General features: G+C 66.2%; 51 protein-coding genes and 2 tRNA genes (1 of these 53 only partly in view). 29 read left to right on the forward strand and 24 right to left on the reverse strand.

Annotated features, from left to right (window positions below; all coding sequences use genetic code 11):
* Positions 1-669, reverse strand: the 5' portion of a protein-coding gene (locus tag KU884_RS17240) for an alpha/beta fold hydrolase (protein ID WP_167783770.1). Its footprint begins 168 nt before the window's first position; only the first 669 of its 837 coding nucleotides appear in the window; it begins with the start codon at positions 667-669; its stop codon lies beyond the left edge, outside the window.
* A 144-nt stretch (positions 670-813) separates the two neighbouring features.
* Between KU884_RS17240 and KU884_RS17245 the strand changes: the two genes are divergently transcribed.
* On the forward strand, positions 814-1,056 hold the full coding sequence (locus tag KU884_RS17245; protein WP_167783771.1) for a hypothetical protein: 243 nt from the start codon (positions 814-816) through the stop codon (positions 1,054-1,056).
* Between the two features lie 42 nt (positions 1,057-1,098).
* On the opposite strand, the gene KU884_RS17250 is transcribed toward KU884_RS17245, so the two are convergent.
* From KU884_RS17250 to KU884_RS17260, 3 genes are read right to left on the reverse strand one after another with little or no spacing between them, the layout of a single operon-like run.
* The gene (locus KU884_RS17250; RefSeq protein ID WP_167783772.1) at positions 1,099-1,923 is read right to left on the reverse strand and encodes an HDOD domain-containing protein; all 825 of its coding nucleotides are present in this window, start codon (positions 1,921-1,923) and stop codon (positions 1,099-1,101) included.
* Entirely contained in the window at positions 1,920-2,150 is a 231-nt protein-coding gene (locus tag KU884_RS17255) for a DUF2835 family protein (protein WP_167783773.1), read from the reverse strand. The genes KU884_RS17250 and KU884_RS17255 overlap by 4 nt, the downstream gene beginning before the upstream one ends.
* Positions 2,151-2,192: 42 nt before the next feature.
* A complete protein-coding gene (locus KU884_RS17260; protein ID WP_167783774.1) occupies positions 2,193-3,986 on the reverse strand; it encodes an alpha/beta hydrolase in 1,794 nt (597 codons plus the stop codon).
* 138 nt (positions 3,987-4,124) lie between these two features.
* Here KU884_RS17260 and KU884_RS17265 point away from each other — a divergent pair, with 138 nt between their 5' ends.
* Entirely contained in the window at positions 4,125-4,904 is a 780-nt protein-coding gene (locus tag KU884_RS17265) for a class I SAM-dependent methyltransferase (RefSeq protein ID WP_167783775.1), read from the forward strand.
* 63 nt (positions 4,905-4,967) lie between these two features.
* Here KU884_RS17265 and gap read toward each other — a convergent pair whose 3' ends face one another.
* Positions 4,968-5,984 carry a type I glyceraldehyde-3-phosphate dehydrogenase gene (gene gap, locus KU884_RS17270; protein ID WP_167783776.1) on the reverse strand — a complete coding sequence of 339 codons (1,017 nt, stop codon included), beginning with the start codon at positions 5,982-5,984 and terminating at the stop codon, positions 4,968-4,970.
* Between the two features lie 195 nt (positions 5,985-6,179).
* Between gap and KU884_RS17275 the strand changes: the two genes are divergently transcribed.
* The 6 genes from KU884_RS17275 (at position 6,180) to KU884_RS17300 (ending at position 13,121) form a co-directional block, all read left to right on the forward strand.
* The gene (locus KU884_RS17275) at positions 6,180-6,950 is read left to right on the forward strand and encodes a DeoR/GlpR family DNA-binding transcription regulator (RefSeq protein ID WP_167783777.1); all 771 of its coding nucleotides are present in this window, start codon (positions 6,180-6,182) and stop codon (positions 6,948-6,950) included.
* Positions 6,951-7,054: 104 nt separating this feature from the next.
* Positions 7,055-8,605 (forward strand): glycerol-3-phosphate dehydrogenase, encoded by a 1,551-nt coding sequence (gene glpD, locus KU884_RS17280; protein ID WP_167783778.1) that lies wholly within the window; start codon positions 7,055-7,057, stop codon positions 8,603-8,605.
* A 105-nt stretch (positions 8,606-8,710) separates the two neighbouring features.
* Positions 8,711-9,550 (forward strand): MIP/aquaporin family protein, encoded by an 840-nt coding sequence (locus tag KU884_RS17285; RefSeq protein WP_167783779.1) that lies wholly within the window; start codon positions 8,711-8,713, stop codon positions 9,548-9,550.
* A gap of 64 nt (positions 9,551-9,614) precedes the next feature.
* A complete protein-coding gene (glpK, locus tag KU884_RS17290; RefSeq protein ID WP_167783780.1) occupies positions 9,615-11,117 on the forward strand; it encodes a glycerol kinase GlpK in 1,503 nt (500 codons plus the stop codon).
* A 268-nt stretch (positions 11,118-11,385) separates the two neighbouring features.
* A complete protein-coding gene (gene egtD / locus KU884_RS17295) occupies positions 11,386-12,369 on the forward strand; it encodes an L-histidine N(alpha)-methyltransferase (RefSeq protein WP_167783781.1) in 984 nt (327 codons plus the stop codon).
* A 104-nt stretch (positions 12,370-12,473) separates the two neighbouring features.
* On the forward strand, positions 12,474-13,121 hold the full coding sequence (locus KU884_RS17300) for a DUF429 domain-containing protein (RefSeq protein WP_254432103.1): 648 nt from the start codon (positions 12,474-12,476) through the stop codon (positions 13,119-13,121).
* A 161-nt stretch (positions 13,122-13,282) separates the two neighbouring features.
* On the opposite strand, the gene KU884_RS17305 is transcribed toward KU884_RS17300, so the two are convergent.
* Positions 13,283-15,373: a 3-hydroxyacyl-CoA dehydrogenase NAD-binding domain-containing protein gene (locus KU884_RS17305; RefSeq protein WP_167783783.1), complete on the reverse strand. Its 2,091-nt coding sequence runs from the start codon at positions 15,371-15,373 to the stop codon at positions 13,283-13,285.
* Between the two features lie 285 nt (positions 15,374-15,658).
* The gene (locus KU884_RS17310; protein ID WP_254432278.1) at positions 15,659-17,071 is read right to left on the reverse strand and encodes an NAD-dependent succinate-semialdehyde dehydrogenase; all 1,413 of its coding nucleotides are present in this window, start codon (positions 17,069-17,071) and stop codon (positions 15,659-15,661) included.
* Between the two features lie 365 nt (positions 17,072-17,436).
* Between KU884_RS17310 and KU884_RS17315 the strand changes: the two genes are divergently transcribed.
* On the forward strand, positions 17,437-18,048 hold the full coding sequence (locus KU884_RS17315; RefSeq protein ID WP_167783785.1) for an outer membrane protein: 612 nt from the start codon (positions 17,437-17,439) through the stop codon (positions 18,046-18,048).
* A 119-nt stretch (positions 18,049-18,167) separates the two neighbouring features.
* On the opposite strand, the gene KU884_RS17320 is transcribed toward KU884_RS17315, so the two are convergent.
* From KU884_RS17320 to KU884_RS17335, 4 genes are all read right to left on the reverse strand, one after another.
* Positions 18,168-18,243 (reverse strand) — tRNA-Phe (locus KU884_RS17320).
* A 53-nt stretch (positions 18,244-18,296) separates the two neighbouring features.
* Entirely contained in the window at positions 18,297-18,569 is a 273-nt protein-coding gene (locus tag KU884_RS17325) for an oxidative damage protection protein (protein ID WP_167783786.1), read from the reverse strand.
* A 2-nt stretch (positions 18,570-18,571) separates the two neighbouring features.
* On the reverse strand, positions 18,572-19,639 hold the full coding sequence (gene mutY / locus KU884_RS17330; RefSeq protein ID WP_167783787.1) for an A/G-specific adenine glycosylase: 1,068 nt from the start codon (positions 19,637-19,639) through the stop codon (positions 18,572-18,574).
* Positions 19,639-21,858 (reverse strand): AsmA family protein, encoded by a 2,220-nt coding sequence (locus KU884_RS17335; RefSeq protein WP_167783788.1) that lies wholly within the window; start codon positions 21,856-21,858, stop codon positions 19,639-19,641. The genes mutY and KU884_RS17335 overlap by 1 nt, the downstream gene beginning before the upstream one ends.
* A gap of 190 nt (positions 21,859-22,048) precedes the next feature.
* Here KU884_RS17335 and KU884_RS17340 point away from each other — a divergent pair, with 190 nt between their 5' ends.
* On the forward strand, positions 22,049-22,546 hold the full coding sequence (locus KU884_RS17340; RefSeq protein ID WP_167783789.1) for a host attachment protein: 498 nt from the start codon (positions 22,049-22,051) through the stop codon (positions 22,544-22,546).
* 99 nt (positions 22,547-22,645) lie between these two features.
* Here the strand turns inward: KU884_RS17340 and KU884_RS17345 are convergent.
* Positions 22,646-22,719 (reverse strand) — tRNA-Gly (locus KU884_RS17345).
* Between the two features lie 103 nt (positions 22,720-22,822).
* Here KU884_RS17345 and thiS point away from each other — a divergent pair.
* From thiS to nfi, 6 genes are all read left to right on the forward strand, one after another.
* Positions 22,823-23,023: a sulfur carrier protein ThiS gene (gene thiS / locus KU884_RS17350; protein WP_167783790.1), complete on the forward strand. Its 201-nt coding sequence runs from the start codon at positions 22,823-22,825 to the stop codon at positions 23,021-23,023.
* A gap of 11 nt (positions 23,024-23,034) precedes the next feature.
* Positions 23,035-23,817, forward strand: coding sequence for a thiazole synthase (locus KU884_RS17355; protein WP_167783791.1), 783 nt, complete (start codon positions 23,035-23,037; stop codon positions 23,815-23,817).
* A gap of 4 nt (positions 23,818-23,821) precedes the next feature.
* Complete coding sequence (gene trmB / locus KU884_RS17360) at positions 23,822-24,532, forward strand: tRNA (guanosine(46)-N7)-methyltransferase TrmB (RefSeq protein ID WP_217351391.1); 711 nt, start codon at positions 23,822-23,824, stop codon at positions 24,530-24,532.
* Between the two features lie 30 nt (positions 24,533-24,562).
* Positions 24,563-25,600, forward strand: coding sequence for an NADP(H)-dependent aldo-keto reductase (locus KU884_RS17365; protein WP_167783793.1), 1,038 nt, complete (start codon positions 24,563-24,565; stop codon positions 25,598-25,600).
* Positions 25,601-25,821: 221 nt separating this feature from the next.
* Positions 25,822-26,121 (forward strand): DUF6763 family protein, encoded by a 300-nt coding sequence (locus tag KU884_RS17370; protein ID WP_167783794.1) that lies wholly within the window; start codon positions 25,822-25,824, stop codon positions 26,119-26,121.
* An 81-nt stretch (positions 26,122-26,202) separates the two neighbouring features.
* Positions 26,203-26,799 carry a deoxyribonuclease V gene (nfi, locus tag KU884_RS17375; protein WP_254432104.1) on the forward strand — a complete coding sequence of 199 codons (597 nt, stop codon included), beginning with the start codon at positions 26,203-26,205 and terminating at the stop codon, positions 26,797-26,799.
* A 24-nt stretch (positions 26,800-26,823) separates the two neighbouring features.
* Here the strand turns inward: nfi and KU884_RS19180 are convergent, their stop codons facing one another.
* Complete coding sequence (locus KU884_RS19180) at positions 26,824-28,248, reverse strand: response regulator (protein ID WP_167783796.1); 1,425 nt, start codon at positions 28,246-28,248, stop codon at positions 26,824-26,826.
* A 167-nt stretch (positions 28,249-28,415) separates the two neighbouring features.
* On the opposite strand from KU884_RS19180, the gene KU884_RS17385 reads away from it, so the two are divergent.
* Both KU884_RS17385 and KU884_RS17390 read left to right on the forward strand, forming a co-directional pair.
* Positions 28,416-28,799, forward strand: a complete 384-nt coding sequence (locus KU884_RS17385; RefSeq protein ID WP_167783797.1) for a DUF6394 family protein — start codon at positions 28,416-28,418, stop codon at positions 28,797-28,799.
* Positions 28,800-28,840: 41 nt separating this feature from the next.
* Positions 28,841-30,520 carry an NAD-binding protein gene (locus KU884_RS17390; protein ID WP_254432105.1) on the forward strand — a complete coding sequence of 560 codons (1,680 nt, stop codon included), beginning with the start codon at positions 28,841-28,843 and terminating at the stop codon, positions 30,518-30,520.
* A gap of 21 nt (positions 30,521-30,541) precedes the next feature.
* Here KU884_RS17390 and KU884_RS17395 read toward each other — a convergent pair whose 3' ends face one another.
* The 3 genes from KU884_RS17395 to KU884_RS17405 all read right to left on the reverse strand — a co-directional run bounded on the left by KU884_RS17395 (position 30,542) and on the right by KU884_RS17405 (position 35,278).
* Positions 30,542-30,943, reverse strand: coding sequence for a tetratricopeptide repeat protein (locus KU884_RS17395; protein ID WP_254432106.1), 402 nt, complete (start codon positions 30,941-30,943; stop codon positions 30,542-30,544).
* A 165-nt stretch (positions 30,944-31,108) separates the two neighbouring features.
* Positions 31,109-32,491, reverse strand: coding sequence for an AmpG family muropeptide MFS transporter (locus tag KU884_RS17400; RefSeq protein ID WP_167783799.1), 1,383 nt, complete (start codon positions 32,489-32,491; stop codon positions 31,109-31,111).
* Positions 32,492-32,557: 66 nt separating this feature from the next.
* Positions 32,558-35,278 (reverse strand): cation-transporting P-type ATPase, encoded by a 2,721-nt coding sequence (locus KU884_RS17405; RefSeq protein WP_167783800.1) that lies wholly within the window; start codon positions 35,276-35,278, stop codon positions 32,558-32,560.
* 206 nt (positions 35,279-35,484) lie between these two features.
* Here KU884_RS17405 and KU884_RS17410 point away from each other — a divergent pair, with 206 nt between their 5' ends.
* The 3 genes from KU884_RS17410 (at position 35,485) to KU884_RS17420 (ending at position 37,113) form a co-directional block, all read left to right on the forward strand.
* Positions 35,485-35,619 (forward strand): DUF3096 domain-containing protein, encoded by a 135-nt coding sequence (locus KU884_RS17410; RefSeq protein WP_167783801.1) that lies wholly within the window; start codon positions 35,485-35,487, stop codon positions 35,617-35,619.
* 16 nt (positions 35,620-35,635) lie between these two features.
* The gene (trxB, locus tag KU884_RS17415; protein WP_167783802.1) at positions 35,636-36,634 is read left to right on the forward strand and encodes a thioredoxin-disulfide reductase; all 999 of its coding nucleotides are present in this window, start codon (positions 35,636-35,638) and stop codon (positions 36,632-36,634) included.
* 155 nt (positions 36,635-36,789) lie between these two features.
* On the forward strand, positions 36,790-37,113 hold the full coding sequence (locus KU884_RS17420) for a glutathione S-transferase N-terminal domain-containing protein (protein ID WP_167783803.1): 324 nt from the start codon (positions 36,790-36,792) through the stop codon (positions 37,111-37,113).
* 38 nt (positions 37,114-37,151) lie between these two features.
* On the opposite strand, the gene KU884_RS17425 is transcribed toward KU884_RS17420, so the two are convergent.
* Both KU884_RS17425 and KU884_RS17430 read right to left on the reverse strand, forming a co-directional pair.
* Positions 37,152-37,928, reverse strand: coding sequence for an exodeoxyribonuclease III (locus tag KU884_RS17425; protein WP_167783804.1), 777 nt, complete (start codon positions 37,926-37,928; stop codon positions 37,152-37,154).
* 228 nt (positions 37,929-38,156) lie between these two features.
* On the reverse strand, positions 38,157-39,341 hold the full coding sequence (locus KU884_RS17430) for an acetyl-CoA C-acyltransferase family protein (protein WP_167783805.1): 1,185 nt from the start codon (positions 39,339-39,341) through the stop codon (positions 38,157-38,159).
* Between the two features lie 467 nt (positions 39,342-39,808).
* On the opposite strand from KU884_RS17430, the gene icd reads away from it, so the two are divergent.
* The 3 genes from icd (at position 39,809) to pyrE (ending at position 45,128) form a co-directional block, all read left to right on the forward strand.
* Positions 39,809-41,569, forward strand: a complete 1,761-nt coding sequence (icd, locus tag KU884_RS17435; protein ID WP_167783806.1) for an NADP-dependent isocitrate dehydrogenase — start codon at positions 39,809-39,811, stop codon at positions 41,567-41,569.
* A 141-nt stretch (positions 41,570-41,710) separates the two neighbouring features.
* On the forward strand, positions 41,711-44,356 hold the full coding sequence (ppc, locus tag KU884_RS17440; protein ID WP_167783807.1) for a phosphoenolpyruvate carboxylase: 2,646 nt from the start codon (positions 41,711-41,713) through the stop codon (positions 44,354-44,356).
* 130 nt (positions 44,357-44,486) lie between these two features.
* Positions 44,487-45,128 carry an orotate phosphoribosyltransferase gene (pyrE, locus tag KU884_RS17445; RefSeq protein ID WP_167783808.1) on the forward strand — a complete coding sequence of 214 codons (642 nt, stop codon included), beginning with the start codon at positions 44,487-44,489 and terminating at the stop codon, positions 45,126-45,128.
* Between the two features lie 165 nt (positions 45,129-45,293).
* Here the strand turns inward: pyrE and KU884_RS17450 are convergent, their stop codons facing one another.
* Positions 45,294-46,124, reverse strand: a complete 831-nt coding sequence (locus KU884_RS17450; RefSeq protein WP_167783809.1) for an alpha/beta hydrolase — start codon at positions 46,122-46,124, stop codon at positions 45,294-45,296.
* Here KU884_RS17450 and KU884_RS17455 point away from each other — a divergent pair.
* The 3 genes from KU884_RS17455 (at position 46,123) to KU884_RS17465 (ending at position 49,059) form a co-directional block, all read left to right on the forward strand.
* On the forward strand, positions 46,123-47,265 hold the full coding sequence (locus tag KU884_RS17455) for a S9 family peptidase (protein ID WP_167783810.1): 1,143 nt from the start codon (positions 46,123-46,125) through the stop codon (positions 47,263-47,265). The two genes, KU884_RS17450 and KU884_RS17455, sit on opposite strands and share 2 nt — an antisense overlap.
* 21 nt (positions 47,266-47,286) lie before the next feature.
* Positions 47,287-48,288, forward strand: a complete 1,002-nt coding sequence (locus KU884_RS17460; RefSeq protein WP_167783811.1) for an ATP-dependent 6-phosphofructokinase — start codon at positions 47,287-47,289, stop codon at positions 48,286-48,288.
* A gap of 114 nt (positions 48,289-48,402) precedes the next feature.
* Entirely contained in the window at positions 48,403-49,059 is a 657-nt protein-coding gene (locus tag KU884_RS17465; RefSeq protein WP_167783812.1) for a DUF4124 domain-containing protein, read from the forward strand.
* Here the strand turns inward: KU884_RS17465 and argB are convergent, their stop codons facing one another.
* From argB to coaBC, 4 genes are all read right to left on the reverse strand, one after another.
* Positions 49,060-49,956: an acetylglutamate kinase gene (gene argB / locus KU884_RS17470; RefSeq protein ID WP_167783813.1), complete on the reverse strand. Its 897-nt coding sequence runs from the start codon at positions 49,954-49,956 to the stop codon at positions 49,060-49,062. It abuts the gene before it with no gap.
* A gap of 238 nt (positions 49,957-50,194) precedes the next feature.
* Entirely contained in the window at positions 50,195-52,735 is a 2,541-nt protein-coding gene (locus tag KU884_RS19185) for a phosphomannomutase/phosphoglucomutase (RefSeq protein WP_305793265.1), read from the reverse strand.
* Between the two features lie 6 nt (positions 52,736-52,741).
* Complete coding sequence (gene dut, locus KU884_RS17480; protein ID WP_167783814.1) at positions 52,742-53,197, reverse strand: dUTP diphosphatase; 456 nt, start codon at positions 53,195-53,197, stop codon at positions 52,742-52,744.
* A complete protein-coding gene (gene coaBC / locus KU884_RS17485; RefSeq protein ID WP_167783815.1) occupies positions 53,194-54,411 on the reverse strand; it encodes a bifunctional phosphopantothenoylcysteine decarboxylase/phosphopantothenate--cysteine ligase CoaBC in 1,218 nt (405 codons plus the stop codon). Before coaBC ends, dut begins: the two co-directional genes overlap by 4 nt.
* A 164-nt stretch (positions 54,412-54,575) precedes the next feature.
* Here coaBC and radC point away from each other — a divergent pair, with 164 nt between their 5' ends.
* Positions 54,576-55,250: a DNA repair protein RadC gene (gene radC, locus KU884_RS17490; RefSeq protein ID WP_167783816.1), complete on the forward strand. Its 675-nt coding sequence runs from the start codon at positions 54,576-54,578 to the stop codon at positions 55,248-55,250.
* 31 nt (positions 55,251-55,281) lie between these two features.
* Positions 55,282-55,515, forward strand: a complete 234-nt coding sequence (locus KU884_RS17495; RefSeq protein WP_167783817.1) for a hypothetical protein — start codon at positions 55,282-55,284, stop codon at positions 55,513-55,515.
* A gap of 282 nt (positions 55,516-55,797) precedes the next feature.
* Here the strand turns inward: KU884_RS17495 and rpoH are convergent, their stop codons facing one another.
* The gene (gene rpoH, locus KU884_RS17500; protein WP_167783818.1) at positions 55,798-56,667 is read right to left on the reverse strand and encodes an RNA polymerase sigma factor RpoH; all 870 of its coding nucleotides are present in this window, start codon (positions 56,665-56,667) and stop codon (positions 55,798-55,800) included.
* Positions 56,668-56,868: the final 201 nt, after the last annotated feature.

A 56,868-nucleotide genomic window follows, 5' to 3' on the forward strand; every position in this document is an offset into this window, starting at 1 on the left:
CGCGCCGTAGATCAGCAGTGTCGGCACCTGGACCTGCGGTAGCACATCGCGGTAGTCCTGCCAGGAAAAACTCTCCCAGGCGCGGATCCAGGGCGCCGGCTCCAGGGCTTCCAGACGCCGGCGCCGGGTCTCGCGGAACATGGCTTCAAGGCGGGCGGCGCCGCTGCCGGGCGCGACGCGTCGACCACGAGAGATGACGTCCATGGCAGCGGCGGGAAAATCCTGCCACATCCAGTCGATGAGGGCGCGGTTGCTCTCCGGCGGGAAGCCGCCTTCCAGCCCCAGCGCCCAGTCTTCGCCGGTGACCATGCGCGGGGTCTGGTCCACCAGGCAGAGAGTCGTGAGGTCACTGCAGCCATGGCGCCGAACATACTCCCAGCAGGTCAGCGCGCCCATGGAATGGCCCAGCACGCTGGGGCCCTGCGGCGCCAGCGCCGCCACCAGTGCCCGCAGGTCGTCCGCCATGGCGGCAATGGTGGGGTGGTCGTGGTGCCACGGCCGCGCCTCCCAGATGTAGCAGGTGTGCTGATCGGCGAGGCGCTGGATCACCGGCTGCCAGTCGGCGGGTGTCGCCAGCCAGCCCGGGACGATGATCAACGGCGGGCCGCTGCCGGTGCGCTGCACCGGCAGCGACAGACCATCAAGGCTTGTCAGTCGCTCCTGCTTCATGGGATGTTCTGACCGCGGAACGGGCCGTGGATTATGGGCAGCCCCCCGGGCAATCACAAGACATCGGTAATGTGACGCAGTTCACATTCGGCCCTGACAGCGAAGAGGACAATTGCCATTGGGCAAGTCTCCGGAGAATCCGCCATGGACATTAACAGCGCATTCAACTCGGCCTCCGCCGCTCTCCAGCGTGCGGATCAGGGCCTGCAGCGCAACGCGGAAACGGTGGCCCGCACCACCGCTGGTGTCTCGGAGGATGAAGACCTGAACACCGCCCTGGTGGAGTCCACCAGTAACGCGAACCTCGGTCGCGCCGCGGTAAACACCGTGAGCAGCATCGATGAAGCGATGGAAACCCTCGGGCAACTGGTGGATACCCGGGCCTGAAGCACGCCCTCGCACCTGGCCCCGCCCCCCGTCAGGAAGTCCTCAAGCAGCACTCCCGAGCTGGGCCGAGAACACCTGGAGCTGCTTGTCCTCGCGCTGGCAGCTCATGGCAATGTTGCGCAACTTGGATTCCGAGATGCCTCGCAGAATGCGGCCGCCAGGTGCTCCTTCGAAGCCGTGTCGGTACCAGTCGACACTGGCGCCGATCATGGCCGTCAGCCGCGACCACTCCCCGCGATAGTCGGGGTCGGCGTGATGGCTCACCGCGGTAATGATGGGCTCCGGCAACTCCCAGCGCCGCAGCACCGCTGCCCCCGATTGCAGGTGGTCAAAGCCGAGATGATCGATCTCCAGGGCCTCGATGCAATGCGCTCCGTCCGCGGCCTCTACCAGCACTCGATTCATTTCCTGCGGGAAGGTGTAGGCATTGGCCAGAACGCCGATATTGTGCACAAGCCCGGCCAGGTAGGAAGCAGGGGTCCCCGTTTCCAGCGGCACATAGTTTGCCAGCTTACTGGCACACATGGCGACATTCATGCTCGCGCACCAGAAACGCGCCTGGTCGAACGCCGGGCAGGCGTCGGCGCGGAACTGAGCGCTGAGAAGCGCGGTGGAGGCCAGCACCCGCACGCGATTGAGGCCCAGCCGCACGGCGGCGTCGTCGACGCTGTATATGGGCTGGTAGCCGGTGAAGAAGGCCGCATTGGCGGCCGCGACCACCCGTGCACTGGTCCCCGGATCCACCGCCAGCGCCCTGGCCACCTCGGCCAGGGGAGCATCCTTGTCGTTGACCACCGCCAGGATGTCCCGGACGAATCGGGGGAGCGTGGGCAGCTCTTCGAGTTTTTCCAGATCCTGCTCGGTCATTCTTGTCCTTGCAGCTTTTCCAGCCGTTCGATATGCCCCGACTCGTCATAGTAAAGACGAAAACGTCCGTGAACGCCGTCATGGTTCACAAAAGCGCGCAATCGACTGGCTGGAAACTGGATCCAGAGCCCGGTGTCACTCTGAACCACCACACGACTGCCGTGCCCGGCATAGTATGCGAGCATTTCGTCCCGGGAGACGTCGAGGTGAAAGTCAGCGACCGGCATGTCCTGCTGCCCCCTTCCTCGCCCCGGCGCGGCCGGTGACCGTCAGGCTTTCTCCTTGACGTAGCTGCCCGGGGCATCCTCGATGGGCTCGAGCTTACCGTCGCCGGGGGTACGGGCCGCGACCTGGCGGTCGTCCTGCTCCACCAGCCACTGATTCCACTCGGGCCACCAGGAACCGTCGTGGCGTTCGGCGGTGTCCAGCCACTCGGCAGCGGTGGGTGGCGTCTCGGGGCTGGTCCAGTAGCTGTACTTGGTCATGGACGGCGGATTGATGATGCCGGCGATGTGCCCGGCTCCACCCAGGATGAACCGGTTGGGCCCGTTCATCAGGTGCACGCCCCGGTAACAGGTGCGCCAGGGGGCGATATGATCCTCCCGCGCGGAGACGAAGCAGTGCGGCATATCGATGCGACGCAGATCGATGGGCACGCCCTCCAGCACGATGCCGCCCGGATCCTTGAGGCGGTTTTCCTGGTACATGTTGCGGAGATAGAAGGTCTGCATCTCCGCCGGCATGTTGGTGCAGTCCTGGTTCCAGTAAAGCAGGTCGAAGGGGAACGGGTCGTCGCCCTTGAGGTAGTTGTTGATGAAGAAGGACCAGATCAGATCGTTGGCGCGCAGGCTGGCCATGGTATTGGCCATGGCCGGGCCTTCCAGGAACCCCTGGCTGTCCATGCGCCGCTCGAGGTTGTCCAGCTGCTCCTCGTCGATGAAGATCTCCAGCTCCCCCGGGGCGTTGAAATCCAGCATTGCGGTGAAGAAGGTGATGGAGCGGATGCGCTCGTCCCCCTGCTCTGCCATGTAGGCAAGGGTCGCGCCCATCAGGGTGCCGCCGATGCAGTAGCCGACGCAGTTCACCTCGCGCTCGCCGGTGGCCTCTTCAATAGCGTCCAGCGCCGCCAGAGGCCCTTCGAACATGTAGTCGGCAAAGGTCTTGCCGGCGTACTCGCCGGTGGGGTTCTTCCAGGAGATCACGAACACCGTGTGCCCCTGGTCCACCATATAGCGGATCATGGAGTTGTGGGGCTGGAGATCGAGGATGTAGTACTTGTTCAACCACGGCGGCACGAACAGCAGCGGCCGCTTATAAGCCTTCTCCGTGGTCGGGGTGTACTGGATCAGCTGGATGAGATCGTTCTGGTAAATGACCTTTCCCGGGGTCACCGCCAGGTTCCGGCCCACCTCAAAGGCCTCGGTGTCCGACATGTTGATCCGCAACCGCCCCTGGCCGGCGGCCAGGTCATCCAGGAGATTGCGCAACCCCCGCAGCAGATTCTGCCCACCGGTGGACACCGTCTTCTGCAGCACCTCCGGATTGGTGGCGATGAAATTCGTGGGCGAGAGGGCATCCACGAACTGCCGGGTGTGGAAGTCCACCTTGCGGGCGGTGGCCTCGTCCAGACCGTCCACGTTGCGCACGGTGGAGTGGAGATAGTCCGCCGCAAGCAGGTAGGACTGCTTGATGAAATCGAAGATCGGGCTCTCGTCCCAGGCATCGTGGTCGAACCGCTTGTCGCCCCGGGGCGGGTGAATCACCGTGTCACCGGCCTGGCCCCAGAAGCGCATGGCGGTGTTGTTGGCGAGCTGCATGTAGTCCTGCCAGAACGCGATCTGCGCCTGCGCCAGCTCCACCGGATTCGCCGCCATGCGGCTGGCCAGCTGCTGGAACATGCCGGCCAGGTGCAGCGCGTCATCCACGTCGATCCGATACGCGGACTTCTCCCGGCTGACGAAGTCGTTGACCAGCTCCTGGCTGCGGGCAGTAATGTCCACCAAAGTCCGGGATAGCTCCTGGGGGTCCATGGAACCGGTTTGCAGGGTATATCGATCGATCATGGGACTCTCACCTCGGGAAACAGCCGCACCGGCGGCGTCGTTGTATCCTACGGCACAGGGGAGCCCCCCTCAACTGGAAAACCTCACACAGGGGAGGCACAAGATGCTGTTTTCTCGATACTTTAAAAAAAACCTGGAATGACCGAACAGTGTTACCTGGCCCCGATGAGCGGGGACACGGACACGCAGGCCCGGGAACTGGCACAGCGCTGGTCGCTGCCACTGGCCGGCCCCGGTCAGCCCGACGGACTCCGGCTGTGGGTGGGCGATGGGGCGGTGCAACTAGGCGACTCCCGGGCCGGGTCCCCGGGGCCGATCCGCGTGGACTTCCTGGAGCCCGCCTTCCTGCGGCGGCTGACCACGGCGGGCCCGACCCGGGAAGGCCTGGTGCGTGCCGTGGGTGCCCGCCGCGGGGCACGACCGGACGTCCTGGACGCCACCGCAGGACTCGGGCAGGACGCGGCGATTCTGGCCGCAGCCGGATGCCGGGTGACGCTGGTGGAGCGTTCACCGGTGGTCGCCGCCCTGCTGGAGGACGGGCTTCAGCGCGCCGGCCGCGACCCGCGCACCGCGGAGATCCGCGGACGCATGCAGCTGGTGGCCGCCGACAGTGCCACCTATCTACGCGGGTTGCCCGCACACCAGCGACCGGACATCGTCTATCTCGACCCCATGTATGCGGCCAGGCGCGGCGGGGGACGTTCGGGGAAATCCATGCAGCACCTGCAGGCGCTGCTGGGACACGGCGAGACCACGGCGACACTGCTCGACGCCGCGCTGAGCGCCGCCCGGCAACGGGTTGTCGTCAAACGTCAGCGGCGGGCGGCAGCGCTGGCGGAACCGGATCCGGACTTCTCCGTGCCGGGAGCCAGCACCCGCTTTGATGTTTACCTGGTCCCGGGCGCCGGTTCCCGGTAAGCCATCAGGGAATCGTCACAATCTGCAGGCTGCTGGCAACGATCTGGGTCCGGCGCGGCATGGTCAGGCCGCCCGGAGCAGGGCGAGGGTTGTGTCGAGCATGCGGCTCGAGAACCCCCATTCGTTGTCGTACCAGGCGCAGACCTTGATCTGACGACCGCCCTCGGTCACCCGGGTGAGGGAGGGGTCATAGGTCGAGGATGCCGGGTCGTGGTTGAAATCCGACGACACCAGCGGCTCGTCGCAGACCTTGAGTACTCCGGCCAGCGGGCCGTCGGCGGCGGCGCGAATGACTGCGTCCACCTCTCCGGCGTCCGTCGCACGGGAGGGCGTAAAGGTGAAGTCCACCAGCGACACGTTGATGGTGGGTACGCGCACGGCGAAGCCGTCCAGGCGCCCGGCGAGCTCCGGCAGGACCAGGCCCACCGCCGCCGCCGCGCCGGTCTGGGTGGGAATCATGGACTGGGTCGCTGACCGGGCCCGGCGCAGGTCCTTATGGTAGACATCGCTCAGGACCTGGTCATTGGTGTAGGAATGGATGGCGGTCATCAGGCCGTGCTCCACGCCCATGGCCTCGTGAAGGGGTTTGACCAGCGGCGCCAGACTGTTGGTGGTGCACGAGGCGTTGGAGATGACCCGGTGCCCGGACGTGAGCACACCGTCGTTGACCCCGTAGACGATGGTGGCATCCACGTCGCTGCCACCGGGGGCGGAAATCACCACCCGGCCGGCGCCGGCTTCCAGGTGGGCTCCGGCACCGGCACGGCTCGTGAACAGCCCCGTGCACTCCAGCACGGCGTCCACCTGCAGCTCCGCCCAGGGTAGCCTCGCCGGGTCCCGCTCCGCGCAGACCCGAATTCGGTCCTCCTCCACCAGCAGGGCGTCACCATCCACCGCCACGGTGCCGGGGAAAGGCCCATGCACCGTATCCCGGCGCAGCAGGTGGGCGTTGGTGGAGGCATCGCCCAGATCGTTGATCGCGACGATCTCGAGGTCGTCCCGCCGTTCCTGCTCGTACAGGGCGCGCAGGGCATTGCGGCCGATCCGGCCGAAGCCGTTGATGGCAACTCTGTAACTCATCGTTCTCCTCCGTGTGGTCCGTCGGTGGCCCCGGCTTGAAGCGCATGCCGTCCATCGTCGACGGCGCGCGGGCGCGGCGGACACTGGTTCGGTACCATGGGTGAATGCTCGCCTTCATGGTGTTTTCGTTATTAAGCGAAAGTCAATACAACTGAACACAAACGAATACAACCAGTCAATTACGAAGAGGGGCCGATGGATGATCTGACACCCAGGCAGGAACGCATCATGCAGCGCGTCCGTCAGGACGGCTTCGTGGCCATCGACGGCCTTGCCGAGCAGTTCGAGGTGACACCGCAGACCATTCGGCGGGACGTCAACCAACTGTGCGCGACTGGGTTGCTGCGCCGGCATCACGGCGGTGCAGGCCTGCCCTCCAGCGTGGAGAACGTTGCCTACCGCGCACGCAAGGTCATGCAGTTGGATGCCAAACAGCGCATCGCTCGGGCGCTGGCAGCGGAAATCCCGGATCAGGCGTCCCTGTTCGTCACGCTGGGCACCACCAACGAGGAGGTGGCCCGGGCCCTGCTGCAGCATGACGGGCTGCGCATCATCACCAACAACCTGAACGTGGCCACCATCCTGACCAACAACCCCACCTTCGAGATCATTCTTGCGGGCGGCGTGGTTCGCCCCCGCGATCGCGGCATCACCGGCGAGGCCACCATCGATTTCATGCGGCAGTTCCGCGTGGACTTCGGCATCACGGGCATCTCCGGCATCGACGCCGACGGCACGCTGCTCGATTTCGATTACCGCGAAGTCCGGGTGGTTCAGGCGATCATGGCCCAGGCACGTCAGTTCTGGCTGGCCACCGATCACAGCAAGTTCGGCCGCAACGCCATGGTGGAACTGGGCCACCTGCGCGAGCTGGACGCCCTGTTTACGGACCGGGAGCCGCCGGAAGCGTGGCAGGGCCAGCTGCGCGACGCCGGCGTACGCGTTGTGGTGGCCGACCAGCAGTAACCCCTCCCTACCGGTGAACCCGACCCGATTTGCCAGACCGGGTTGCACTTCATTTCTGTCGTGCTATGTTCGTTTTTAGTTGAAACTGAAAACCGATGAACATCATGACAACAGAAAACGCAACATACGACCTGGTGGTCGTTGGCGGAGGCATCAACGGCGCCGGTATCGCACGGGATGCGGCAGGACGCGGCCTGCGCGTGCTGCTTTGCGAGCGCGACGATCTTGCCGCGCACACGTCCTCCGCCAGCACCAAACTGATCCACGGCGGGCTGCGCTACCTCGAATACTACGAGTTCGGGTTGGTGCGAAAGGCACTGCGGGAGCGCGAGGTGCTCCTGCGCGCAGCCCCACACATCATCTGGCCCATGCGCTTTGTCATGCCCCACACCCGGAACCTGCGGCCGCGCTGGATGATCCGTACGGGCCTGTTCCTGTACGACCACTTGGGCGGACGTTCCAGCCTGGCGCGCTCGGGGGCCATCAAGTTGCAGGCACACGACGCGGGCAAGGCTCTGCATGGGGACTTCCGCGACGGCTACATCTACTCGGATTGCTGGGTGCAGGACTCCCGCCTGGTCACCCTGAACGCCCTGGATGCCGCCGAGCGCGGTGCGGACATCCGGCCGCGCACGAGCTGCACCGGGGCGCGTCGTGCCGGCGACCGCTGGCACGTGGAACTGCGCGACGAAACCAGCGGCGACACGACGAACCTGACCGCCAGGGCGCTGGTGAACGCCGCGGGCCCCTGGGTGAGCAGCTTCCTGCAGTCCATCACCGGTGAGCAGCAGCGGCAGGGAGACAAGCAGGTACGCCTGGTCAAGGGCAGTCACCTGGTGGTGCCCCGGCTGTTCGACCACGATCAGGCCTACCTGCTCCAGAATCCGGACGGTCGCGTGGTCTTCGTCATCCCGTACGAGCATGACTACACCCTGATCGGCACCACCGATGAACTTTTCGCTGGCGACCCGGGGAAGATCGCGATCTCGGCGGAGGAAACCACCTATCTCTGCGAAACCGTGGGCCGTTACTTCCGCCGCACCGTGACCCCGGACGATGTGGTCTGGAGTTATGCCGGCGTACGCCCCCTCTATGATGACCACGCCGCGGAAGCCTCCGCGGTGACGCGGGACTATGTGCTCGATCTCGACACCCGGGATGGCGAGGCCCCGCTGCTGTCGGTGTTCGGCGGCAAGATCACCACCTATCGCACACTGGCCGAGGACGTGCTTGCGCAGCTGGCCGCCCCGCTGGGCATCACGGACAGGCGCTGGACCGCCGCCACCACGCTGCCCGGCGGCGACATTCCCGATGCGGATTTCGACGCCTGGCTGCCGACGCTGGCGCAGAGGTACCCCTTCATCCCCGAGGGTCTGCTCTGGCGGTATGCCCGCAACTACGGCACCCGTATTCACACACTGCTCGGCGACGCCCGCTCCCTGGACGACCTGGGGGCGCACCTGGGCGACGGCATCTACGCCGCGGAACTGGAGTACCTGGTCCGCTACGAGTGGGCCCGAACCGCGGAGGACGTTCTCTGGCGACGTTCCCGCATGGGCCTGCACATCACCGAGGACACCGGGTGCACGCTCCACGCCTGGTTCGCGCATCGCACCGAACACCCCCCTGCGGCGCGAAGAAGTGCGAGCGGCTGACACACCCTGCAGCGAACAACCCGGAGGCGGCGCGACAACCAACGACGGGCCAGATAGCCCACGCGTCGGACTCCGGGATCACAATAAAACGGAGGAGAAGAGACGATGACACCTTTCATCGGCGAGATCATAGGGACGATGATCCTGATCATTTTCGGCGGCGGCGTGGTCGCCGGCGTGGTGCTGAACCACTCCAAGGCCCAGGCCGGCGGCTGGATCGTGATCACGGCAGGCTGGGGCATGGCAGTGGCATTGGCCATCTACGCCGTCGGCGACATCAGTGGCGCCCACATCAATCCGGCCGTCACCGTGGGGCTGGCCGCCATTGGCGCATTCCCCTGGGCAGACGTGCCCGCCTACATCCTCGCGCAGATGATCGGCGCCTTCATCGGCGCCTGCGTGGTCTTCCTGGCCTACTATCCGCACTGGGCCGCCACGGAGGACCAAGGAGCCAAGCTGGCGGTGTTCAGCACCGATCCGGCCATTCCGCACACGCCGGGCAACCTGCTCTCAGAGATCATCGGCACGTTCGTGCTGGTACTGGGCATCCTGTTCATCGGCGCCAACGAGTTCACCGAAGGACTCAACCCGCTGATCATCGGGCTGCTGATCTTCGCCATCGGCCTGTCCCTGGGTGGACCCACCGGCTACGCCATCAACCCCGCCCGGGACCTGGGGCCGCGTATTGCCCACTTCGTCCTGCCAATCGCCGGCAAGGGTGATTCCAACTGGCAGTACGCCTGGATTCCGGTCATCGGCCCGCTGATCGGCGGGACCGCGGGAGGCCTCTTCTACGCCTTCGTGTTCGAGGCAGCCAGCCCCACCGCCATGCTGATCGCACTGGGGATTCTTGCAGCCTGCGTGGTGGCAGCATTCACCGGCCTGCAGCACGCCCCGGCGGTGAGCGTCCGGAACGCGGCGGAGGAACACGATCCGGGCGCCTGAGCGCCCCGGAACCACCACAACGTCAGTACAGACCAATCAAGACAAGGTTCGGAGGAGTTGCACCATGGAAAAGCCCTACATCCTGGCATTCGACCAGGGAACCACGAGCTGCCGCGCCATTCTGTTCGACCGTGACGCCAATATCGTCGGGATCGCCCAGAAGGAGTTCAACCAGTACTACCCGGAGCCCGGCTGGGTGGAACACGACGCCATGGAGATCTGGGGCGCCCAGATGGGCGTGGCTCGGGAAGTTCTGGAGACAAACGGCATCAAGCCCTCCCAGGTCGCCGGTATCGGCATTACCAACCAGCGCGAGACGACGGTGGTGTGGGACAGAGAGACCGGCAAGCCGGTACACAACGCCATCGTCTGGCAGGACCGTCGTACCGCGCCCCTGTGCGACGAACTTAAGGCGCGCGACCTGGAGGAAACCATCCGCAGCACGACGGGCCTGGTGGTGGACGCATACTTCTCAGGCACCAAGATCCGCTGGATCATGGACAACGTGCCCGGCGTGCGTGAACGCGCCGAGCGCGGCGAGCTGCTGTTCGGCACCATGGATACCTGGCTGGTGTGGAACCTCACCCGCGGCGAACGGCATGTCACCGACTACAGCAACGCCTCCCGCACCCTGCTGTACAACATCCACACCCTGGAGTGGGACGAGCGGATGCTGCAGGAGCTGGACATCCCCCGGTCCATGCTGCCGGAGGTCCGCCCCTCCAGCGAGGTCTATGGCACCACCGGCAAGGAGATGTTCGGAGGCGCCCAGGTCCCCATTGCCGGCATCGCGGGGGATCAGCAGTCGGCGTTGTTCGGCCAGACCTGTTTCGAGAAGGGCATGGTCAAGAACACCTACGGCACCGGCTGCTTTCTGCTGATGAATACCGGCGAGACCCCAGTACCCTCCCAGTCAGGCCTGCTGACCACCATCGCCTGGGGGCTGGACGGCAAGGTGGAGTACGCCCTGGAGGGGGCGATCTTCATCGCGGGGGCGGCGGTGCAGTGGCTGCGCGACGAGCTCAAGCTCATCGACTCGGCGGAGGACTCCGAGTACTACGCCGGCAAGGTTCCGGATTCGGGCGGCGTGTACGTGGTGCCCGCGTTCGCCGGCCTGGGCGCACCTTACTGGGACATGTACGCCCGCGGCGCCATCTTCGGCCTCACCCGGGGCACCCGCAAGGAGCACATCACCCGCGCCACGCTGGACTCCCTGGCCTATCAGACCAAGGACGTCATCGACGCCATGCAGGCGGACTCCGGGATCACCCTGAAGGCCTTGCGGGTTGATGGTGGCGCGGTTGCCAACAACGTCATGATGCAGTTCCAGGCTGACATGCTGGGCGTCAGTGTGGAGCGACCCCGGGTAACCGAGAGCACGGCCCTGGGTGCCGCCTATCTGGCGGGCATCGCCGTCGGCATGTGGACCAAGGACGAGGTGGTCAACAAGGGCGCCCTGGATCGTACGTTCACCCCGGACATGGACCCGGCCGTCAGAGAGCAGCGCTACAGGGGCTGGAAGAAGGCCGTGCGGCGCACCATGCACTGGGACAAGGACGAGGACTGACCGCTGCGTCCCACCGGCACGGCGAGACGCCGTGCCGGTCTTGCATTCCCTTTAGCCGGGAAACGCCGGCCTTCCATGCACAGAAGTTCGACATTTCCAATACAATACGGGAGCATCACGACCAGGCCCGTGATTGTCCGATGGGAGTCACGCCGCGGGCGCACGCAACCATGGCGACACGACCCTTGCAGCATGGCAGTCTGTGCCGGGTCTCCACGGGTTGCCCATCACCAGATTGAGCCGACACCCGGCAAGGACAATGGACACCATGCGCGACGACACCCAGGACCAGCCGGCAGCGCCGGACTCCGGAACCGACTCCACACAGCGGTTTCTCGACGATGTCCTGGACGGTCTCGCCAGGTCACCGGCGCAGCTCTGGCCGAAGTACTTCTACGACGAGGCGGGCTCGCAGCTGTTCGATCGCATCTGCGAACTGCCGGAGTACTACCCCACCCGCACGGAAATGGCCATTCTCGAGCGCTCCGGTCCGGCCCTCGGGGAGCGGCTCGGGCCCCGCGTGCTGCTGATCGAGCCGGGCAGCGGCAGCAGCGCCAAGGTCGGACTGGTCCTGCAGCATCTGCAGTCACCGGCAGGCTACGTGCCGGTGGAGATCTCCGGCGAGCACATGCATGCGAGCCTGGGGCCCCTGCGCGAACAGTTCCCGGCGCTGCCCGTTCACCCGGTGTGCGCGGACTTCACACAACCGTTCTCGCTGCCGGAAGGAATCCCGGAGCACCGCAGCGCGGTGATCTTCTTCCCGGGATCCACCATCGGCAACTTCCCGCCGGAGGAGGCGGCACGCCTTCTGGGCCGCTTCCGCGGACTGCTAGACACGCACGGCGGGCTCTTGCTGGGCGTGGACCGGCGCAAGGACGCGGAGATCCTCAAAGCCGCCTACAACGACGCCGCCGGAGTCACCGCCGAGTTCAACCTCAACCTGCTCAGGCGCATGCAACGGGAACTCGGCGCCAAACTGGACCCGAAGGGTTTTCGTCATCAGGCCGTCTGGAACGACGCCGAAAGCCGCATCGAGATGCACCTTGTCAGCCAGGGCCGACAGCACATTGCCGTTGGCGGGCGCAGCTTTCAGTTTGATCCTGACGACCGTATCGTCACCGAATACAGCTACAAGTACTCCGACGGCGGCATCCGTGACGTTGCCGCCCGGGCCGGTTTCGATGTCACGGATGGCTGGACCGATGAACGGCGCTGGTTCAACGTGCTCTACCTCACCCCGTCGACGGTGTAAGGCTACGGCGCGTGGTGCCCGAGCACTCAGGGCAGGATGACGCTGGCCAGACGGTGGCTGGCATGGACGGTTGCCGCGGCCGCTGGCTATGTGTCTGGGGCAACGTGAACCAACCGGGCCAGGTGCGTGCCGCGCTCCTGGACCAGCTCAGCGACCTGGACACGCTGGTTCCGCAGCCAGTGGTCGTCGGCGTGGACATCCCCATGGGCCTGTCGGACACCGGGCCGCGAGACTGCGACCGGGCGGCGCGCGCTGCCCTCGGGCGCCCCCGGGGCAGCAGCGTTTTCCCCGCCCCGCTGCGTTGCATGATCGACGCTGAAGACTACCCGGAGGCCTGCGCAATTGGCCGCGCCAAATGCGGCCGCGCACTCTCCCGCCAGGCCTGGAACATCGTGCCGCTGATCCGGGCAATGGACGGTTTCCTGCGGGAGCGGCGGGACTGGGCCGAGCGCATCCACGAGGTGCACCCGGAGGTGAGCTTCATGGTTTGGAACGGCGGTTCGCCCATGACCCACAACAAGAAGCGCTCCGCGGGTGACTGGGAGCGCGCCGCCCTCATTGAACAGAACCTCCCGGGAGCGCTGGCGGCAACGAAGCGCGCCCTGGCCGGGCAGCGGTACGCACCGGATGACCTGGTGGACGCCGTGGCGGCGTTCTGGAGTGCGGGACGGATTGCACGGGGGCAGGCCGTGTCGATGCCCGAGGCACCGGAAAGGGATGCGTACGGCCTGCCCATGGTGATCCGGGCGTAGGGAATCCATAGGGTGCATCTTGATGCACCCTACGAAGCGGCATGACGAGCCAACCATCCCGCCGTAGCGGACGTAGATACCGTGGGGGTGGGGACCATGAACCAAGAAAAACGGGGCCCGGGCACTGGTCCCGAGCCCCCAATCACTATGGCCGCATCGACTTACTTGGCGTCGTGGAAGCCCTTGCCTTCCTTCGCCAGCTGCTCCAGCAGCGGCGACGGCTTCCACTGCTCGCCGCCCTGTTCCTTGTAGAACTGGCTGACGCGATCATGGATCTCCTTGAGGCCCACCTGGTCGGCCCAGAACATGGTGCCGCCGCGGTAGACCGGGAAGCCGTAGCCATAGATCCACACGACGTCCACGTCCAGGGCGCGGGCGGCGATACCCTCTTCCAGGATCTTGGAGCCCTCGTTGACCATCACGTACATGCACCGCTCCAGGACTTCCTGGTCAGTCACCTGCCGCGGGGTGATGCCCTTGTCCTTGCGGTGCTGGTCGATGATCTCGGCGGTGACCGGATCCGGTTTCGGCGTACGGTCGCCTTCTTCGTACTTGTACACGCCCGCCTGGGTCTTCTGCCCGTAGCGGCCCTGTTCCGCCAGCTTGTCCAGCCAGCTCAGCTCTTGGGCATCCGGGTCACCGGCCTTGCGGCGCTCCAGGCGAATGCTGTAACCGATATCCAGGCCGGCCAGGTCGGACATGGCGAACGGCCCCATGGGGAAGCCGAAGTCGTAGAGGACCTTGTCCACCTGCTCGGGACTGGCACCGTCTTCCACCAGTGCCACGGCCTCCGCCTGGCGCTTGTGCAGCATGCGGTTGCCGACGAAGCCGTCGCACACGCCCACGCACACCGGCACTTTGCCAATCTTCTTGCCGACATCCATGATCGTGGCGACCACTTCATCGGACGTCTTCTCACCACGAACGTTCTCCAGCAGCTTCATGACGTTGGCCGGGCTGAAGAAGTGCATGCCACAGACGTCTTCCGGCCGGCTGGTGAACGAGGCAATCTTGTTGATATCCAGCGTGGAGGTGTTACTGGCGAGCACGGCGCCCTGCTTGCAGACACTGTCCAGGGTCTCAAAGACGTCCTGCTTGACGTTCATGCTCTCGAAGACGGCCTCGATGACCAGGTCCACGTCCTTGAAGTCGTTATAGTCGAGGGTGGAGCTCAGCAAGCCCATGCGCTTCTCCACATCGTCCATGGAGATGCGACCCTTCTTGGCGGTGCTCTCGTAGTTCTTGCGGATCACCGACAGGCCCTTGTCCAGTGCCTCCTGCTTGACCTCCTTGATGATCACCGGGATGCCGGCGTTGAGGAAGTTCATGGCGATGCCGCCGCCCATGGTGCCGGCGCCGACGATGCCGACCTTCTTGATCTCACGCTTGGGCGTGTCCTTGCTCACGCCGGGCACTTTGGTGACTTCCCGCTCGGCAAAGAACACGTGGCGCTGCGCTTTGGACTGGGGCGACTCCATGAGCTCCTGGAACAGTTCACGCTCGCGCTTGAGGCCGTCCTGGAAGGGCAGTTCCGCGGCGGCCTTGACGGCCTTGACGCAGTGGAAGGGGGCCAGGAAGCCGCGGGCCTTTTTCTGCAGCCCCTTCTCGAAGTCGTCGAACAGGCTGGCAGACTCGGGCTTGGCCTCCATGTCGCAGATGCGGCGGCGCGGGGCACCGTCAGCCACCAGCTTCTTGGCGTAGGCGATTGCCTCGGATTCCAGATCGTCACCGACGAGCGCGTCGATGATGCCCATCTCCTTGGCCTTCGGCGCCTTCACCGGGTTGCCCGCCGTGATCATCTCCAGGGCGGCCTGGGGGCCCACCAGCCGCGGCAGGCGCTGGGTACCGCCGGCACCGGGCAACAGACCCAGCTTGACTTCCGGCAGGCCCACGGCGCCGGACTTTACAGCCACGCGGTAGTCACAGCCAAGCGCCACTTCCAGGCCACCGCCCAGGGCAGTGCCATGAATGGCGGCGACCACGATCTTGTCGCTGTTCTCGTAGGCATCGATGACGTCCGGCAGGCTGGGTTCCTGGGGCGGCTTGCCGAACTCGCGGATGTCGGCGCCGGCGGGGAAGGTGTTGCCGCCGCCGATTACCACCAGCGCCTCGGCGCTGCTGTCGGCAAGGCCCTTCTCCAGACCTTCCTTCAGGCCCTGGCGCACGGCCTGGCCCAGGGCGTTGACGGGCGGGTTGTTGACGGTGATGACACCGACTCCGTCCTTGACTTCGTAACTGACTGCGTCGCTCATGGGGTCCTCCTGTTGCTTGTTACTGCGCCGTGCCGGCCGTTGGATCGGTCCGGGCAGGCGGTATCTGGTTCGCGTTGTCTGTTCGTGTGTCCGGCATCAGAAGCCATCGGTGACGGCACCATCCTGGGCTGGCGAGCCGGCATTCCGGTCACGGACACGCCGCAAGTACATCCCTGTAGGCTCGTCTCCAGCCGTCCATGGCTGGAGACGGTCCGTGACCGGAACGCCGGCCCGCCACCGGGGCAGATTCCGTCGCAGCCCCGATTTCCGTTGCGGTTTACTGCGTTACAGCCCACCCATGCAAAGGAATTTGGTCTCCAGGTATTCTTCAATCCCGTACTTGGAGCCCTCGCGGCCGATGCCGGATTCCTTGAAACCGCCGAACGGCATGGCCTCGTGGACGAAGCGGGCGGTGTTGCAGGCGACCATGCCGTACTCCAGGGCCTCGCCCACGCGCCACATGCGGCCGGCGTCCTTGGTGAAGAAATAGGCAGCCAGGCCGTAGGGGGTATCGTTGGCCAGGCGCACGGCCTCGTCCTCGGAGCTGAACTTGTACACCGGCGCCACGGGGCCGAAGATCTCGTTGCCAAAGCACGCCATCTCCGGCTTCACGTCGGTGAGGACGGTGGGCTCGTAGAACGTCCCGCCCAGGTCGTGGCGCTTACCGCCACGCACGGCCTTGGCACCCTTCGCCACGGCATCGCTGACCAGGCTCTCCACCTTCTCCAGGCCCTTGTCGTTGATCAGCGGACCGGTGGTCACGCCCTTTTCGGCGCCGTTACCGACGTTCAGGTAGTCCACAGCCGCGGTGAAGCGCTCCATGAAGGCGTCGTAGACGTTCTCATGGACCATCAGGCGATTGACGCAGATGCAGGTCTGGCCGGTGTTGATGAACTTCATCATGGTGGCGGCCTTGACCGCGCCGTCCAGGTCGGCGTCGTCGAACACCAGGAACGGCGCGTTGCCGCCCAGCTCCAGGCTGACCTTCTTGACGGTGTCGGAGGCCTGGCTCATGAGCAGCTTGCCCACGGCGGTGGAGCCGGTGAAGGAGAGCTTGCGCACCGTCGGATTGGTGGAGAGTTCCTTGCCCACGTCGGCACCGTGACTGGCGGTGACCACGTTCACCACGCCGGCCGGGATACCGGCGCGGTGCGCCAGTTCGGCCAGGGCCAGGGCGGACAGCGGCGTGTCTTCCGCCGGCTTGATCACCACCGGGCAGCCGGCGGCCAGGGCCGGGGAGACCTTGCGGGTGATCATGGAGGACGGGAAGTTCCAGGGGGTGATGGCACCCACCACGCCCACAGGCTGTTTCAGAATGACTTCACGCTGGCTGGATGTCTGCGGGCTTAGCACATCGCCTTCGATGCGCTTGGCCTCTTCGGCGAACCACTCGACGTAGGCGGCACCACCCAGCACTTCGCCCTTGGCCTCGGCGTGGGGCTTGCCCTGCTCGCCGGTGAGCAGGGCCGCCAGATCATCGGCATGCTGCTGGATCAGGTCGAACCACTTGCGCAGCAGCTGCGAGCGCTTGCGGGCCGGCATGGCGCTCCACTCGGGGAAGGCGGCCTCGGCTGCCGCGATCGCCTGGCGCGCGTCGGCAGCGGTCATGTCGGGGACCGTGCCCAGGCTCTCGCCGGTGGCCGGATTGTTCACGGCGAAGGTGCCGCCGTTGCCGGCAGGCGCCCATTCACCACCGATATACGCCTGGCTCTTCAGGAGCTGGGAATCGTTCAGACTGAGACTCACGGTAGATCCTCCTCGACCGGATTCGGCCTTGATGCTGCTCTGGTATTGTTCGGTGCCGTTGCGCGGTGCGGAACGGTATTTCATTTCCGACGCATGAGCCTAGCATCTATCGGGGGGATGTGGGGACGGTCCCGGCTGAGTCAATCGCAAAAAATGTTACAGGTGCGCGGGGGCACTCCGGCAGAGGCCGGAAAGGCAGGGGGCACCCGGTGCGACGTTCCTTCCCCTGAACCGCCGCCAGGATTATCATCGGCGCGCCCGGGTCACATTACCCGTCCCGGAAGCTGAAAGGGAAACAGTTGTTGAAGGGAACCAGAATGCGAACAAGGGCAAACGCGTTGCTGCTGGCAACCGGTCTGTTTGCCTGCCCGACGCTTGCCGACGCCAGCCCCTGGTCCGGCATCGGTATCGGGGTCTACGGCCACTCCAATACGGTGACCGCCGATTCCACATTTTCGGCCTTCGGGTCATCGGTTTCCGATGAGAGTGACGACGATACATCGGGACTCGGCATCAAACTGAGCTACCGGTCCTTCGATGAAGGGTTCGGCTACTCTTTTGATGCGCGACTGCAGAACCTGGACGCGGACATCGACCTGTACGGGGACTCCCGCCTGGAGGTAAACGCGCTCGCCTCCGTGGGCACAAGCCTCGGATACATGACCGGCCCGCACTTTTTATATGGAATCCTCGAAGTCGGGCAAACGAGCGTGGACTACCGTGTTGATGGCTACGGCTCTTCAAGCGAGGGGTTGTTGTCGTTCGGTCTGGGGGCCGGATATACCTTCAGCGTGACCAACAACGTGGAACTCAACGCGGAGATCATCGGGCGGGCGCTGCAGGATCTGGAGATCGACTACCCTGCCGCCACCGAGGAAATCGAGATCACGGTCGGCTCCGTGAGCCTGGGGCTGAACTATCGCTTCTGACCCAGCAGGATCCCCGGACAGAGCTTGAAGGTCCCGCGAATACCCTGAGCGTTGGGGAGGTGCATCACAGAAAAAGGCTTGCGGAAAACCCGCAAGCCTTTTTCTTTAACAGGCGTATTTGGTGGCCGGGGACGGAATCGAACCGCCGACACGCGGATTTTCAATCCGCTGCTCTACCGACTGAGCTACCCGGCCCAAGGCGGCACATTGAACCCGATCAGGCGGAAACCGTCAAGGCACCCCGTCGATCATTCTTCCGGGGGCTGGTAATCCGGCGGCGGTGCCGCGCCGCCACTGAAGAGGAACTTCTCCATTTCCGCTTCGAGGAACTTCCTGGCCTTCGGATCCACGGGGGTGAGGCGGTACTCGTTGATGAGCATGGTCTGGTGGTTGATCCACTCCTGCCAGGCCGGCTTGGAGATGTTCTCGTAGATGCGCTGCCCGAGCTCGCCGGGGTAAGGCGGCTTTTCCAGCCCTTCCAGCTCCTGGCCCAGCTTGGCGCAGTGGACGGTGCGACCCATGTTCATGCTCCTCGATGCCATTGCTGCAACAATCGGCTCACGGGAGCGGCCAGCCCCCGGTCCAGCGCAGTGCGCTCGTTATACCAGATGGCCTCGCCCCCTGTCATGACGCGTCCGGCGTCGCCGGCAACACGCAGGCGCACGGGCTCGATATCCAGGTGGTAATGGCTGAAGGTGTGGCGAAAGGCCGGCCAGTACTCGGGGACCGCGGCCTCCAGGCCCAGCTGCTCACGACAGTGCGCCAGGGGATCGTCCTCAGCCGGTGCTTCCGGAAGGCTCCACAGCCCGCCCCAGATGCCCGTCGGCGGGCGACGCTGCAGCAGTACGCCCTGGTCGGATTCCAGCAGCAGCATGCGGGTGCGGCACACGGGGAGTCGCTTGGGCGGTTTGGGCTCCGGATACGCCTCCGGTTCGCCAACGGCCCGGGCACGGCAGTCCTGGCTCAGCGGACAGAGCAGGCACGCAGGTGCCTTGCGGGTACACACCGTGGCGCCAAGATCCATCATGGCCTGGTTGTAGTCGGCGCAGCGGGCGTCCGGCGTGAGCTGTTCGGAAAGCGCCCAGAGCTCCCGCTCCACGGCGGTACGGCCCGGCCAACCCGGGATCGCGCCATAGCGCGCCAGGACGCGTTTGACGTTGCCGTCGAGGATGGCGTGTCGCTGCTCCATGGACAGCGACAGGATGGCGCCGGCGGTGGAGCGGCCGACGCCCGGCAGGGCCTGCCAGCTTTCCCGGTCCGTGGGCATCTGGCCGCCGTGTTCGGCAGCGATGACCTGTGCGGCCCGGTGCAGGTTGCGGGCACGGGCGTAATAGCCAAGGCCCGACCATTGGGCCATGACGGCGTCTGCCGGTGCCTGCGCCAGCGCCTGCACGTCGGGAAAGCGTTCCATGAAGGCACGGAAGTAAGGCACCACCACGCTGACCCGGGTCTGCTGGAGCATGATCTCGGACACCCACACCCGGTAGGGCGTCGCCGGCTGCTTCCACGGCAGTTCATGGCGACCGTTGGCGTCATACCAGGCCAGCAGGCGGACACGAAACCGCTCGATTTCCTCCTCCGGCAGCTGCATCAGTCCAGCAGACGGCGCAACTGGTCCCGGGCCCGGTCGCGCGCTTCGCCTTCCCGCTGATCACGCTCCTCGCGCAGGCGCTCCCGCGCACGCTCCTCCTCCTGCCGCGCCCGCTCCCGGGCCCGCTCTTCCTCCTGGCGGGCGCGCTCGCGAACGGCTTCTTCCTCTTCCCGGAGGCGCTCGCGCTGCTGAGCGGTCAGTGCCGCCTGCAGATCGAGGTTGATGTCCGGAGACAGCAGGGAACCGCTGAAACGTAGCGGGATGGGGACCCGGCGGAGGTCATCCAGGCTGGCACCGTCCTGACCCTCCAGCGACCCCACCAGGTTCACGTTGAGGGCGTAGTCGACGGTCTGCTCGAAGATATTGGCCTCACCACCGCCTTCCACACGGAACAGCGGCGACTGGATCGTCAATCGATCGTTGCGAATGCGACCTTTGTCGATGCGCAGCAGCGCGCGCAGATTGGTAAAGTCGGTGGTGCGCTCGTCAACCTCCCGGACGCTCTGCCCCTGCATGCGGGCGGTGGCATTACGAACCATCTGTGCCAGGTTGAGCCCCACCACGGCGCCATCGGCGAAGTCGAGTTCAACCTCCCCGACCAGTTCGCGGAGCATGGCCATGGGATCCAGCCCGGAGGTCTCGGCCTGCAGCCGGAAGCCGCCCCGGCCGCGCAACAGGTCCCGCCCCAGGAACTGCTTGACGATGGGCTGGGCCTGGACACCGCTGAGGCGCTCGTTGGCACTGACACGCAGTGCGTCGCCGGTGGCGTCCAGGCGAATATCGCCCTGGTACTCCCCCTCATAGAGCCTGGCCACCAGGGGATGAACCCGGATCGTGCCATCGGCGGCGGTGACGTTGATGTCGATGTCGCTGACGTCGAAACCTGCCACGCGCAGCTCGTCCAGCCGGAAACGCCCGTCCAGGTTGAGATCGCGTAACGGTTCCAGCGGAATCTCTGCGGCTTCCGCGTCCTCATCGCCAGCATCACCCACGGCAACAGCGCCCCCGCCTTCATCGTCGCTGCCCGGCGGCAGGTAGCGATCGGCATCGAAACGGTCGCCGTGGAAGTCGAACCGGATCGCCTGCGTGGCGAAATCGGTGATGCTGGCGGTGCCGTCGAGCCGGGTGTCATCCAGGCGGATGGCAAGCTCGGTGATATCCGCCCGCTCGGTCAGCGCGGTGAACGCACCTTCCAGAGAGAAGCGCCGCAGGGCCTCGTCATCGGCCATCTCAGGCAGTTCGATGTCCATGCGCTCAAGCGCACGCCGCAGATCGGTTTCCGGGATACCGAAGGTGCCCTCCACCCGGGGGTCGGTGCTCAGCGCGGAGATATTGGCAGCGGCATCGAGCCGCAGCCCGGCCACCCTGGCGACAAAATCCGACAGGCGCGCGGTGTCCTGCTGCAGGTCCGCGTCGAACGCCGCACTCAGCTCCAGCTCCAGGCTGTCCTCCGGCAACCCTTCCGCGAACGCACGCATCTCGAGATTGGTGAGAATCGCGCGGAATTGCTGGAAGTCACTGCTCGCCCGGAGCAAGCCGTCCAGGGAACCCTCGACGCGGGTGTCGTCGTCCAGACTCGCCACCCAGTCGGCATCCAGGGATACATCTTCATCCAGAAGCAGTTCGCCCAGTCTCAGGTTGACCGGTCCGGCCTGGTGCCGTGCACCGGTCTGCCAGTCCTCGTAGTTCACGTGCAGGTCGGTGATGCGCACGCCCTGGATGGTGCCGATGGTGACCGGGAGCTGCGCCGGGTCGGTAACGGCGTCGGTATCATCCTCGACCACGGCGGGCTCATCCGCCGCGGTGTCGTCGTCAGCCGGAAGATCCAGATCCCAGTTGGCGTCACCATCTTCATTGACGATCAGGTTGGCGCGCAGGCCATCAAGGCGGATGGTGTCCAGAACCACCTCGCGCCGCAGCAGGGGCATCAGCTTCACGGCGATTCCGGCGCTCTCGATGCTCACGAACGGATCGTCTCCAAAACCCTCGCGGTTCTCCAGGCGCGTACGCCCCAGATCCAGCCCCAACCAGGGGAAGAACGACAGGCGAATGTCACCTTCAATCACCAGCTCCTGGCCCGTCTGTTCCTCGACGATGCGACCGATATCGTCCCGGTAGTCGTTGGGATCCACCAGCAGAATGATGGCTACCACCAGCAGCACCAGCAGTGCCACCACCGCCACCACACCCAACGCCAACCACTTGATCACCCGGGCCATGTCGGCATCCCTGTAAGCTGTATGTCAGGCAACTATACTTGAGACTGGGGACCCTGAAACAGGGACTGTCTCCGGTCAGTCTGACCGGAACCCGGGAAGTCCCCCGGACGGGCGCCGCGGCTCCCCGGAGCCGGGAGGGTGCCTGTACGTGCGTGAACGCGGCCCTCGCCGCTAACATGGGAGATCACGTATGAGTCGTTACTGTGTGGTCGTTGCCGAAGGATCAAGAGCGCGCTTCTTTACTGTCGAAAAACCCGAACTCCCCGAAATGGAATCCGGCCCGGACCTGGTCGAGCAGAAGACCATGACCAACCCCGAGCACAAGGCCCATGGCGACGATCTGCTCGCCGACCCCCGTACCGGCCGCAACCGAACGGCGAACGGTCCTACCCACGGCTACGATGACCACCGTGAAGATTATGACGCGGAGTGCGAACGGCGCTTCGCCCGCGAGATCGCCCAGGAACTCGACACTATGGCCCGCGCCAACGGCACCCGCCGCGTGGTCCTGTGCGCCGAAAAGCGCATGCTCGGGTTCCTGCGTCCAAAGCTGGAGAACGCCATACCCCCCGGCGTCGATCTCCATGAGGTACCCAAGGATCTCGCCAAGCTGTCGCCCCGGAAACTGCACGAACGCCTGGCCAATGACGGGCATATACCCCGGCGGCGAAATCGGGCACAGCACTAGCAGAACAGCAACACAGGGACGAAGCCTCGGCCAAGACACCGGGGCTTCGTCATTCAGTCAATCGGAAACCGTGAGGAATCACTGGGACCGCAGGGAAAGTGGAGCGGGTGATGGGAATCGAACCCACATTAAGAGCTTGGGAAGCTCCCGTTCTACCATTGAACTACACCCGCATGACCCGCATGCAATTTAGCGGGGAACAACAGGCATTGGCAAGCCCCGTGCGGCCGGACATGTTGTAGACTGCCGCCTGGCAACGAGTCGTTGACGAGCACCATGAACATTCAGCTGAACGGCGAAACCACGCAGCTTCCGGAAGCCATCACGGTGGCTGACCTTATCGAGCGCCTGCAACTGTCGCAGCGGCGTATCGCCGTGGAGATCAACGAGGATGTGGTCCCGCGCAGCCAGTTCCCGCAACGGCAACTTCGCGCGGACGACCGGGTGGAGATCATTCACGCCATCGGCGGTGGCTGAAAAGGAGTCCCATGAGCGACGAACCCCTTGTTATCGCCGGGCGCGAGTACCAGTCGCGCCTGCTGGTAGGCACCGGAAAGTACCGGGACATGCATGAGACGGATACGGCGATTACCGCCAGCGGTGCCGAGATCGTCACCGTCGCCCTGCGCCGTTCGAACCTGGGCCAGGACCCGGACCAGCCGAACCTTCTGGACGTGATTCCGCCGGACCGCTACACCATTCTGCCCAATACTGCCGGGTGCTATACGGCCAGGGATGCCGTGCGCACCTGCCGCCTCGCCCGGGAGCTGCTGGACGGCCACACGCTGGTGAAGCTGGAAGTGCTGGGCGACGAAAAGACCCTGTATCCGGACATGCGCGAGACCTTCGTCGCCGCCGAGGAGCTGGTGCGGGACGGCTTCCAGGTCATGGTGTACATGACCGACGACCCCATTGCCGCGCGGCAGCTGGAGGAGATCGGCTGTGTCGCGGTGATGCCGCTGGCGGCACCCATCGGCTCCGGGCTGGGCATCCAGAACAAGTACAACCTGCTGGAGATCATCGACAACGCCGGTGTACCGGTGCTGGTTGACGCCGGTGTGGGCACGGCCTCCGATGCGGCAGTGGCCATGGAGCTCGGCTGCGACGGGGTGCTGATGAACAGCGCCATTGCCGGCGCCCGGGAGCCCGTGCGCATGGCCCGGGCCATGCGCAATGCCGTGGCGGCCGGCCGCGACGCTTACCTGGCCGGGCGCATTCCGCGGAAACGCAACGCCAGCGCCTCCTCCCCCCTCGACGGCACGTTCTTCTGAGCCCATGAGCACTGACCAGCCCCTGCATCACCGCTATGTGCGCAGTTTCGTCCGCCGCGAGGGGCGACTGACCGAGGGCCAGAAACGGGCCCTGGATGCGCACTACGCCGAGTACGGCCTGCCGGCGGACAAGCAACCCCTGGACCTGGCGGCAACCTTCGGCCGGTCGGCGCCGGTAATTCTGGAGATCGGGTTCGGCAACGGCGAGTCCCTGGCGGAAATGGCGGCAACCCACCCGGAGCGCGATTACCTCGGCGTGGAGGTCCACCGCCCCGGCATCGGGCGGCTGCTGCACCTGGTCACCGAACAGGGGCTGACCAACGTCCGGGTCATCGACGGTGATGCCGTCGAGGTCATGACCCACCAGTTACGCCCCGGCTCCCTGGCCGGCATCCAGCTCTACTTCCCGGACCCCTGGCCGAAGAAGCGCCATCACAAGCGCCGGATCGTGCAACCGGACTGGGTGGAACTTGCCGCAAGCCGCCTGCAGCCCGGCGGCTGGCTCCATCTGGCCACGGACTGGGACGACTACGCCGAACACATGCTCGCCGTGATGGAGGCGAACCCATGTTTCGAGAACGTCTACGGCGCGGGCTGCTATGCGGACTCGCCCGGCGAGCGCCCGCGCACCAAGTTCGAGGAGCGCGGCACCCGCAAGGGGCACGCGGTGCGCGATCTCGTCTACCGCCGCCGGTCGGACGACCGCGCGACCTGAACGTCCTACAACATCAAGGGGAGAGTGACCATGGAATACCGTCCGCTGGGCACCACCGGCACCGAGGTGAGCACCATCTGCCTGGGCACCATGACCTGGGGCGAACAGAACACCGAGGCGGAGGCACACGAGCAGCTCAGCTACGCCGTGGACCAGGGTGTGAACTTCATTGACACCGCCGAGATGTACCCGGTGCCGCCCAAGGCAGACACCATGGGCCTCACGGAGCAGTACATCGGCACCTGGCTGAAGGGCCGCCAGGACCGTGATCGCCTGATTCTCGCCAGCAAGATTGCCGGGCCCGGTCTGGATCACTGCCGCGACGGCGCTTCCCGACACACCCCGGAGCAACTGCGCGAGGCGGTGAATGGCTCCCTGAAACGGCTGCAGACGGACTATATCGACCTCTATCAGCTGCACTGGCCGGCCCGCAGTGCCAACTACTTCGGCCGGCTGGGCTTCTCGCCCAAGGACCGGGACGACATCATGACCCCGCTGGAAGACACCCTCGAGACCCTGGACACGCTGGTGCGCGAGGGCAAGATCCGCTGGGTGGGCCTGTCCAACGAAACGCCCTGGGGGGTGATGAAGTTCCTGCAGCTGGCCGAGGCGCGCGGCTGGCCCCGTATGCAGACAGTGCAGAACCCCTACAGCCTGCTGAACCGCACTTACGAGGTGGGACTGGCCGAAGTCAGCCACCGCGAGCAGTGTGGCCTGCTCGCCTACTCGCCGCTGGGTTTCGGCATGCTCAGCGGCAAGTATCTGAACGACCAGTGGCCGGACGGTGCGCGACTGACTCTCTATGACCGCTTCCAGCGCTACCTGAACGACGCCGGCAAGACGGCCACAGCGGCGTATGTGGCACTGGCCCGGGAGCATGGGCTGGACCCGGCACAGATGGCCCTGGCCTGGGTGAACAGCCGCCCGTTCCTCACCAGCAACATTATCGGCGCCACCACCATGGAACAGCTGCGCAGCAACATTGCCAGCATGCAGGTGGCACTGAGCGACGAGGTGCGGGAAGGCATCGAGGCCATTCACGCACGCATGCCCAATCCCTGCCCGTAATCCGCGAGCCACCAGGCCGGGCACGAGGGCACCGGAGCGTGCCGCAGCGGCTTGCCCTTGTCGTTCCCGGCTTCTATACCTAGAAGGAGCGTCCCAAGGACGTGCGGCGTCCCCGTCTTCCACACATCGGCGGGGCCACCTGACACCCGGGCCTTCGGCCCGGCTTATCCGATTGCCTCTGTCAAACGGCAGGTATGCCGCGCCGCGGGGGAGGAACAGGCATGGGTATGCATTACCAACCCGTTATCGGTGACTGGTACGAAACAGCTACGGGGGAGGCCTTCGAGGTCGTGGCGCTGGACCCGGACGAAGGTACCCTGGAAATACAGTACTTCGACGGCGCCATCGAGGAACTGGACATGGAAACCTGGCTCGAGCTGGAGCTGGTCGCCATCGAGCCGCCGGAGGACTACTCCGGCTCACTGGACATTTCCCGAGAGGACTACGGCATGGGGACCGACGACAGCGTATCCATGCGCTTCAACGGCAACCCCCTGGACGGCTTCGACTTCGACCGCTGAACGGGAATGGAAGACAGCGTCTCTCCCGTTCCCGCGACATGGCCCCGTGATCTGAAAAGCGCCGGCGCCGTGCAGCGCGCAATGGCGCCCTTGGTGCGATTGCAGGACGACACCGCCGCGGTCACGACCATCGCCGGAGTGGATACCGGGTTCGAGGATGGTGGTGCGACCGCGAGGGCCTGTATCGCCGTTGTCCGGTGGCCGGACCTTGCCCCGGTTACCACGGTCGTCGGCCGGGCTGCCGTTGCATTCCCGTATATCCCCGGCTACCTCTCCTTCCGGGAAATGCCCGCGGTCCTGTCAGCCATGGCCGAACTCCCTGCGCTCCCGGACCTCCTGCTCTGCGACGGCCAGGGCATCGCCCACCCGCGGCGCTTCGGCATCGCCGCCCATCTCGGACTGTGGCTGGACCGCCCCGCCATCGGCGTCGGCAAGAGCCGCCTGTGCGGCGAACATGCGCCGGTGGGCAACAACAAGGGCGAGGAAGAACCGCTGTACGACGGGGGCGAGAGAATCGGTACCGTCCTTCGCAGCCGAACCGGCGTCAAACCGTTGTACGTCTCCCCGGGACACCGGGTGGACCATCAGGCGGCGGTGCGCTGGGTGCTGGCCTGTACGTCGCGATACCGACTGCCGGAGCCGATCCGCGCAGCCGACCGCACCGCTTCAGGGCGGTAATGAGTCCGGTGCGCCGCTGCCGGCTCAGACCGCGAGCAGCAGTGCCGCCAGCACCCCGACGGCCAGCACCAGGCCGCCCACCAGCGTAAAGCGGCGCGTGCGGGCGTGGGCTGCATGGGCCTCGGCGGCGGCTTCCTCCGCGGCGGCCGCGGCAGCCTCCCGCAGCATGGCCTCGGAGGCACTCTCCACCGCTGACTCCACCGCCGAGGTCGCCGCCTCGGCGGCTCGGTCCCGCACCCACTGATCCAGGGCATTCTTCAGAACCGGCACGCCATGGTCGTTCAAGGAGGCGATCAGCTGTTCACGAAAGACTTCACTGTCCGCCAGCCCCTCCAGGCGCTGCGCCAGCAGGCTGTCCACCTGCTCAGTCAGCTCATCGTCGCCGGATGCTTGCGCCTCCTGGTGCGCCAGGCCCGCCTGCACTGCCTGTTCGGCGGCGGATCGCGCCACCTGCTGCGCCTCCTGCTGCAGGCTGGCAGAGACTTCCGCCACCGCCTGCTGGGCGGCGCTCCGGGCGGCCTCGGTGGCTTCCCGGACCACCTCCCGGCGGGATACGGTCAACTCCTCGCGCAGGGTATCCAGGCGCTGATCGAGATCCTCGGGTGTCACCGAGGCACCGCCAGCCAACTCTTCCCGCAGGCTCTCACGCAACTCGGCACCCATGCGGTCAAGCTGGTGCTGCCAATGGATGCTGGCCTCATCAAGCCGGGCGCCGACCGCATCGGTGGCGGCGCTGCGGGCGGCCTCCTCCGCCCGCCGCTCGATGGCGGCAACATCCACCTCCGGCGCCGGGGGTGGGACCGCGGCGGAGTCGGCTGTCGGCTCCGGCTCGGCAGAGACAGGTGTCTCGGCCGGCACCACCGGCTCCGGCCGCCGGTGTCCGGAAACGTCCTCCGGTTCGGGCTCATCCACTGGCGTGGGAGCAGGCTCCGGATCCGGTTGCCACGCTGGCTCCGGGTCCGGATCGGTGGAGCCCATAGGCGACGGAGCCGGCGCAGGCGGCTCAACGGAGTCCGGCCCGACGGGAGAGGAAGGCTGGGCCTCCGGTGTCGCCGACGGGGCAGCAGCCACCGGCGGCTCCCAGGACTGCACCTGGTGCAGGACGTGGTCGAGCCCGTCCTCACTGGTGGGTTTGGAGAGGAAACCGCAGATGCCGATCTCCCGCGCACGGATTCGATCGTTATCGCTGTCCTGGGAGGTGTACATCACCAGAGGCACGGGCGGACACTCGGGCAACGCCTGGATAGCCTGGGCTGCCTCGAAGCCGTCCATGTCCGGCATCATGTAATCGAGAAACACCACGTCCGGCACGGCATGACGCAGATGATCCAGCGCCTCACCACCGGAACCGGCCACATCCACTTCCAGGCCACGGCGCGTCAGCAGTTTGCTCAGTGCCACCCGCGCCAGGCGGGAGTCATCCACCACCAGCGCCCTGTTCAAAGCCATTCCTGTTCTCCCTGTGCTCACACCCGGGCAAGGGTACTCCGGGCCGGCGATGCGAATGCAACTATCGCATGAGGACGGGGGACGGTTTTGCGCGACGGATCACAGTGTCGCGGTTCCCGCTCATCGGGTACGGTGGCATGACAGTCCCTGTCGGCGGAGCACTGCCCATGAACCTGGAAAAAGTCGTCTTCGGTTTCTTCATCCTTCTCGCGCTGACCCTGAACTTCGGCTTTTTTCTCGGCGAGTTTGACAACCCGGACCATCACAACGTCTACGAACTGTTCGCTGCCATCGTCGTCAGCCTCATCGCCACCGTCCTGAAATTCGGCGAACGCACACAGATCGGCGCCGTCCTGCTGGCCGCCAGTCTGGTGGCGGACCTGCAGCTCATCGCCGCAGCGCTGGTCTGGGGGATTGCGGTGCATGTGGCGGATGTCGGGCTGCCGCCGGCGGTCATGGCCAGCATCGTGTCCCTCTCCGGCGGCGCCCTGCTGGCCAACCTGGTCTCGGCGACACTGCTGGTCATCGAAACCTCCAGCCTGCAGCGATGAGAACCACCGGCAGCACCGTTGTCCCGTTGATTCTGCGGCGGATGCGGCCTCCGCTGCTGGTGCTCATCTGCGCGTACGCCATCGCAGTGGCGGGCCTGACCCTGATGCCCGGCCAGGACGCCGACGGCGACCCCTGGCGCATGGACTTCTTCCATGCCTTCTACGTCATTACCTACACCGCCCCCACCATCGGTTTCGGCGAGATCCCCTACGAGTTCAGCGGTGCACAGCGCCTGTGGGTGACGTTCAGCATCTACCTGACCGTACTGGCCTGGCTCTACGCCGTGGGTACCATCATCTCGCTGATCCAGGACCCCGCCTTCCGCGGCGCCATGCAGCGTGCGCGGCTGCGTCGCGCGGTTCGGCAGATGAGTGAACCGTTCTACATCGTCTGCGGCCACGGGGACACCGGCAGCCTGCTGGTCCGGTCACTCACGGAGCGACGCCGCCGCGTGGTGGTGGTGGACCACGCCCAGGCGGCCATCGAGGCGCTGGAACTGCGGGATCTCGGCGTCTATGTGCCCGGTTTCCAGCTGGACGCCGAAGTACCGGACCACCTGGCCGTGGCCGGCCTCAGGCACCGCTGGTGTGCCGGCATTGTTGCCGTCACCGACAGTGATCACGCCAATCTCAAGGTCGCACTCACCAGCAAACTGCAGAATCCTTCCATGACGGTGGTTGCCCGGGCGTTGACCACCGAGGGCGCCGCCAACATGGCCTCCTTCGGCACGGACAAGGTGGTCAACGCCTATGATGGCTTCGCCGACCGGCTGAGACTGGCCATTGTGTCGCCGGACATGCACCGCATTCAGGACTGGCTCACCGGCATACCGGCCACGACACTCCCGGAACGCCCGCTGCCACCGTCCGGACGCTGGATCATCTGCGGCTTCGGTCGCCTGGGCCGGGCAGTGTACCGGGAGCTCAGACGCCTGGGCATGGACGTGGTCATCGTCGACGAGGACCCGGTCGGCAATGATTGCCCGCCGGACACCATCCCCGGCAAGGGCACGGAAGCCGCGACCCTGCGCGCCGCCGGCATTGCCTCGGCGGATGCCCTGCTGGCCGCAACCAGCGATGACGCCGATAACCTCTCCATCGTCATGACCGGCCGCACGCTCAATCCGGACATCTACATGGCAGCACGGGAGAACGACCTCACAAGCAAACCGCTGCTGCAGGCCGCCGATGTGGATCTGCCCGTGGAGCCGAGCTACATCCTGGCAAGCCACATCCTCTCGGTCCTCAATGCGCCACTACTGGACGATTTTCTGGACCAGGCCCGCGGTCAGGACGGCGCCTGGCAGGCCGCGCTGGCGGAAGAGATACGGGGCGTTGCCGGAGGGATCATTCCCGAAACCTGGACGCTTCGGGTGAGCCAGGCGCGTGCACCGGCGGTGCTGGACGCCCTGGACCGCGGCACGGACGTGCCGCTGTCGGCCATCACCCAGCACCCGAGAGACCGTACACAGCCCATCGACTGCCTACCATTGATGCTGGTGCGGGAAGACCAACTCACGTTGCTGCCCGAACAGGAAACCCGCCTGGCCAGCGGCGACCGGATTCTCTTCTGCGGGACGCACCAGGCGCTGAGGTTGATGTCCGTGCCGTTGCGGCACGTCAATAACTTGCGTTACATGATCAGTGGCGAGAGCATCCCCGACGGACTGCTCTGGCGGCTTCTTGTCCACCGCCGAAGCGCGCCCCGTCACGCCAGGTGACGAGGCGCGGCGTGGCGGCGATCACCCCACCGTGATCGCTTCGTCGGAGCGCGACTCCAGCCACTCCCGGGCAGGACCACACCCGTTGATCGCAGCTTGGTAGAACCACTTCACCGCAGTCTGGTAGTCAACCTCGACACCACGCCCCTCGGCGTACATGACACCAAGGTTGTGCTGAGCTTCGGCGTGACCGTTCTCCGCTGCCTGCTGCAGCCAGGACACCGCAAGCTCGTTGCTGCGGGGCACCCCCTGGCCGGTTGCATGCAGGAAACCCAGGGCGTGCTGCGCTTCCGGCAGCCCACGCAGTGCCGCCTGCCGGTAGAATCGCGCGGCGGTTTCCATCTGCATTGCCACACCGTCACCCATCTCGTAGCGCCGTCCGATCGCGTACGCTGCCTGCGCCATGTCGTCAATCGTCGTCATTGTTATCCCTACCCTATCAAGCGTTGCACCTGCTACCTCTGGGACAGATACAAGCATGAACCGGGCCAACCCTATTTTTTATTTATAATCAGCACCTTAAAAATCCGCCCACGACAGGGTGACGAAGAGCGACAACATCCCGGGGCACCCCCTGGCCGCCATGCGTCACCCGGGGCTCGACTCTGTCGACCGGATCCGGTCGGGGTGGGCGATACGCAACAGCAGTACCGCCAGCAGGATTGCGGGGAGCCCCATGGCGGCCGAGCCGATGAAGAACCAGAACCAGCCCACCTGCTCAGCCACCCAGCCGGTAAAACCACCAAGGAATTGTCCCGGCAGAGTCATCAACGAACTGAACAGGGCGTACTGGGTGGCGGTGTAGGCCGTGTTGGTCAGGCTGGCCATGTAGGCCAGCAGCACGGAAATGGCCATGCCGCCGGTGACATTGTCCGCGATGATTGCGAACACGAGGCCATACATCTCCGGCCCCAGGGTGGCCAGCCACGAGAAGGTCAGGTTGGTGACCGGCGCCATGATGGCCGTGAAGATCAGCATGCGGGCGATACCGAACCGCAGCACCAGCACGCCGCCGACAAAGGCACCGCCCAGGGTCATGGCCAGGCCGAAGGCGGCAGCAACATTGGCGATCTGACCCTTGGTGAACCCGAGATCCAGATAAAACGGGTTCGCCATCACCCCCATGAAGATATCGCTGATACGGAAGGTCCCGACGAACAGCAGCACCGCGAGGGCGGCGAGGCCGTAGCGCTTGAAGAAATCCGCGAAGGGGCAGACCACGGCACCCAGGAGCCAGGCCGTCACATCGCGTCGCCAACCGCGATGGACGGTACGTGCCAGGTAGTCGGTGACCCGCTGCTCCAGCCGCCGCGTTTCCCCGGAAACCGACACCTCCGGCTCCCGGACAAGCAGCGTGGTCATCAGGCCAACCCCCATGAGCACCGCCATGGCGCCGTAGGCCAGACTCCAGGTGGCCACCGAGGCAATGTGCAGGGCGCCGGCACTGGCCACCAGAATGGCAACCCGGTACCCGGTGACATAGGTCGCCGCCATGGCCCCCTGGCGCTCCGGGCCCACCGCTTCCACACGATAGGCGTCCACGGCGATATCCTGGGTGGCGGAACCGAATGCAGTCATCACCGCCCACACCGCCACCAGCCAGAGGTTGGCGGCGGGATCGGTGAGCGCCATGCCCAGCAGCCCCACCCCCACCGTGAGCTGCGCGAGCAGAATCCAGGCGCGTCGCCGTCCCATGATACGGCTCAGAACGGGCAGTGGCAGCCGGTCCACCAGTGGCGCCCACAGCACCTTGATGCTGTGCGCCATGCCCACCCAGCTGAGGAAGCCGATGGCGGCGAGCTCCACCCCCATGTCCCGCAGCCAGGCCGAGAAGGTACCGCCCACCAGCAGAAAGGGCAGCCCCGCGGCAAAGCCGAGGAACAGCATGCCCACAACCCGGGGGTGGAGGTAGATACGCAACGCGTCCAGCCGGCCCGGCGGGCGCCCGGCAATGGAGGAAGTCTCAGACATGGTTGGTCCCGCTCAACGCGATGAACGGGACTCTACCGACATCTGCGCCACTGCGATAGGCCCGTTTCAGGCCTCCCGGGGATGGCCGCGGTGCTGCTCCGCCCGCCATGCCAGCAACCACTTCTCCAGCTCCACCAGCACGAAGACAATCACGCCGGCAATCACGACCCGCACCCAGTCCGCCACACTGAGCGCCTCGGTTCCGAACAGCAACTGCAGCGGCGGCGCATAGGTGAACAGCAGCTGCAGCACGATGATCGCGGCAATGGAGCCCGGCACCCATGGGTTACCCTGCAGCGGCCCGGACACCAATGACGGCCGGAACACGAAGCGGGCGCTGACCAGGTAGAACACCTGACACATGACCAGCGTGTTCACCGCCACGGTGCGGGCATGGTCGGTGACCTCCAGGCCGCCGGCCGCGTGCAGGAACAGCCCGAAGGTCGCAGTCACCAGCAGTAGCGACACGAACCCCACACGCCATACCAGGAAAGCCGAAAGAATCGGCTCATCCGGCCGTCGTGGCGCCCGTTCCATGACGCCCGGCTCAGTCGGCTCGAACGCCAGTGCCAGGCCCAGGGTGACCGCAGTCACCATGTTGACCCAGAGGATCTGCACCGGGGAGATGGGCAGCATCATGCCTGCCATCACGGCGGCGATCACCACCATGGCCTGGCCGCCGTTGGTGGGCAGCAGGAACAGCAGCGCCTTGCGCAGATTGTCGTAGACGGTGCGCCCTTCCTCCACGGCACGGGCGATGGAGGCGAAATTGTCATCGGCCAGCACCATGTCGCTGGCTTCCTTGGACACCTCAGTGCCTTTCACACCCATGGCCACGCCCACGTCGGCGCGCTTGAGCGCCGGGGCGTCGTTGACGCCGTCACCGGTCATGGCCACACGTTCGCCCCGGGCCTGCAGGGCACGCACCAGGCGCAGCTTGTGCTCGGGGCTGGCACGGGCGAACACGTCGGTGCCGCGCACCGCATCCTCAAGGGCCGCGTCGTCCATGCCTTCCACGTCCTTGCCGGTGAGCACCCGCTCGCCATCGCCGATGCCGAGTTCCCGTCCGATGGCACGCGCCGTCAGGGCATGGTCTCCGGTGATCATCTTGGTCCGGATGCCGGCCTCCTGACACTGGCGCACGGCAGCGATAGCCTCCTCCCGGGGCGGATCGATCAGCCCCACCAGCCCCAGCAGCGTGAGCCCGTCCTCGACATCGTCGAAGGTCAGCTCATGGCGCCCGGCCTCGACCGGGCTGACCGCCAGCGCCAGCACCCGCTGCCCGCGCTCGGCCAGCGTCTCCATGGCCCGGTGCCAGTAGTCATGGTCGATGGGCTCGTCGCCCTCGGCCGTGCGCTGCACGGCACACATTTCCAGCACGCGCTCGGGCGCGCCCTTGAGGTAGATGACGCCATGACCGTGGTGATCGTGGTGGAGGGTCGCCATGAACCGGTGCTCGGATTCGAACGGGATGGCGTCGGTACGGGGCAGCTCGCCGCTGAGCTCCACCGGATCGAGGTCGGTCTTCATGGCCAGGGTCATCAGCGCACCCTCGGTGGGGTCGCCCTGCATGCGCCACTGCCCGTCGTGGTGCTCCACCGTTGCATCGTTGCACAGCAGTGCCGCGCGCAGCAGTTCCGGCAGCACCGGCTCATCGTCACTCGCCACCGGTGAACCGTCCCGCTCGACAGCCCCTTCAGGCGCGTAACCGACGCCGGTGACATCGTATTCGGCACCGCCGGTGACAATGCCCTGGACGGTCATCTCGTTGCGGGTGAGGGTGCCGGTCTTGTCCGAGCAGATCACGGTCACCGAGCCCAGGGTCTCCACCGCTGGCAGTTTGCGGATGATGGCGTTGCGTCCGGCCATCCGCTGCACGCCGATGGCCAGGGTAATGGTCATGATGGCCGGCAGACCCTCGGGGATGGCGGCCACCGCCAGGCCCACAGCCGCCAGAAAGATCTCGCCCCAGGCGTAATCCCGGAACACCACCCCGAACAGGAAGGTCAGCGCCGCCGCGCCGATAATGGCTCCGGCCAGCCAGCGGCCGAACACGGCAATCTGGCGCAGCAAGGGTGTGGTCAGCTTCTCCACGTCCTCGAGCATGCTGCTGATGCGGCCGATCTCGGTGGCATCGGCGGTGGCGGCCACCACGCCGGAGGCCTGCCCGTAGGTCACCAGGGTGCCTGAGAACGCCATGTTCAGGCGGTCCCCCAGCACCGCGTCAGCGGCCACTGGCTCCGGGCGCTTGTCCACGGCCACGGACTCGCCGGTGAGCACGGACTCGTCCACCCGCAGTTCGCGGGAGCGCAGCAGGCGTAGATCCGCCGGCACCTTGTCGCCGGACTGGAGGATCACCACGTCCCCGGGCACCAGCTCTTCGGCGGCAATGGTCTGCCGGCGGCCCTGCCGCAGCACCGTCGCCTGAGGGGAGAGCATGTCGCGGATGGCATCCAGGGCCTTCTCGGCCTTGCCCTCCTGGATGACGCCGATGAGGGCGTTGATCACCACCACGCCGAGAATGACGCCGGTATCCACCCAGTGGCCCAGCAGCGCCGTCACCACCGCCGCAACGATGAGGACGTAGATCAGCACGTTGTGGAACTGGAGCAGGAAGCGCACCAGCGGGCCGTGCCGCCGCGGCGGCCGCAGCCGGTTGGGCCCGTAGCGCGCAAGGCGCTCCGCGGCCTCGTCGGAACTCAGCCCGTCATGGCTGCTTGCCAGGTGCGACAGTACGTCCTCTGCATCGCGGGCATGCCACTCGCCGGATGGACTCTGCTCCGTCATTACCGACAACTCCTGTCTTGTCATTCGGGGGTATCAACGCCACAGCATGCCGCAACGCAGCAAAAAGCGTCATGATCTGCGTCAACGTGCTGCCCGATCTTGAATCGACGTGCCGCTGCCCTCACACGTTGCCCTTCAGTGACGGTTTTCCCGCGGGAGCCTTGAAGCGAGACAATGCAGTGCAAACTCCCAACACGGAGCACATCATGACCGGAGTCGAAATCCCGCTGACACCACTGATTGCCCTGATTGCCGGCATCGCCATACTGATAGTGCCGAAACTTCTTAACTACATCATTGCCGCCTACCTTATCCTGATCGGCATTCTCGGCCTGATCTGACATCACGGGAGCAACCATGAGCGAGGCAAGACACCAGAAACTCCTGATCCTGGGCTCGGGCCCGGCGGGTTACACGGCGGCGGTGTACGCCGCCCGCGCCAACCTTCAGCCGGTGCTGGTCACCGGCATGGAAATGGGCGGGCAGCTCACCACCACCACCGACGTGGACAACTGGCCCGGCGACGTGGAGGGCCTGCAGGGGCCGGACCTGATGGAGCGCATGAAGGCCCACGCCGAACGTTTCGGAACCGAGGTCATCTTCGACCACATCCACACGGTGGAACTCGGCCAGCGCCCGTTCACCCTGACCGGCGACATGGGCAGCTACACCTGCGATGCACTGATCATCGCCACCGGTGCCAGCGCCCAGTACCTGGGCCTGGAGTCGGAATCCACCTTCGCCGGCAAGGGCGTGTCCGCCTGCGCCACGTGCGACGGGTTCTTCTACCGCAAGCAGAAGGTGGCGGTCATCGGGGGTGGCAACACCGCCGTGGAGGAGGCGTTGTACCTGTCCAACATCGCCGACCATGTCACGCTGGTCCACCGACGGGACAGCCTGCGCGCGGAGAAAATCCTCCAGGACAAGCTCATGGACAAGGTCGAGGCCGGGCAGATCAGCATCCAGTGGAACCACACCCTGGACGAGATTCTCGGCGACGACTCCGGCGTCACTGGCGCGCGGCTCAAATCCACCAGGGACGGCGAGACCACCGAGATCGACGTTGCCGGCGTGTTCATCGCCATCGGCCACAAGCCGAACACCGACATCTTCCAGGGCCAGCTGGACATGCAGGGCGGCTACATCCGCGTGAAAAGCGGGCTGGACGGGGACGCCACCGCCACCAGCGTGCCCGGCGTGTTCGCCGCCGGCGATGTCATGGACCACGTCTACCGCCAGGCGGTGACCTCCGCCGGCACCGGCTGCATGGCCGCGCTGGACGCCGAGCGTTATCTGGACGGCCTGGCTGACACCGCGGCAGCCGCCAATGCTGCAAGCCAGACCGAGGGTGCCTGAGCATCCGCGATCATCCGCCCGGGACTTGTACAACGGGCGTTGAGGCGCCAGGCTATAGGGGAGGTGGCCGCTCACTGCGGGGCGGCCGGCGCCGCCGGATGCGGCCACTGACCGGACCAGGATCAAACCCATCGTGAGCCCGAAAGAAGAGAGCCATGGCCACAAGCCCACAGAATCCCGCCGTCGTCACCAGGGGCGCCGATGAACAGGCGCGAGTGGACCGCGAGACCGACGACCTCGCGCTCTACTACTACGAAACATGCGCCTTCTGTATTCGCGTGCTGCGTACCATCGAGCGGCTGCGCCTGAAGATCGAGCTACGCAACATCCGGCGCGTACCTGCATACCGCGACCAGTTGCTGGAAGGCGGCGGCGATGCCACCGTTCCGTGCCTTCTCATCCGCAAGGACGACGGCACGCTGGAGTGGCTCTACGAGTCAGACGCGATCATGAACTATCTCGAGGATCACTTCGCCTGAACCGGCGGGCGTGATGCCTCGGAAGGGAGGACCGGCGGTCACGTCAGCGGCCGCCGGTAATCCACGGTCAGCGGCGCATGATCCGAGAACCGCTGCCTGGTGTACACCGAGGCACTCTGCAGCTCCGGGGCCAGCCCCGGGGTGATGACCTGGTAGTCGATGCGCCAGCCTGTGTTGTTGTCCCAGGCCCGGCCGCGATTGGACCACCAAGTGTACTGCTGGCGCTCCGGGTACAGGGCGCGGTAGGCGTCCACCCATCCCACCCCGCCGAAGATCTGATCCAGCCAGTCGCGTTCGTGGGGCAGAAACCCCGAGTTCTTCTGATTGCTACGCCAGTTGCGGAGATCCAGCGCCCGGTGAGCAATATTCCAGTCGCCGCAGATGATGTACTCGCGGTCGTCGTCCATCCACGCGCGGAGGCGCTCCAGGAAATCCTGCATCCACGCCTCCTTGACTCCCTGGCGCTCGGTGCCCGACGTCCCCGACGGGAAGTACAGCGACATCACCGACAGGTTGCCGAAACGTGCCTCGATCAGCCGGCCTTCGGCATCGAACTCTGGCCAGCCCAATCCGTGGATCACCTGGTCCGGCTCACGCCGAGCGTAGATGGCCACACCGCTGTAGCCCTTCTTCTGCGCGGAGTGCAGGTAGACGTGATAACCGGCGGGGTAGAAGGGGTCGGCGGCAAGCTGGTCGGCGTTGGCCTTGATTTCCTGCAGACAGACCACGTCGGCGTCCTGCGCCGGCAGCCAGTCAAAGAAGCCCTTGCGGGCGGCGGCACGGATGCCGTTGCAGTTCAGGGAGATGATGCGCATGGGAATCCGGTGAGGTTGACGGGATCAGGCGCCGCCGGCCCGTAGTCTCAATGACCTTGAGCAATCGTAGAGGACCGTAGGGTGGACCTTCAGGTCCACCTTCCCCGACCCGCAAGCCAAGGTGGCTCATCGAAGCCCGCAATGGTGGACCTGAAGGTCCACCCTACAAGTCCACCTGTTACGGGCGGCGCACCGGACCGATGCACCGCCCGCCCGCGGGCCCAACTTTTACATCCGCTCGTACAGCGCCGCGATGCCCTGGCCGCCGCCGATGCACATGGTCACCACGGCGTAGCGCCCGCCGGTGCGCTGCAGCTCGTACAGCGCCTTGACGGTGAGGTTGGCACCGGTGGCACCGATGGGATGGCCCAGGGAGATGCCGCTGCCGTTGGGGTTGACCTTGTCCATATCCAGTTCCAGGTCACGGCAGACGGCGATGGCCTGGGCGGCAAACGCCTCGTTGATCTCCCAGACGTCGATGGCGTCACGGCTGACGCCGGTGCGCTCCAGCAGCGTGCGCACCGCAGGCACCGGGCCGATGCCCATGTACTTCGGATCAACCGCCGCCACGGTGGCATCCACCAGTCGGCCCATGGGCTTAAGCCCCGCCTGCTGGGCGGCACCGGCCTCCATCATGGTCACGGCGGCGGCACCATCGTTCAGTGATGAGGCATTGCCCGCAGTCACGGTGCCGCCATCCCGCTTGAACACCGGCTTCATTCCCGACAGCGCGTCCAGGTTGGTGTCCCGCCGCGGGCCCTCATCGGTATCGAACACCTTGGTGCCCTTGCGGCTCTTGATCTCCACGGGAAGGATCTGCTCCTTGAAGCGGCCGCCGTCGATGGCATCCGCCGCCCGACGATGACTCTCCGCGGCCAGAGCGTCCTGGTCCGCGCGGCTGACGCCCCACTTCTCGGCCACGTTCTCGGCGGTGATGCCCATGTGGCACTTGTCGAAGGGATCCGTGAGCGCCCCCACCATGGCATCCAGCATCACGCCGTCGCCCATGCGCTGGCCCCAGCGCCCGTTGGGCAACCAGTAGGGGGCACGGGACATGGCATCAGCGCCACCCCCCACGACACAGTCGGCATCGCCACTGCGGATGTAGCTGGATGCCGTGACAATGGCCTGGAGGCCACTGCCGCAGAGACGGTTGAGGGTCAGCGCCGGGGTGTTCTGCGCCAGACCACCGTTGATGGTGGCCACCCGTGCCAGGTACATGTCCCGGGGCTCGGTGTGAATAACGTTGCCGAAAACGACATGTCCCACCTGCTCCGGATCGACGCCGGACCGGCGGACGGACTCCCGCAGCACATCGGCCGCCAGATCCCCCAGAGACACATCTTTCAGCCCCCCTCCGTAGGTACCAATGGCCGTCCGTGTCGCTCCAACCACAACAACTTCGCGTGTCATGACTCGTCCTCCTCGCTCGCAATGCCCGCGGGAATCGCCGGCAAGGCATTGTAGACAGGCCCCACGGGGGTGTCGATGGAGCCGGAGAAGCCGGCGGCAGCTGCTGCCTCGCCATACACGCGACCGGACCTCGCTTGAACGCTCCCGGCGCCCGGGGCAGAATGAGCTTCCGCCACAGGTGCGTTGCCAACGATCCGCGGAACGGCTCCAGAACCGCAAAACGGCAGGAGCCCGGAGTGTCCCTCCGCCCGCGTCGATCGCTCCGCCCCGGTGCGCCTCACGAAGAATTGACGCGCGGCCGCCCACCAGGGCCGCCGCCCGCCGGCCTCCGGCGCAACGGTTATACTCAGGCTGAAAGGGGCGACTTTGCCCGCTGAAGCCGCCCGGCCGCGGCCCGTGGCACCCTAACCGGGTGTCGGGACCAAAAGTCCTCACGGGGTGCGGCCTGAACCATTAGAGGAGGACGCATGACCGGACACATCTCTTATCCCAGCGGCGGCCAGAAGATCTCCGTCAAAGACGGCCAGATTCAGGTTCCCGACAACCCCGTTCTTGGCTATGTGGAAGGTGACGGCATCGGGCCGGACATCACCAAGGCGTCCATGCGTATCTGGGATGCCGCCGTGGAAAAGGCCTACGGTGGCAAACGCAAAATCCACTGGGCCGAACTGTTCATGGGCGAAAAGGCCGCCGGCCTGTACGACGGCGACTATTTCCCGGATGAAACCAAGGAAGCGCTCAAGGATCTGCTGGTGTCCATCAAGGGTCCCCTCACCACGCCGGTGGGCGGCGGCTTTCGCTCCCTGAACGTGGCCCTGCGCCAGGACCTGGATCTGTACGCCTGCGTGCGGCCGGTTCGCCACTACGCCGGCGTGCCCTCGCCGTTGCGCCACCCGGAAGACGTGGACGTGGTGATCTTCCGCGAGAACACCGAGGACGTCTACGCCGGCATCGAGTACCAGTCCGGCACCGATGACAACCGCAAGGTTGCCGACTTCCTGCGCAACGAGATGGGCGAGCGCTTTTTCGAAGACGCCGGCCTCGGCGTCAAGCCCATCAGCGAGTTCGGTACCAAACGCCTGGTGCGCAAGGCGATCCAGTTCGCCATCGATAACAACCGCGAAAGCGTGACCCTGGTCCACAAGGGCAACATCATGAAGTTCACCGAGGGAGCGTTCCGCTCCTGGGGCTATGAACTGGCGCGGGACGAATTCGGCGATGCCACTATCACCGAGGAAGAGCTCTACTCCACCTACGGTGGCAAACGCCCCGAGGGCAAGGTGGTCATCAAGGACCGCATTGCCGACATCATCTTCCAGATGATGCTGCTGCGGCCCAACGAGTTCGACGTCATCGCCACCATGAACCTCAATGGCGATTACCTCTCCGACGCCGTGGCCGCCGAGGTGGGGGGTGTGGGCATCGCTCCCGGTGCCAACATGAGCGACAACGTTGCCGTGTTCGAGGCCACCCACGGCACCGCGCCCAAGTACGCCAACCAGGACAAGGTGAACCCTGGTTCGCTGCTGTTCTCCGGCGTCATGATGCTGCACCACATCGGTTGGTCCGAGGCTGCCGACCTGATCAGCGCTGCGTACGAGGAGGTGGTCACCAGCAAGATCGTCACCTACGACTTCGCCCGCCAGATCGAGGGCGCTTCCGAGGTGCGCACCAGCCAGTTCGCCGACGCCATCATCGCCGAAATGCAGGGCGGCCTGGACCTGGATCAGTTCCGCTCCGAGCGGGACCAGGCCATCGAGAAGGACCGCAAAACCCGCGAACTGCGCCGGGTGACCTCGCCGCTGGAGGAAATGGTTGCCTCCGGCCGCATCCCGCATACCGTGGGCGATCTCATGAATCCCAATCCGGTCTCCGTGCCCGCCGATACCAATGTCGAAGACGCCATGCATCTGATGCGGGAAAAGCGCATCAGCAGTGTCATCGTGCGCCCCGGTGACGACGGCGAATGGGGCATCATGACCCAGCGCGACGTGCTCGCCCGCATCGTCCAGCCCAGCCGCCGCCCCAACACGGTCAAGGTGGGTGAGGTGGCCTCCAAGCCGCTGGTCACCGTGCCGGTGGACATGACGCTGAACGAGTGCGCCGAGAAAATGGGGTCCAGCAATATCCGGCGCTGCGCCGTGAAGGACAAGGATCAGGAGCCCATCGGCATCATCTCCGATACGGACATCTTTGCCAGCGTCGAGCAGTTCGGCCTGCCGGAATAGCACCGGCAGCCGGTGCCACGGCATGAGAAGCCGTTCCTTCGGGGCTGAAGCCCCTCCCACACCGAGTCCGTGGGAGGGGCTTCAGCCCCGACTTTCCTTTGCGGCGCCCATGCCCCGAATCCACCTCACCGCGAGGTCGTCATGAGCGAGCGAACCGCTGCTGACCAGCCCCTGCGCGAAGACATCCGCGAACTCGGGGAGCTGCTCGGCGAGGTAATCCGGGAACAGGGCGGCGAGCCCCTGTTCAACACCGTCGAAACCGTGCGACGGCTGGCCAAGCAGGCCCGTGCCGGCGACGACGACGCAGCCCGTGAACTCGAAGAGACGCTCACGGGCCTGGAGGATGAGCGCATCATGCCCGTGGTGCGTGCCTTCTCGCACTTTCTCAATCTCGCCAACATTGCCGAACAGCACCACCGCGTGCGGCGCAGCCGCGCCTGGGCGCGCGCCCCGGACTCCGGCCCCCTGCGCGGCTCCCTGGAGGAAGGCTTCGAACGGGTCGCTGCCACCACCGAACCCGACGACCTCTATGCAGCGGTGTGTTCCATGCAGGTGGGGCTGGTGCTGACCGCCCACCCCACGGAGGTCACCCGGCGGACCCTGCTGCAGAAGCACAACAACATCGCCAGCACCCTGGAGACCCAGGACCGGCAGGACCTCACGCCGGAGGAGTCCGGTGCGCTGGCGCAGTCCCTCAAGGGCGAAGTGACCGCCGCCTGGTACACCGACGAGATACGGCAGCGCCGGCCCTCGCCGCTGGATGAGGCCCGCTGGGGCTACGCCGTGGTCGAGCAGACCCTGTGGGACGCCATCCCTCGCCATGCCCGGCGCATGGACCGCATGCTCCACCACTACACCGGCCGCGGCCTGCCGCTGGACGTGTCACCCATCCGTTTCGGTTCGTGGATGGGCGGCGACCGCGATGGCAACCCGCGGGTCACCGCCCGGGTCACCCGGGACGCCTGCCTCATGGCCCGCTGGCAGGCGGCCAGCCTGTACGAAAAGGAGATCGGCCAGTTGATCTCCGAACTCTCGCTGCAGTGCCGGGACTCGGAACTGAGCGAACAGGTGGGCGATGCCTGGGAACCGTACCGGGTCATGCTCAAGCGCGTCCGCGCCCGGCTGCGGCTCACCCTGCGCTGGCTGGAGGCGCGCCTGGAGGGCAAAACAGCCCCGGAGGGCGAGATCTACCGGGACGCCGAGGACCTGCGCAGGCCGCTGCTGGCCTGCTACCACTCGTTGCACCGCTGCGGCGCCGGTGTGGTGGCCGACGGCCGGCTGCTGGACCTGCTGCGGCGGCTGAGCTGCTTCGGTCTGACGCTGATGCGCATCGACATCCGCCAGGAGGCCGGCCGCCACGCCAGCGCCCTGGCGGCGATCACCCGGGAGCTGGACCTGGGCGACTACGCCGCCTGGGACGAGTCCGCCCGCCAGGCGTTCCTGATCCGCGAGTTGAACAATCCCCGCCCGCTCATCCCCCGCGGCTTCCAGCCGGACGAGGAAGTCCAGGAGACCCTGGATACCTTCCGGGTCATCGCCGAGCAGGGCCCGGAGAGCCTGGGTGCCTACGTCATCTCCATGGCGGCGACGCCATCGGACATTCTGGCGGTGGAACTGCTGCAGAAAGAGGCAGGGGTGAAGCACTACCTACGCGTGGTGCCCCTGTTCGAAACCCTGGACGACCTCAATGGCGCCGAGGACTGCCTTGAGCGGTTGCTGGAGATCGACTGGTATCGTCAGCGGATCGGCGGCCACCAGGAGGTGATGATCGGCTACTCCGACTCCGGCAAGGATGCCGGCCATCTCACCGCCGCCTGGGCGCTTTACCAGACGCAGGAGCGGCTGGTGGCCTGCTGTCGCCGCAACAATGTCAAGCTCACCCTGTTCCACGGCCGCGGCGGCTCCATCGGCCGCGGCGGCGGTCCCACCCACGCCGCCATCCTGTCGCAGCCACCGGGCTCGGTACAGGGCAGCCTGCGGGCCACCGAGCAGGGGGAGGTCATCCAGGCGAAGTTCGGCCTGCCGGGAATCGCCCTGCGCAATCTCGAGCTCTACACCACCGCGGTCCTGGAGGCGACCCTGCAGCCGCCGCCGGAACCGGAACAGAGCTGGCGGGATCTCATGGACCAGCTCTCCGGCGTCGCCGTGGAGAACTACCGCGGCATGGTCCGCCATACCCCGGAATTCGTTGACTACTTCCGCTCGGCCACGCCAGAGCAGGAGATCGCCGGTCTCACCATCGGCTCCCGGCCGGCGAAACGTCGCAAGGAAGGCGGTGTGGAGAGTCTGCGGGCGATCCCGTGGATTTTCAGCTGGACCCAGACCCGCCTGCTGTTGCCGGCCTGGCTGGGTGTCGGCGAAGCGCTCGCCCACGCGCAGAAAGAGGGCCGCACCGAGGAATTGCAGACCATGTTCCGGGACTGGCCATTCTTCCACGCCTTCCTGGACATGGTGGAGATGGTGCTGGCCAAGGGCGACCCGGACGTGGCCGCCATGTATGACCGCCGCCTGGTACCGGAAGGGCTGCAACCCCTGGGACAGGATCTGCGCGGGCGCTACCGCACTACCCTGAACAGCGTGCTGACCGTCACCGGCCACGAGCGGCCGCTATCGGATTTCCCCGTGGTCCGGCGCTCGGTGGACGTGCGCAACCCGTACGTGGATCCGCTCAACCGGCTGCAGGTGGAGCTGCTGCACCGGGTCCGCCACCGTAACGAGGAACACCTGCGCAAGGCGCTGCAGGTATGCATCAACGGCATCGCGGCAGGCATGCGCAACACCGGGTAACCGGCACCGTAGGAGCGGCTTCAGCCGCGACCGGTCTTGATGCAGGCTCTGGAAGGTCGCGGCTGAAGCCGCTCCTACGCTGGCGCCCATCCGGTTTGGGGATCTCGGCAACGACAACGGAAACGGCTCAATGCACGATTACCAACGCGAATTCCTCGACTTCGCCCTGGAGCAGAATGTGCTCCGGTTCGGCGAATTCACGCTGAAGTCCGGGCGCGTCAGCCCCTACTTCTTCAATGCCGGCCTGTTCAACACCGGCGCGACGCTGGGGGCCCTGGGACGCTACTACGCCCGCGCCATCACCGCCTCCGGCATCGGCTTCGACATGCTCTTCGGCCCCGCCTACAAGGGCATCCCCCTGGCCAGCGCCACCGCCGTGGCCCTGGCCGCCCATCACGGCCGGGACGTGCCCTGGGCGTTCAACCGCAAGGAGGCCAAGGACCACGGCGAGGGCGGCACCATCGTCGGCGCACCACTGGTCGGACGGGTGCTGGTGATCGATGACGTCATCTCGGCGGGCACGTCGGTGGCGGAATCCGCTGACATGATCGGCGCAGCCGGTGCGGAACTGGCTGGCGTCGCCATCGCCCTGGACCGCAAGGAGCGCGGCAGCGGCGAGCGGTCGGCGGTCCAGCAAGTGCGGGACCAGTACGGCGCGCCGGTGGTGCCCATTGTTGACCTGGATGATCTGGTCACCTGGCTGGCGGAGCGCGGCGACCGGGATGCGGCGCTGGCGGCGATCCGCGACTACCGCCAGCGCTACGGGGCCTGAGGTCGCCGCGACCCCACCGGTGCGCTTCAGCGCATTGCAGCCTTGTAGGGCGGATCTTCAGATCCGCCGTGAGTGCCAAGCCGCGGGTAACGGCGGATCTGAAGATCCGCCCTACGCGTGGCTGTAGGAGCGGCATTGCAGACCGCCTGACGCCCCCGGTAACGGCTACCGCTCCAGCGTCCGCAGCCACTCCGCGATGCCCCGGGTGTACTCCTCGCGGCTCTGCAGGAACCCGGTGTTATGATCCCCGCTGATCTCCAGGAACTGCCTCGGCTCCGGCGCCGCGTCGTAGACCGCACGACCATGGTGGATGGGAATGATCTCGTCCTCGGGGCTGTGAACCACCAGAACCGGCACCTCCACGTCGCGGATGTAGTCCCGGGTGGGATAGTGGATGCGGGCGAGCAGCCGCACGGGGAAGATCGGGTAGAGTTCCGCGCCCCGGTCCGGCGCCGAGGTGAACGCCGACTCCAGGATCACGCCGCCCACGTCCCGCTCGGAAGCCACCCGCGCCGCCACCGCCGCACCCAGGGAACGCCCGAAGGCGATGATCTCTCCGGGCGATACACCGCGCTCGTCCACCAGGTAACGCCAGGCCGCGTCACCGTCCCGGTACAGCCCGTCCTCGGACGGGCTGCCCTCGCTGCGCCCGTAGCCGCGGTAGTCGATGATCAGGGTGGCCAGACCGAGGTCGTGGAAGATCTCCAGACTGTCCAGCCGATGACTGATATTGCCGGCGTTGCCGTGGAAGAACACCACGGTGTATCCGGCGCCGTCCTCCGGTGCCGGCAGGTACCAGCCGTGCAGGGAAACATCGTCCGCCGTGCGCAGCTGCACATCCTCCCACTGCAGGCCGATGTCCGCCGGCGTGGCCATGAGCTCGCGGCCCGGCACACCGGGCAGATGGATCAGCCGGGACTGCATCCCGTAGAGTAGGAGCATGAGACCGAGATACAGACCCAACCCGGTGAGCGCGATCACGGTGATGACGCCCATGGCACCTCGCTTGCGTGGGGTTCTGGTCATACTGCTTCTGGCCCTGTCCGTGCTCCACGTCACCGGGTGCGGCAGCGTGCACCGGAGCTACGAGAGCATGCTGCTCCTCGGTGATGTCCAGTCCGGCGACGATGACAGCCGGTTGAAAGCCATAACGGCCGATCCGGAGCGCTCCACGGTATCGTACACGGTGGATGATCGCGACCATGTGGCCGATGTCTACCGGCCCGGGGACCGTGACGCGCGCGGCACCCTGGTGCTGATCCACGGCTTTACCGAACACGGCCGCCGCGATCCGCGGCTGGTGGAGTTTGCGAACAGCATGGCACGCAGTGGCTTCGTGGTAGTGACTCCGGACGTGGAAGGACCGAAGACCATGGCCGTCGGCCTGGACGACGCCAGGGACATCGGCGACACGCTGAAGCAGGTCACGGCGGGGACCGACCTGCCGGCAGAGCCACCGGTGGGAGTCATGGCGTTCAGCTTCGCCGTGGGTCCCAGCATTATCGCCGCCAAGGATCCGCAGGTGGCCGACCAGATCGGTTTTCTGGTGGCGGTGGGCGGCTACTACGACATGGTGGACGCCATTACCTACGTGACCACCGGCTACGACCCGGTGGCCGGCGAACAGGGCGAAGTGGCCGAGCCACGCCGGGAAGGCAAATGGGTGGTGCTGCTCAGCCAGCTGGATCGCATTGCCGACGACCGCGACCGGCAGCTGCTGCGACGCATCGCCGAGCGGCGCATCGACACCCCGTGGGCCGACGTGGATGACGAGGTGGAACAACTGGGCGACGAAGGCGCGGCCGTATACGCACTGATCACCAATACCGACCCGGAGCAAGTGGATGAACTCCTGGCCGGCCTGCCCCCGGACGTGCGTCGCCAGATCGACGGGCTCGATCTGGCCCGGCGGGATCTGTCCCGCCTGCAGGCGCAGTTGGTCCTGGTGCACGGCACCGATGACGACGTCATCCCCATCGGACACAGCAAGCGACTCCAGGCGGCCGTGGGCGAGGATCAGGCGCGGCTATTCCCTGCCGCCGGCCTGTACCACGTGGATGTTTCCCCGGGGCTGCGGGACGGCTGGCAACTCTGGCGTGCCACTGCGCACGTGCTCTACCTTGCCGACCGCCACTGATACTGACTGCGGAGACTGTGCATGTGGACGCTTCCGGAACTGCCCGTCCAGCGTGAACTCCGGCGCATTGCCATCATCACCAGTGGCGGTGACGCACCTGGCATGAACGCGGCAGTCCGCGCCATCACCCGTACCGCCGGTTCCCGTGGCATCGAGACCCTCGGCGCCGATCGCGGCTACAGCGGCCTGGTGCACGAGCCGCTGCGGCCACTGAGCATGAGCTCGGTGGGCAGTATCCTGCAGCGCGGCGGCACCATCCTGAAAACCGACCGCTGCGAGGCATTCATGGACCCCGCGGTACGGCTGCAGACTGCCGATGCCCTGCGTGCCCAGGGCGTGGACGCCCTCATCGTCATCGGCGGTGACGGCTCCCTCACCGGTGCACACCACTTCTTTGCCGACACGGGCCTGCCGGTGCTCGGGCTCCCCGGCACCATCGACAACGACATCGTCGGCACCGACGACAGCATCGGCTTCGATACGGCGGTGAACACCGCCCTGGAGGCCATCGACCGCATCCGCGACACGGCCCACTCCCACGACCGGCTGTTCCTGGTGGAGGTCATGGGCCGCAGTTCCGGGTTCATCGCCCTGTCCGTCGGCATTGCCGGCGGTGCGGAGGCCATTCTGCTGCCGGACGAGGCCGTCAACGCCGAGACTCTGCTGGCGCGCATGGCTCAGACACGCACGCGGGAGAAGGCAAGCAGTCTGGTGGTGGTGGCCGAAGGAACGGACCCAACCTACACCACCCGTCTGGCGGCGGATCTCGGTGCCCAGGGGCGCCCCGCCCGCGCCTGCATCCTCGGCCATATTCAGCGCGGCGGCAGCCCCAGCGGGCACGACCGGGTACTCGCCTCGGTGCTGGGCGCCAGCGCAGTGGATCACCTGCAAGCGGGATACAGCGATATCATGCTGGGGATCCGCGAGGGTGCCATCGCCAGGACGGCGCTGGAGCGTATCGGCCACGAACGCAAGAAGCTGCCCGAGGCGTGGCTTGCGCTGGCCAGTACGCTGGCCTCTTAGTTGGTAGCGGCCACGAACTGTGGAATTCGTCGCTTTTTCGCAACAGGTTTCCAGTGGATAATGAAGCCCTCGCGCCGAGGTCGCCCCTTCCCTGACCCCGGGCACGGAGGACACATGCGAGCACAGAAACCAACGGCGCAACGACTGACCACACTGGCAACCGGGCTGGTACTGGCGTTGGCGCCGCTGACGGCGCCTCTGGCCGACGAGCTCTACCGCTGGACCGACGACGACGGTAACGTCCACTACAGCGACACCTTGCCGGCGAACAAGGCCCCGGACGCGCGGGACATCTACGACCGTGCCGGCCGGCACCTGGAGCGCGTGGACGCGGCGCTGTCCGAGGAAGAGCGGGAACTGGAGCGCGAGCGCGAACGCCAGGAGCAGGAGGCCGAGGAGCTACGCCGACGTCAGGCCGCGGAACAGGCTGAATACGACCGCATGTTGCGGCACACGTTCACCAGCGTCGAGGCCATTCAGGAGGCGCGGGATGAACGTATCGAGAACCTGCGCTCCAGTGTCCAGCTGGCCCGCAGCCGCATCACCCGCCACGAAGAGGAACTGGAGCGGCTACGCGAGGAGGCGGCGCAACAGGAGCGCGTCTCCGGCGGCAACCCCAAGCCGGTACACGAGCGCATCGAGGAGATCCAGGCCCGGGTGGACCGGCAGGAAGGGTTCATCCAGCGCCGCCAGGCCGACAAGGACGAAATCCGCCGGACCTTCGGCAATCACATTGAGCGCTTCCGTGAGCTCCAGGCGGAAGAGGACTGATTACGACCGCCCGTGGATCAGGGTGCCCACACCCTGATCGGTGAACAGCTCCAGCAGCACGGCATGGGTCACCCGGCCATCGATGATGTGCGCCGAGCGTACGCCGTTCTGCACCGCCTCCAGCGCGCAACGAATTTTCGGCAGCATGCCTCCCTGGATGGTGCCATCGGCGATCAGCTCCTCCACCCGTGCGGCGTCCAGCCCGGTCATCAGGGCACCGTCGCGATCCAGCAGGCCAGGGGTGTTGGTCAGCAGGATCAGCTTCTCGGCGCCGAGCACCTCGGCGAGCTTGCCGGCCACCAGGTCGGCATTGATGTTGTAGCCACGGCCGTCGTCACCCACGCCGATGGGGGCGATCACCGGGATGAACTCGCCGGTGTCCAGCATGTTCACCACCGAGGCGTCGATGCTGGCCACCTCGCCCACATGGCCGATATCAGGGAGTTCGCTACCGGGGGTCTCGGCGCCCTGGCCCGCCAGGCGCAACTGCCGGGCGCGAATCAGTCCGCCATCCTTGCCAGTGAGGCCCACCGCGCGACCGCCCTGGGCGTTGAGCAACTGCACGATCTCCTTGTTCACCAGGCCGCCCAGCACCATCTCCACCACGTCCATGGTCTCGGAGTCCGTGACCCGCATGCCGTCGATAAATTCCGTCTCCTTGCCGATGCGCTCCAGGAGTTTGCCGATCTGCGGGCCGCCACCGTGGACCACCACCGGATTGAAGCCCACCAGCTTCATTAGCACGATGTCACGGGCGAAGCTGCGCTTGAGTTCGTCATCCACCATGGCGTTGCCGCCGAATTTCACGACAATGGTCTTGCCATGAAAGCGCTGAATGTAGGGCAGCGCCTCGGTGAGGACTTCCGCCACTTCGGCGGGGGTCTTGGTGTTGCTCATGGTTTTCCTGTTGTTCAGTTCAAGAGATCAGGTGTCGGTCATGAAGGTGCATCTTGATGCACCGTCGGAACCTCTGCCGTGCCGCCGCAACCCGCCGTAGGGTGGACCTTCAGGTCCACCATTGAAGCTTTCGCTGACCCCCTCGGCCGGCATGTCGGAGGAAGGTGGACCTAGAGGTCCACCCTACGCCCCCCGACGGCCCTACCGGCCGACCGACGGCTCAGCTCGGCGGTCCCCGTCAGAACGGCAGCTCCAGCCCCGGCCGCGCCTGCTCCAGCAGCTCCCGGAAGCTGGCGCGGATGCGCTCCAGCGCCGCCTCATCATCCCCCTCGAAGCGCAACACCAGGCAGGGCGTGGTATTGCTGGACCGCACCAGCCCCCAGCCATCCGGGAAATCCACCCGCAGGCCGTCGATGGTGGTCACCCGGGCGTCGGGGAAGCTCGCCGCCGCCACCAGACGCTCAATCACCTGCGGCGGCTCGCCCTCTTCCAGATCCACCTTGATCTCCGGAGTGCTCACCGCCTCGGGCAGCGCCGCAAACACCTCGGTGCTGGACTGCTCTTCCATGGAGAGGATCTCCAGCAGGCGCGCCGCGGTGTAGATGCCGTCGTCGAAGCCGGGCCAGCGGTCGTTGAAGAAGATGTGGCCGCTCATCTCGCCGGCCAGCGGCGCCCCGCTCTCCTTGAGCTTGGCCTTGATCAGCGAGTGCCCCGTGCGCCACATCACCGGCACACCGGCGTTCTCGGAAATCACCTGGGCCAGCTGGGAGGAGCACTTGACGTCGAAGACGATGTCGGCGCCGGGGTTACGGGTGAGTACGTCGCGGGCGTAGAGCATCATCTGCCGGTCGGCCCAGATGATCTTGCCGGTGGCGTCCACGACACCGAGGCGGTCCCCGTCGCCATCCAGCGCCAGACCCACGTCGGCCTGCTGCAGGCGCACCAGCCGGATCAGCGCCTCCAGGTTGTGCGGGTCGCTGGGGTCCGGGTGGTGGTTCGGGAAGTTGCCGTCCACTTCGCAGTAGAGCGGCTCCACCTCGCAGCCGATGGCCTGCAGGACCCGCGGGCCGATGGCGCCGCCCACCCCGTTGCCAGCATCCAGCACCACCCGTAGCGGACGGTGCAGGGTAATGTCCGAGGCGATGGCGTCGATGTAGTCTTCAGCCAGGTCCTGCCGGCGGACCGATCCTTCACCGTCGTGCAGATCGCCGGCCTGCAGGCGCCGGTGCAACCCGGTAATGGCATCCCCGGAGAGCGTCTCGCCACCGATCATGATTTTCATGCCATTGTAGTCCGGCGGATTGTGACTGCCGGTGATCTCTACCCCGGTGCCGGTGCCCAGGTGGTGGGTGGCAAAATACATCACCGGCGTCGGCACCTGACCGATATCGATCACCTGCCGCCCCGTGGCTGCCAGCCCCTCGATCAGCGCCTCGGCCAGCTCCGGGCTGGACAGGCGCCCATCGCGACCGACCACCACGTCAGTGCAGCCGCGCGCCGCCGCCTCGCTGCCAATGCTCCGCCCGATCTCGCGGACCACGTCCCGGGACAACGTCTTGCCGACAACACCACGAATGTCGTAGGCGCGAAACAGACTGGGATCGACCTTCACTGCGGATTCCTCTTCGCTGGTAGCGCTGCCCTCCACGGCAGCGGGTTCATGATCACTGGACGCATTATCGTGCTCCGCGCTGATTTCCTCGACGGTAATGCCCTGCGAAGAGGCTGCCTGCAACGCACCCGTATTCTCTTCGGCGGCGACCGCGGAGGCCGCCGCCGGCCGGGACTGCGCTGTGTCCACCGCCCGTTCACGGGCAGCATCCAGCTCCTTCTGCGTCTCCGGCCAGCCGGCCGTGTAGGTGCTGGCGGGCGTACCCGCCGCCGCATCTTCGACCAGCCCGGCCCATGCACGGCTGTCGCGGGCCCGCGCTCGCCCCAGAGCACGGCCGGCCACGGCCATGATCAGGACGATGAGGGCGCCGGCAATGCCCACCACTGTCAGGAACCACGGGTCGGCCAGCGGCCGGTAGGGTGTGCCTGCGCTGGCCGGCTCAAAACGCACCCGCCAGTCCGTTCCGGGAACGCGTGCGGTGTGCACCAACGAAGGTGCGTTACCGACGCCCTGGGCGTGGACCACCCCGTCACTGCCCTGAAGAAGCTCCACCCCGCCTTCCACGACATCCCCTGCCCCGAGGGTGGCTCGCATCCAGTCCGGCGGCAGGCTGAGAACCACATGGCCAACCACCTCGCCACCGGAACCGACCGGCTGCACCAGATTCACATGGGCGTCGTCACTACCGAGCCTGTGCCCCTCGGGACCGATCTGCTCGGCGCCGGATTCAGCGGCACGGAGCATGTCGAGAAGGGCATAGCCCACCGGCGGATCGGCATCCAGCTCGGTGCTGTCGTGGCCGGCGGGGAACAGAGCCAGGCGAATGGCGCCCGGAAAGGCAGGCCGCAGGCCGGCAACAGCCGCCTGCATGACGTCACCGGACCCATCTTCCAGGGCGTCCGCCAGATCCGGCTGCTCCGCGGCGAGAGCCAGCCGCCGCTTGAGCCCGGACACCTCGCTCTGAACCTGGGCAGCCAGCAAGCCGGCGGTGGCCATGGGGATATCCCCGCGCTCGGCCTCACGGGCCTGTTCCGCCGCGTCACGGACAAACCACAGCGCCGCGGCAACCACTGCCAGCAACAACAGTGTCAGCAGGGCCACACCAGCGACGAGGCTGACCCTGGCATTGCCGCGCTTCCCCGGCCCTGTCGATGTTCCCGCGCTCATACCTGCTCAGCGGCGGCCTGAATGGCCGAAACCGCCCTCCCCCCGTTGTGATTGTTCGAATGATTCCACCACGCGGAGGGTCGGTCGCACCACCGGCACGAACACCAGCTGCGCGATCCGCTCCCCCGGCTGAATGGTGTAGGCGCTGCTCCCCCGGTTCCAGCAGGAAACGAACACCTGCCCCTGGTAGTCGGAATCGATCAGGCCCACGAGATTCCCCAGCACGATGCCGTGCTTGTGGCCCAGGCCAGAGCGCGGCAGGATCGTGGCCGCCAGCGCCGGATCCCCCATGTGGATGGCAATGCCGGTGGGTATCAGCAGGGTCTGCCCCGGCTCCAGCGGTGTTTCGGCATCCAGGCAGGCACGCAAGTCCACGCCGGCGGCGCCATCGGTGGCATAGTCGGGCAGGCCCCAGTCCGTCTCCAGGCGGGGATCCAGCACGCGGACGTCAACGGTGGTCATGCTCGCTCCTTGTCATCACGGCCGGCAAAGCGTTCGGCAATGCATTCCATCAGCCCCACGGCCAGGCGGGTCTTCGGCTCCGGCCCCAGGGACAGGCCGCCCCCCTCCCAGGTCACTTCCAGGGCGTTGTCCTCGGCCTCGAAACCGCTGCCCGGGCGGCCCACCCAGTTGGCGGCGATCATGTCGAGACCCTTGCGCCGCCGCTTGTCCTCGGCGTGCTCCTGCATATCATGGGTCTCCGCGGCAAAGCCCACGGTAAACGGTGGCTGTGGCCGCGCGGCCACATCCGCGAGGATGTCCGGGTTGCGCACCAGAGCGATGTCCATGGTGTCAGCCTGTTTCTTGATTTTCGCCTCCGCCGGAGTCGCCGCGCGGTAGTCCGCCACGGCGGCACAGGCCACGAAGATATCGCACTCGGCAACACGCTGCATGACCGCCTGATGCATCGCCTCGGCGGACTCCACGTCGACGCGCTCCACACCGGCAGGTGTCGGCTGATTCACCGGGCCGGCGACCAGGGTCACGCGGGCGCCACAGCGCGCAGCGGCGGCGGCCAGGGCAAAACCCATGCGACCGGAGCTGCGGTTGCTGATGTAGCGCACCGGGTCGATGGCTTCACGGGTGGGACCGGCAGTGAGCAGAACGTAGCGTCCGGCCAGCAGCGGCCGGGGCAGCACCCCGCCGAGAGCGGCCACCAGGTCCAGGGGCTCCAGCATGCGACCATCCCCGGTTTCGCCACAGGCCTGGTCGCCGGCACCGGGGCCGAAGATCGCCACCTGGCGCTCGGTAAGGGTGCGGACATTGGCCTGGGTGGCCGGATGCGCCCACATGAGCCGGTTCATGGCCGGCGCCACGGCCACCGGGGCATCCGTGGCCAGGCACAATGTGCTGAGCAGATCGTCGGCAAGGCCATGGGCCAGCCGCGCCAGCACATCGGCGCTGGCCGGGGCGATGAGGACAACATCCGCCCAGCGTGCCAGCTCGATGTGGCCCATGGCCGCCTCGGCATCCGGGTCCAGCAGGCTGGTGTGCACCGGGTTGCCGGACACGGCCTGGAAGGTCAGAGGCCGCACGAACTCCTGCGCCCCCGCGGTCATGACCACCCGCACCTCGGCGCCGGCGTCGCGCAACCGGCGCATCAGGTCAGCGCTCTTGTAGGCGGCAATGCCGCCGGTCACCCCGAGCAGAATGCGCTTGCCGTCGAGATCGGCCATATCCCCTTCCACTGATGTCCAGAGTCACTGCAGGAACAAGAGTGTACGGGATCACTGCGGGCGAGCGTAGGGTTACCGGCTCGCCGGATTGCCACGCCCCTCTTGCAGCCGAGGGCGGAACCGGCTAAAAAACCCTCTCCCTCATGGATGACGGAGTAAAGATCATGCCCATCACGGACTGGCCTGCCGGCGAGCGCCCCAGAGAACGCCTGCTTGCCCACGGCGCCGACGCACTCTCCGACGCCGAACTCCTGGCCATATTCCTGCGCACCGGCAGCCGCGGCGTCAGCGCCGTCGACCTGGCTCGGGACCTGCTCAACCGCTTCGGGGGCCTGCGCGGCCTGCTGGAGGCGGATTATCAGCAGTTCTGCGCGGGCCCCGGCCTGGGTGATGCCAAGTACGCCCAGTTACAGGCGGTGCTGGCCATGGCTCGACGCTACCTGGCCACCGACCTGGACCGCGGCGATGCGCTCACCAGTCCCCGGGCGACAACGGCGTATCTGCGCGCGCAGCTGCGCCATCAGACCCGGGAGGTATTCGCCTGTCTGTTCCTGGACAACCGCCACCGGGTGCTGCGCTTCGAGGAGCTGTTCCAGGGCACCATCGACGCCGCCGCGGTGTACCCGCGGGAGGTGGTACGTCGGGCACTGGCGCTGAATGCAGCGGCGGTGATCGTCGCTCACAACCACCCGTCGGGCGTCGCTGAACCCAGCCGTGCGGACGAGCAGATCACCCGGCGACTGCAGGAAGCACTGGCCGTGGTGGATATTCGCCTGCTGGATCACTTCGTGGTGGGCGACGGCGAACCGGTATCCTTCGCCGAGCGGGGGCTATTATGATGACAAAACCTTGCCATCGGGAGATCGGGCAATGCGCCGCTTCACTGACGAACAGGGCCGCGAGTGGGATACCACCGTGGGCCGCGAGTCCTACGGCATGCAGGTGTTCCTGTTCATGCCCCTGGACGGCAGCGGAGTGCGCAAGGCACTGATGAGGTCGGACACCTGGCTGGACGGCGAGCGGGAGCTGGACGGCATGGATGAGGAAGCGCTGCGGGAGCGGCTGGGCGTGTCGGTGGCGTGGGAGGACACAGCGTCGATGTAGCGCCGGCCGGGTGCCCGGCGCGGCCTGCGCGGTCAATGAGGGTGCATCTTGATGCACCATGGGAACGGCAACGGCAGGCGGGCGGGGCGGAACGTCCGGTCCGACTCCTACCGACTTGCAGACCAAGGTGGCTCATCGAGGCCGGTACACCGTGGGAGCGACGTCAGTCGCGACGGCAAAAGCCGCGTGCTCTGCGATGTCGCGACTGACGTCGCTCCCACGGGTTCCTGGCTGATTTCGCGGGGCGATGGCCTGGCGGAGCACCAGGCCACCACGGCAGATTCACGCCGCCATGGCCGCCTTGAGCTTGCTCATGGCGTTTTTCTCGAGCTGGCGGACTCGTTCCGCGGACACGCCGTACTTGGCGGCGAGATCCTGCAGGGTGGTCTTGTTTTCCGCCAGCCAGCGCTGCTGGACGATGTCGCGGCTGCGGTCGTCCAGGCGTTCCACCGCTTCGTGCAGGGACTCCACCTGATGGTCGTCCCAATCGTCCGACTCGACTTGGGCGGCGGGATCCATACGGCTGTCACTCAGGTACTGTGCCGGCGACCGGGTCACGTACTCGTCGTCATTGTCCGCGTCCGGCTGCGGATCGAATGCCGTGTCCTGGCCGCTCAGGCGCGACTCCATCTCCAGCACGGTCTCCGGCTTGACGCCGAGGTCACCGGCGACTTTCTGCACTTCCTCATGCGTCAACCAGCCCAGCCGTTTCTTGCTGCTGCGCAGGTTGAAGAACAGCTTGCGCTGGGCCTTGGTGGTGGCCACCTTGACAATGCGCCAGTTGCGCAGCACGTACTCGTGGATCTCCGCGCGAATCCAGTGCACGGCGAACGACACCAGCCGCACCTTGACGTCCGGATCGAAGCGCTTCACCGCCTTCATCAGGCCGATGTTGCCTTCCTGGATCAGGTCGGCCAGCGGCAGGCCATAGCCGTTGTAGCCACGAGCGATGTGGACGACGAAGCGCAGATGCGACAACACCAGCTGCCGAGCGGCATCGATGCTTTCGTGATCGCGATACTCCACCGCGAGCTCGTGCTCTTCCTCGGCGCTGAGAACAGGAATCTGGTTCACGGCCTGGATATAGGCCTCTTCGCTGCCGGCGCGCAGCGGTACGTTGTTGAGAGATACCTGTGTAAGAGCCGTACCCATCGTTACTCCCCCTTCATGGCTGCCGCGTGTATTTTAGCAGTCACTTCCTTGGAGTGCTAAACCCGACAGAAGTTCCAGCGCCGGCACGATTGCAGCGACGATCTGCCGGCGCAACAGACTTACGGTTATGAGGTTGGCTCCATCCGTTTTCAAGGCTCACATGGCACGGCTTGGCGGCCGTACGCTCATCGCCCAGACCAA

Origin of the sequence: Aquisalimonas sp. 2447, assembly GCF_012044895.1 — a bacterium.
In the GTDB taxonomy this organism is placed as follows: Bacteria; Pseudomonadota; Gammaproteobacteria; order Nitrococcales; family Aquisalimonadaceae; genus Aquisalimonas.

Bases quoted from the DNA above. Each gene is read 5' to 3' on its own strand.
- KU884_RS17450 (WP_167783809.1), bottom strand. From the start codon at position 46,124: ATGGGCGTCATCACCGTGATCGCGCTCACCGGGTTGGGTCTGTATCTC.
- trmB (WP_217351391.1), top strand. From the start codon at position 23,822: ATGAGCACTGACCAGCCCCTGCATCACCGCTATGTGCGCAGTTTCGTC.
- trxB (WP_167783802.1), top strand. From the start codon at position 35,636: ATGAGCGAGGCAAGACACCAGAAACTCCTGATCCTGGGCTCGGGCCCG.
- KU884_RS17390 (WP_254432105.1), top strand. From the start codon at position 28,841: ATGCGGCCTCCGCTGCTGGTGCTCATCTGCGCGTACGCCATCGCAGTG.
- KU884_RS17250 (WP_167783772.1), bottom strand. From the start codon at position 1,923: ATGACCGAGCAGGATCTGGAAAAACTCGAAGAGCTGCCCACGCTCCCC.
- KU884_RS17355 (WP_167783791.1), top strand. From the start codon at position 23,035: ATGAGCGACGAACCCCTTGTTATCGCCGGGCGCGAGTACCAGTCGCGC.
- KU884_RS17275 (WP_167783777.1), top strand. From the start codon at position 6,180: ATGGATGATCTGACACCCAGGCAGGAACGCATCATGCAGCGCGTCCGT.
- KU884_RS17285 (WP_167783779.1), top strand. From the start codon at position 8,711: ATGACACCTTTCATCGGCGAGATCATAGGGACGATGATCCTGATCATT.
- KU884_RS17325 (WP_167783786.1), bottom strand. From the start codon at position 18,569: ATGGGTCGCACCGTCCACTGCGCCAAGCTGGGCCAGGAGCTGGAAGGG.
- KU884_RS19180 (WP_167783796.1), bottom strand. From the start codon at position 28,248: ATGGCTTTGAACAGGGCGCTGGTGGTGGATGACTCCCGCCTGGCGCGG.
- KU884_RS17400 (WP_167783799.1), bottom strand. From the start codon at position 32,491: ATGTCTGAGACTTCCTCCATTGCCGGGCGCCCGCCGGGCCGGCTGGAC.
- icd (WP_167783806.1), top strand. From the start codon at position 39,809: ATGACCGGACACATCTCTTATCCCAGCGGCGGCCAGAAGATCTCCGTC.
- nfi (WP_254432104.1), top strand. From the start codon at position 26,203: ATGGCGCCCTTGGTGCGATTGCAGGACGACACCGCCGCGGTCACGACC.
- KU884_RS17255 (WP_167783773.1), bottom strand. From the start codon at position 2,150: ATGCCGGTCGCTGACTTTCACCTCGACGTCTCCCGGGACGAAATGCTC.
- KU884_RS17260 (WP_167783774.1), bottom strand. From the start codon at position 3,986: ATGATCGATCGATATACCCTGCAAACCGGTTCCATGGACCCCCAGGAG.
- rpoH (WP_167783818.1), bottom strand. From the start codon at position 56,667: ATGGGTACGGCTCTTACACAGGTATCTCTCAACAACGTACCGCTGCGC.
- KU884_RS17425 (WP_167783804.1), bottom strand. From the start codon at position 37,928: ATGCGCATCATCTCCCTGAACTGCAACGGCATCCGTGCCGCCGCCCGC.
- KU884_RS17465 (WP_167783812.1), top strand. From the start codon at position 48,403: ATGCGAGCACAGAAACCAACGGCGCAACGACTGACCACACTGGCAACC.
- argB (WP_167783813.1), bottom strand. From the start codon at position 49,956: ATGAGCAACACCAAGACCCCCGCCGAAGTGGCGGAAGTCCTCACCGAG.
- KU884_RS17460 (WP_167783811.1), top strand. From the start codon at position 47,287: ATGTGGACGCTTCCGGAACTGCCCGTCCAGCGTGAACTCCGGCGCATT.
- KU884_RS17370 (WP_167783794.1), top strand. From the start codon at position 25,822: ATGGGTATGCATTACCAACCCGTTATCGGTGACTGGTACGAAACAGCT.
- coaBC (WP_167783815.1), bottom strand. From the start codon at position 54,411: ATGGCCGATCTCGACGGCAAGCGCATTCTGCTCGGGGTGACCGGCGGC.
- KU884_RS17455 (WP_167783810.1), top strand. From the start codon at position 46,123: ATGGCACCTCGCTTGCGTGGGGTTCTGGTCATACTGCTTCTGGCCCTG.
- KU884_RS17335 (WP_167783788.1), bottom strand. From the start codon at position 21,858: ATGGCCCGGGTGATCAAGTGGTTGGCGTTGGGTGTGGTGGCGGTGGTG.
- KU884_RS17305 (WP_167783783.1), bottom strand. From the start codon at position 15,373: ATGAGCGACGCAGTCAGTTACGAAGTCAAGGACGGAGTCGGTGTCATC.
- glpK (WP_167783780.1), top strand. From the start codon at position 9,615: ATGGAAAAGCCCTACATCCTGGCATTCGACCAGGGAACCACGAGCTGC.
- thiS (WP_167783790.1), top strand. From the start codon at position 22,823: ATGAACATTCAGCTGAACGGCGAAACCACGCAGCTTCCGGAAGCCATC.
- KU884_RS17315 (WP_167783785.1), top strand. From the start codon at position 17,437: ATGCGAACAAGGGCAAACGCGTTGCTGCTGGCAACCGGTCTGTTTGCC.
- glpD (WP_167783778.1), top strand. From the start codon at position 7,055: ATGACAACAGAAAACGCAACATACGACCTGGTGGTCGTTGGCGGAGGC.
- KU884_RS17365 (WP_167783793.1), top strand. From the start codon at position 24,563: ATGGAATACCGTCCGCTGGGCACCACCGGCACCGAGGTGAGCACCATC.
- mutY (WP_167783787.1), bottom strand. From the start codon at position 19,639: ATGCAGCTGCCGGAGGAGGAAATCGAGCGGTTTCGTGTCCGCCTGCTG.
- egtD (WP_167783781.1), top strand. From the start codon at position 11,386: ATGCGCGACGACACCCAGGACCAGCCGGCAGCGCCGGACTCCGGAACC.
- KU884_RS17405 (WP_167783800.1), bottom strand. From the start codon at position 35,278: ATGACGGAGCAGAGTCCATCCGGCGAGTGGCATGCCCGCGATGCAGAG.
- KU884_RS19185 (WP_305793265.1), bottom strand. From the start codon at position 52,735: ATGAGCGCGGGAACATCGACAGGGCCGGGGAAGCGCGGCAATGCCAGG.
- ppc (WP_167783807.1), top strand. From the start codon at position 41,711: ATGAGCGAGCGAACCGCTGCTGACCAGCCCCTGCGCGAAGACATCCGC.
- KU884_RS17395 (WP_254432106.1), bottom strand. From the start codon at position 30,943: ATGACGACGATTGACGACATGGCGCAGGCAGCGTACGCGATCGGACGG.
- KU884_RS17265 (WP_167783775.1), top strand. From the start codon at position 4,125: ATGACCGAACAGTGTTACCTGGCCCCGATGAGCGGGGACACGGACACG.
- gap (WP_167783776.1), bottom strand. From the start codon at position 5,984: ATGAGTTACAGAGTTGCCATCAACGGCTTCGGCCGGATCGGCCGCAAT.
- KU884_RS17430 (WP_167783805.1), bottom strand. From the start codon at position 39,341: ATGACACGCGAAGTTGTTGTGGTTGGAGCGACACGGACGGCCATTGGT.
- KU884_RS17340 (WP_167783789.1), top strand. From the start codon at position 22,049: ATGAGTCGTTACTGTGTGGTCGTTGCCGAAGGATCAAGAGCGCGCTTC.
- KU884_RS17385 (WP_167783797.1), top strand. From the start codon at position 28,416: ATGAACCTGGAAAAAGTCGTCTTCGGTTTCTTCATCCTTCTCGCGCTG.
- KU884_RS17410 (WP_167783801.1), top strand. From the start codon at position 35,485: ATGACCGGAGTCGAAATCCCGCTGACACCACTGATTGCCCTGATTGCC.
- KU884_RS17495 (WP_167783817.1), top strand. From the start codon at position 55,282: ATGCGCCGCTTCACTGACGAACAGGGCCGCGAGTGGGATACCACCGTG.
- dut (WP_167783814.1), bottom strand. From the start codon at position 53,197: ATGACCACCGTTGACGTCCGCGTGCTGGATCCCCGCCTGGAGACGGAC.
- pyrE (WP_167783808.1), top strand. From the start codon at position 44,487: ATGCACGATTACCAACGCGAATTCCTCGACTTCGCCCTGGAGCAGAAT.
- KU884_RS17245 (WP_167783771.1), top strand. From the start codon at position 814: ATGGACATTAACAGCGCATTCAACTCGGCCTCCGCCGCTCTCCAGCGT.
- KU884_RS17420 (WP_167783803.1), top strand. From the start codon at position 36,790: ATGGCCACAAGCCCACAGAATCCCGCCGTCGTCACCAGGGGCGCCGAT.
- radC (WP_167783816.1), top strand. From the start codon at position 54,576: ATGCCCATCACGGACTGGCCTGCCGGCGAGCGCCCCAGAGAACGCCTG.